Source organism: Streptomyces sp. NPDC031445 (assembly GCF_055581365.1).
This window is the reverse complement of record NZ_JBVIJO010000018.1, coordinates 76,246-131,673: the sequence shown is the minus strand read 5'-3', so window position 1 is coordinate 131,673 and position 55,428 is coordinate 76,246. Positions and strand designations below refer to the sequence as shown.

Annotated in this window: 56 protein-coding genes; 26 read left to right on the top strand and 30 right to left on the bottom strand. The window is 74.0% G+C overall.

The window, feature by feature from the left end; all coding sequences use genetic code 11:
• Window positions 1–145 precede the first annotated feature (145 nt).
• Window positions 146–625, bottom strand: a complete 480-nt coding sequence (locus ACZ5DC_RS36335) for a hypothetical protein (RefSeq protein ID WP_468660036.1) — start codon at window positions 623–625, stop codon at window positions 146–148.
• Between the two features lie 245 nt (window positions 626–870).
• Between ACZ5DC_RS36335 and ACZ5DC_RS36330 the strand changes: the two genes are divergently transcribed.
• Entirely contained in the window at window positions 871–1,782 is a 912-nt protein-coding gene (locus ACZ5DC_RS36330) for a Gfo/Idh/MocA family protein (RefSeq protein WP_468660034.1), read from the top strand.
• On the opposite strand, the gene lnt is transcribed toward ACZ5DC_RS36330, so the two are convergent.
• A complete protein-coding gene (gene lnt / locus ACZ5DC_RS36325) occupies window positions 1,700–3,274 on the bottom strand; it encodes an apolipoprotein N-acyltransferase (RefSeq protein ID WP_468660032.1) in 1,575 nt (524 codons plus the stop codon). The genes ACZ5DC_RS36330 and lnt overlap by 83 nt on opposite strands.
• A gap of 125 nt (window positions 3,275–3,399) precedes the next feature.
• Window positions 3,400–3,864, bottom strand: a complete 465-nt coding sequence (locus ACZ5DC_RS36320) for a nuclear transport factor 2 family protein (protein ID WP_468660030.1) — start codon at window positions 3,862–3,864, stop codon at window positions 3,400–3,402.
• 95 nt (window positions 3,865–3,959) lie between these two features.
• Between ACZ5DC_RS36320 and ACZ5DC_RS36315 the strand changes: the two genes are divergently transcribed.
• A complete protein-coding gene (locus ACZ5DC_RS36315; protein ID WP_468660028.1) occupies window positions 3,960–4,580 on the top strand; it encodes a DUF4291 domain-containing protein in 621 nt (206 codons plus the stop codon).
• A gap of 56 nt (window positions 4,581–4,636) precedes the next feature.
• On the opposite strand, the gene ACZ5DC_RS36310 is transcribed toward ACZ5DC_RS36315, so the two are convergent.
• From ACZ5DC_RS36310 to ACZ5DC_RS36300, 3 genes are all read right to left on the bottom strand, one after another.
• Window positions 4,637–4,816 carry a hypothetical protein gene (locus tag ACZ5DC_RS36310; protein ID WP_366751762.1) on the bottom strand — a complete coding sequence of 60 codons (180 nt, stop codon included), beginning with the start codon at window positions 4,814–4,816 and terminating at the stop codon, window positions 4,637–4,639.
• Window positions 4,817–5,012: 196 nt separating this feature from the next.
• Window positions 5,013–5,888, bottom strand: a complete 876-nt coding sequence (locus ACZ5DC_RS36305; RefSeq protein ID WP_468660025.1) for an undecaprenyl-diphosphate phosphatase — start codon at window positions 5,886–5,888, stop codon at window positions 5,013–5,015.
• Between the two features lie 115 nt (window positions 5,889–6,003).
• Entirely contained in the window at window positions 6,004–6,474 is a 471-nt protein-coding gene (locus ACZ5DC_RS36300; protein WP_171158398.1) for a winged helix-turn-helix transcriptional regulator, read from the bottom strand.
• A 105-nt stretch (window positions 6,475–6,579) separates the two neighbouring features.
• Between ACZ5DC_RS36300 and ACZ5DC_RS36295 the strand changes: the two genes are divergently transcribed.
• The gene (locus ACZ5DC_RS36295; protein WP_468660023.1) at window positions 6,580–7,749 is read left to right on the top strand and encodes a thiolase family protein; all 1,170 of its coding nucleotides are present in this window, start codon (window positions 6,580–6,582) and stop codon (window positions 7,747–7,749) included.
• A gap of 53 nt (window positions 7,750–7,802) precedes the next feature.
• Here the strand turns inward: ACZ5DC_RS36295 and ACZ5DC_RS36290 are convergent, their stop codons facing one another.
• The 3 genes from ACZ5DC_RS36290 to ACZ5DC_RS36280 form a co-directional block, all read right to left on the bottom strand.
• The gene (locus ACZ5DC_RS36290; RefSeq protein WP_468660021.1) at window positions 7,803–8,246 is read right to left on the bottom strand and encodes a protein kilB; all 444 of its coding nucleotides are present in this window, start codon (window positions 8,244–8,246) and stop codon (window positions 7,803–7,805) included.
• 33 nt (window positions 8,247–8,279) lie between these two features.
• Entirely contained in the window at window positions 8,280–9,047 is a 768-nt protein-coding gene (locus tag ACZ5DC_RS36285; RefSeq protein WP_468660019.1) for a TVP38/TMEM64 family protein, read from the bottom strand.
• 147 nt (window positions 9,048–9,194) lie between these two features.
• A complete protein-coding gene (locus tag ACZ5DC_RS36280) occupies window positions 9,195–10,346 on the bottom strand; it encodes a glutathione-independent formaldehyde dehydrogenase (protein WP_468660044.1) in 1,152 nt (383 codons plus the stop codon).
• A gap of 85 nt (window positions 10,347–10,431) precedes the next feature.
• Between ACZ5DC_RS36280 and ACZ5DC_RS36275 the strand changes: the two genes are divergently transcribed.
• From ACZ5DC_RS36275 to ACZ5DC_RS36265, 3 genes are all read left to right on the top strand, one after another.
• A complete protein-coding gene (locus ACZ5DC_RS36275; RefSeq protein WP_468660048.1) occupies window positions 10,432–10,617 on the top strand; it encodes a hypothetical protein in 186 nt (61 codons plus the stop codon).
• Window positions 10,618–10,716: 99 nt separating this feature from the next.
• Window positions 10,717–11,886 (top strand): elongation factor Tu, encoded by a 1,170-nt coding sequence (tuf, locus tag ACZ5DC_RS36270; protein WP_468660017.1) that lies wholly within the window; start codon window positions 10,717–10,719, stop codon window positions 11,884–11,886.
• A gap of 33 nt (window positions 11,887–11,919) precedes the next feature.
• Complete coding sequence (locus tag ACZ5DC_RS36265) at window positions 11,920–12,765, top strand: spermidine synthase (protein WP_468660015.1); 846 nt, start codon at window positions 11,920–11,922, stop codon at window positions 12,763–12,765.
• A gap of 117 nt (window positions 12,766–12,882) precedes the next feature.
• Here the strand turns inward: ACZ5DC_RS36265 and ACZ5DC_RS36260 are convergent, their stop codons facing one another.
• Together ACZ5DC_RS36260 and ACZ5DC_RS36255 are read right to left on the bottom strand one after the other, a co-directional pair.
• Entirely contained in the window at window positions 12,883–14,181 is a 1,299-nt protein-coding gene (locus tag ACZ5DC_RS36260; protein ID WP_468660013.1) for an MFS transporter, read from the bottom strand.
• 81 nt (window positions 14,182–14,262) lie between these two features.
• Window positions 14,263–15,342, bottom strand: a complete 1,080-nt coding sequence (locus ACZ5DC_RS36255) for a DUF8017 domain-containing protein (protein ID WP_468660011.1) — start codon at window positions 15,340–15,342, stop codon at window positions 14,263–14,265.
• Window positions 15,343–15,403: 61 nt separating this feature from the next.
• Between ACZ5DC_RS36255 and ACZ5DC_RS36250 the strand changes: the two genes are divergently transcribed.
• The gene (locus ACZ5DC_RS36250) at window positions 15,404–15,865 is read left to right on the top strand and encodes a DUF4442 domain-containing protein (RefSeq protein ID WP_468660009.1); all 462 of its coding nucleotides are present in this window, start codon (window positions 15,404–15,406) and stop codon (window positions 15,863–15,865) included.
• Between the two features lie 192 nt (window positions 15,866–16,057).
• Here the strand turns inward: ACZ5DC_RS36250 and ACZ5DC_RS36245 are convergent, their stop codons facing one another.
• On the bottom strand, window positions 16,058–17,125 hold the full coding sequence (locus tag ACZ5DC_RS36245; RefSeq protein WP_468660007.1) for a lysylphosphatidylglycerol synthase transmembrane domain-containing protein: 1,068 nt from the start codon (window positions 17,123–17,125) through the stop codon (window positions 16,058–16,060).
• Window positions 17,126–17,364: 239 nt separating this feature from the next.
• Here ACZ5DC_RS36245 and ACZ5DC_RS36240 point away from each other — a divergent pair, with 239 nt between their 5' ends.
• The gene (locus ACZ5DC_RS36240; RefSeq protein WP_366751750.1) at window positions 17,365–18,009 is read left to right on the top strand and encodes a DedA family protein; all 645 of its coding nucleotides are present in this window, start codon (window positions 17,365–17,367) and stop codon (window positions 18,007–18,009) included.
• 39 nt (window positions 18,010–18,048) lie between these two features.
• Here ACZ5DC_RS36240 and ACZ5DC_RS36235 read toward each other — a convergent pair whose 3' ends face one another.
• Entirely contained in the window at window positions 18,049–18,576 is a 528-nt protein-coding gene (locus ACZ5DC_RS36235) for a gamma carbonic anhydrase family protein (RefSeq protein WP_468660004.1), read from the bottom strand.
• Window positions 18,577–18,685: 109 nt separating this feature from the next.
• On the opposite strand from ACZ5DC_RS36235, the gene ACZ5DC_RS36230 reads away from it, so the two are divergent.
• Window positions 18,686–19,450 (top strand): acyltransferase, encoded by a 765-nt coding sequence (locus ACZ5DC_RS36230; protein ID WP_468660002.1) that lies wholly within the window; start codon window positions 18,686–18,688, stop codon window positions 19,448–19,450.
• Between the two features lie 11 nt (window positions 19,451–19,461).
• Here the strand turns inward: ACZ5DC_RS36230 and ACZ5DC_RS36225 are convergent, their stop codons facing one another.
• Window positions 19,462–20,319: an EamA family transporter gene (locus ACZ5DC_RS36225; protein ID WP_468660000.1), complete on the bottom strand. Its 858-nt coding sequence runs from the start codon at window positions 20,317–20,319 to the stop codon at window positions 19,462–19,464.
• Window positions 20,320–20,428: 109 nt separating this feature from the next.
• On the opposite strand from ACZ5DC_RS36225, the gene ACZ5DC_RS36220 reads away from it, so the two are divergent.
• Window positions 20,429–21,001 (top strand): helix-turn-helix domain-containing protein, encoded by a 573-nt coding sequence (locus ACZ5DC_RS36220; protein WP_030339850.1) that lies wholly within the window; start codon window positions 20,429–20,431, stop codon window positions 20,999–21,001.
• 43 nt (window positions 21,002–21,044) lie between these two features.
• Window positions 21,045–21,602 carry a YbaK/EbsC family protein gene (locus ACZ5DC_RS36215; protein ID WP_468659998.1) on the top strand — a complete coding sequence of 186 codons (558 nt, stop codon included), beginning with the start codon at window positions 21,045–21,047 and terminating at the stop codon, window positions 21,600–21,602.
• A gap of 40 nt (window positions 21,603–21,642) precedes the next feature.
• Here ACZ5DC_RS36215 and ACZ5DC_RS36210 read toward each other — a convergent pair whose 3' ends face one another.
• Window positions 21,643–22,734, bottom strand: coding sequence for a cation diffusion facilitator family transporter (locus ACZ5DC_RS36210; protein WP_468660042.1), 1,092 nt, complete (start codon window positions 22,732–22,734; stop codon window positions 21,643–21,645).
• Window positions 22,735–22,796: 62 nt separating this feature from the next.
• Here ACZ5DC_RS36210 and ACZ5DC_RS36205 point away from each other — a divergent pair, with 62 nt between their 5' ends.
• Window positions 22,797–23,159, top strand: a complete 363-nt coding sequence (locus ACZ5DC_RS36205; protein ID WP_468659996.1) for an ArsR/SmtB family transcription factor — start codon at window positions 22,797–22,799, stop codon at window positions 23,157–23,159.
• A gap of 5 nt (window positions 23,160–23,164) precedes the next feature.
• On the opposite strand, the gene ACZ5DC_RS36200 is transcribed toward ACZ5DC_RS36205, so the two are convergent.
• The 3 genes from ACZ5DC_RS36200 to ACZ5DC_RS36190 all read right to left on the bottom strand — a co-directional run bounded on the left by ACZ5DC_RS36200 (window position 23,165) and on the right by ACZ5DC_RS36190 (window position 26,738).
• Window positions 23,165–24,385, bottom strand: a complete 1,221-nt coding sequence (locus ACZ5DC_RS36200) for a 4-hydroxybenzoate 3-monooxygenase (protein ID WP_468659994.1) — start codon at window positions 24,383–24,385, stop codon at window positions 23,165–23,167.
• A 104-nt stretch (window positions 24,386–24,489) separates the two neighbouring features.
• Window positions 24,490–26,130: an APC family permease gene (locus ACZ5DC_RS36195; RefSeq protein ID WP_366751741.1), complete on the bottom strand. Its 1,641-nt coding sequence runs from the start codon at window positions 26,128–26,130 to the stop codon at window positions 24,490–24,492.
• Between the two features lie 200 nt (window positions 26,131–26,330).
• On the bottom strand, window positions 26,331–26,738 hold the full coding sequence (locus ACZ5DC_RS36190) for a CoA-binding protein (protein WP_366751740.1): 408 nt from the start codon (window positions 26,736–26,738) through the stop codon (window positions 26,331–26,333).
• Window positions 26,739–26,880: 142 nt separating this feature from the next.
• Here ACZ5DC_RS36190 and ACZ5DC_RS36185 point away from each other — a divergent pair, with 142 nt between their 5' ends.
• The 5 genes from ACZ5DC_RS36185 to ACZ5DC_RS36165 all read left to right on the top strand — a co-directional run bounded on the left by ACZ5DC_RS36185 (window position 26,881) and on the right by ACZ5DC_RS36165 (window position 33,696).
• Window positions 26,881–27,777, top strand: a complete 897-nt coding sequence (locus ACZ5DC_RS36185) for a hypothetical protein (protein WP_468659991.1) — start codon at window positions 26,881–26,883, stop codon at window positions 27,775–27,777.
• A gap of 454 nt (window positions 27,778–28,231) precedes the next feature.
• Entirely contained in the window at window positions 28,232–28,774 is a 543-nt protein-coding gene (locus ACZ5DC_RS36180) for a SixA phosphatase family protein (protein ID WP_468659989.1), read from the top strand.
• A gap of 34 nt (window positions 28,775–28,808) precedes the next feature.
• Entirely contained in the window at window positions 28,809–29,438 is a 630-nt protein-coding gene (locus ACZ5DC_RS36175; RefSeq protein WP_468659987.1) for a YigZ family protein, read from the top strand.
• 104 nt (window positions 29,439–29,542) lie between these two features.
• On the top strand, window positions 29,543–30,706 hold the full coding sequence (locus tag ACZ5DC_RS36170; RefSeq protein WP_468659985.1) for an exonuclease SbcCD subunit D: 1,164 nt from the start codon (window positions 29,543–29,545) through the stop codon (window positions 30,704–30,706).
• Window positions 30,703–33,696, top strand: coding sequence for an AAA family ATPase (locus tag ACZ5DC_RS36165; RefSeq protein ID WP_468659983.1), 2,994 nt, complete (start codon window positions 30,703–30,705; stop codon window positions 33,694–33,696). The genes ACZ5DC_RS36170 and ACZ5DC_RS36165 overlap by 4 nt, the downstream gene beginning before the upstream one ends.
• Before the next feature lie 38 nt (window positions 33,697–33,734).
• Here ACZ5DC_RS36165 and ACZ5DC_RS36160 read toward each other — a convergent pair whose 3' ends face one another.
• Window positions 33,735–35,087: an alkaline phosphatase family protein gene (locus ACZ5DC_RS36160; protein WP_468659981.1), complete on the bottom strand. Its 1,353-nt coding sequence runs from the start codon at window positions 35,085–35,087 to the stop codon at window positions 33,735–33,737.
• A gap of 145 nt (window positions 35,088–35,232) precedes the next feature.
• Entirely contained in the window at window positions 35,233–35,691 is a 459-nt protein-coding gene (locus ACZ5DC_RS36155) for an Lrp/AsnC family transcriptional regulator (RefSeq protein WP_468659979.1), read from the bottom strand.
• 94 nt (window positions 35,692–35,785) lie between these two features.
• Between ACZ5DC_RS36155 and ACZ5DC_RS36150 the strand changes: the two genes are divergently transcribed.
• The 5 genes from ACZ5DC_RS36150 to ACZ5DC_RS36130 all read left to right on the top strand — a co-directional run bounded on the left by ACZ5DC_RS36150 (window position 35,786) and on the right by ACZ5DC_RS36130 (window position 39,599).
• Window positions 35,786–36,262, top strand: a complete 477-nt coding sequence (locus ACZ5DC_RS36150) for a rhodanese-like domain-containing protein (RefSeq protein ID WP_468659977.1) — start codon at window positions 35,786–35,788, stop codon at window positions 36,260–36,262.
• 59 nt (window positions 36,263–36,321) lie between these two features.
• Window positions 36,322–36,867 (top strand): GNAT family N-acetyltransferase, encoded by a 546-nt coding sequence (locus ACZ5DC_RS36145; RefSeq protein WP_468659975.1) that lies wholly within the window; start codon window positions 36,322–36,324, stop codon window positions 36,865–36,867.
• Window positions 36,868–37,039: 172 nt separating this feature from the next.
• Complete coding sequence (locus ACZ5DC_RS36140) at window positions 37,040–37,696, top strand: histidine phosphatase family protein (RefSeq protein WP_468659973.1); 657 nt, start codon at window positions 37,040–37,042, stop codon at window positions 37,694–37,696.
• A 134-nt stretch (window positions 37,697–37,830) separates the two neighbouring features.
• The gene (locus ACZ5DC_RS36135; protein WP_468659971.1) at window positions 37,831–38,484 is read left to right on the top strand and encodes a response regulator; all 654 of its coding nucleotides are present in this window, start codon (window positions 37,831–37,833) and stop codon (window positions 38,482–38,484) included.
• The gene (locus ACZ5DC_RS36130) at window positions 38,481–39,599 is read left to right on the top strand and encodes a sensor histidine kinase (protein ID WP_468659969.1); all 1,119 of its coding nucleotides are present in this window, start codon (window positions 38,481–38,483) and stop codon (window positions 39,597–39,599) included. Before ACZ5DC_RS36135 ends, ACZ5DC_RS36130 begins: the two co-directional genes overlap by 4 nt.
• A 453-nt stretch (window positions 39,600–40,052) precedes the next feature.
• Here the strand turns inward: ACZ5DC_RS36130 and ACZ5DC_RS36125 are convergent, their stop codons facing one another.
• The 4 genes from ACZ5DC_RS36125 to ACZ5DC_RS36110 form a co-directional block, all read right to left on the bottom strand.
• Entirely contained in the window at window positions 40,053–41,291 is a 1,239-nt protein-coding gene (locus ACZ5DC_RS36125; protein WP_468659967.1) for a cytochrome P450, read from the bottom strand.
• A 34-nt stretch (window positions 41,292–41,325) separates the two neighbouring features.
• Window positions 41,326–42,717 (bottom strand): NAD(P)/FAD-dependent oxidoreductase, encoded by a 1,392-nt coding sequence (locus ACZ5DC_RS36120; RefSeq protein ID WP_468659965.1) that lies wholly within the window; start codon window positions 42,715–42,717, stop codon window positions 41,326–41,328.
• The gene (locus ACZ5DC_RS36115; RefSeq protein WP_366751725.1) at window positions 42,707–42,937 is read right to left on the bottom strand and encodes a ferredoxin; all 231 of its coding nucleotides are present in this window, start codon (window positions 42,935–42,937) and stop codon (window positions 42,707–42,709) included. Before ACZ5DC_RS36115 ends, ACZ5DC_RS36120 begins: the two co-directional genes overlap by 11 nt.
• A 158-nt stretch (window positions 42,938–43,095) precedes the next feature.
• Window positions 43,096–43,773 carry a hypothetical protein gene (locus ACZ5DC_RS36110; RefSeq protein ID WP_468659963.1) on the bottom strand — a complete coding sequence of 226 codons (678 nt, stop codon included), beginning with the start codon at window positions 43,771–43,773 and terminating at the stop codon, window positions 43,096–43,098.
• A gap of 137 nt (window positions 43,774–43,910) precedes the next feature.
• Here ACZ5DC_RS36110 and ACZ5DC_RS36105 point away from each other — a divergent pair, with 137 nt between their 5' ends.
• Window positions 43,911–44,753: an SDR family oxidoreductase gene (locus ACZ5DC_RS36105; RefSeq protein WP_468659961.1), complete on the top strand. Its 843-nt coding sequence runs from the start codon at window positions 43,911–43,913 to the stop codon at window positions 44,751–44,753.
• A gap of 32 nt (window positions 44,754–44,785) precedes the next feature.
• Here the strand turns inward: ACZ5DC_RS36105 and ACZ5DC_RS36100 are convergent, their stop codons facing one another.
• Both ACZ5DC_RS36100 and ACZ5DC_RS36095 read right to left on the bottom strand, forming a co-directional pair.
• Window positions 44,786–46,477: a DUF885 domain-containing protein gene (locus ACZ5DC_RS36100; RefSeq protein ID WP_468659959.1), complete on the bottom strand. Its 1,692-nt coding sequence runs from the start codon at window positions 46,475–46,477 to the stop codon at window positions 44,786–44,788.
• Window positions 46,478–46,530: 53 nt separating this feature from the next.
• Window positions 46,531–47,016, bottom strand: a complete 486-nt coding sequence (locus ACZ5DC_RS36095; RefSeq protein WP_030339892.1) for an Lrp/AsnC family transcriptional regulator — start codon at window positions 47,014–47,016, stop codon at window positions 46,531–46,533.
• A 60-nt stretch (window positions 47,017–47,076) separates the two neighbouring features.
• Between ACZ5DC_RS36095 and ACZ5DC_RS36090 the strand changes: the two genes are divergently transcribed.
• Entirely contained in the window at window positions 47,077–48,279 is a 1,203-nt protein-coding gene (locus ACZ5DC_RS36090; protein ID WP_468659957.1) for a trans-sulfuration enzyme family protein, read from the top strand.
• 24 nt (window positions 48,280–48,303) lie between these two features.
• Here ACZ5DC_RS36090 and ACZ5DC_RS36085 read toward each other — a convergent pair whose 3' ends face one another.
• The 4 genes from ACZ5DC_RS36085 to ACZ5DC_RS36070 all read right to left on the bottom strand — a co-directional run bounded on the left by ACZ5DC_RS36085 (window position 48,304) and on the right by ACZ5DC_RS36070 (window position 53,140).
• Complete coding sequence (locus ACZ5DC_RS36085; protein ID WP_468659955.1) at window positions 48,304–49,716, bottom strand: GNAT family N-acetyltransferase; 1,413 nt, start codon at window positions 49,714–49,716, stop codon at window positions 48,304–48,306.
• Window positions 49,717–49,838: 122 nt separating this feature from the next.
• Entirely contained in the window at window positions 49,839–51,425 is a 1,587-nt protein-coding gene (locus tag ACZ5DC_RS36080) for an alkaline phosphatase D family protein (RefSeq protein WP_468659953.1), read from the bottom strand.
• A gap of 117 nt (window positions 51,426–51,542) precedes the next feature.
• Window positions 51,543–52,373 (bottom strand): alpha/beta fold hydrolase, encoded by an 831-nt coding sequence (locus tag ACZ5DC_RS36075; protein ID WP_468659951.1) that lies wholly within the window; start codon window positions 52,371–52,373, stop codon window positions 51,543–51,545.
• A gap of 113 nt (window positions 52,374–52,486) precedes the next feature.
• Window positions 52,487–53,140: an NADPH-dependent F420 reductase gene (locus tag ACZ5DC_RS36070; RefSeq protein ID WP_468660040.1), complete on the bottom strand. Its 654-nt coding sequence runs from the start codon at window positions 53,138–53,140 to the stop codon at window positions 52,487–52,489.
• A gap of 120 nt (window positions 53,141–53,260) precedes the next feature.
• Between ACZ5DC_RS36070 and ACZ5DC_RS36065 the strand changes: the two genes are divergently transcribed.
• Window positions 53,261–54,142, top strand: coding sequence for an RNA polymerase sigma-70 factor (locus ACZ5DC_RS36065; protein ID WP_468659949.1), 882 nt, complete (start codon window positions 53,261–53,263; stop codon window positions 54,140–54,142).
• 269 nt (window positions 54,143–54,411) lie between these two features.
• Window positions 54,412–55,173, top strand: a complete 762-nt coding sequence (locus tag ACZ5DC_RS36060) for a GntR family transcriptional regulator (protein WP_468659947.1) — start codon at window positions 54,412–54,414, stop codon at window positions 55,171–55,173.
• Window positions 55,174–55,428: the final 255 nt, after the last annotated feature.

Genomic DNA, 55,428 nt, shown 5'->3' with positions numbered 1-55,428 from the left:
CTCACCCCGGAGCCGTTCCACCTCCCCCAGCCTCATATCGGAGAAGATGCCCACCACCAGGAAAGATCACACGACGTAACGAAGCACTACTAGGGCCTCTCGTTCGGATCATGCCGGCCTGATCCAAAGGAAAGACCCTGGGGGTTCACCGCGTCCGGGTCGCCGGCCGGCGGCCGTAGGCCTGTGCGCAGATCCGCGCTTGCGGACTGTCCCGCTGCCAGCCGCCGTACGTCGTGCCCAGGGCGCAGACATCAGCAGGACCGGTCACCGCCGGGCGTGGGAGGGGCACGGGGGTGTGCGGCCGGCGGGAGGGGGCCGGGAGCGCGGGCCCGGGCGGGGCCGGCGGGCGGCGGGTGACCTCGGGCGCGGCCGGGGCCCGGTGCCGGCCGGGCGGCCCGGTGCGCTCCGGACCCCGGGACGGGCCGGTCCTCTCCAGCGCCTCGCGGACCGGTGCCTGCACCACCCGGGGCTCCGCGCTGCCGTCCGGCCGGGGCGCCGCCGGCTGCGAGGGCGCGCTGTCCGGCGGCGGTGCCGCCGGCCCCGCGTGCCGCACCGTCACACAGCCGGAGAGGGCCGAGACGGCCACGGTGACCAGAAGCGCTGCGGTGGTCGTCGTTCGATGCACCCGCGCAACTCTGCTGGGCCGGCGGCCGCGTTGGCACCGGGGACACCGGATCCGATCCCCGTACGGGTGGCCGTGTACCCTCCGCCGGGGGACGCGCCGTACCGAAGCTGACGTCCATCCGCCGCCGACGGCCCGTGCGGGACTGGAGGACCCCCCTCCCCCCACCGGCTTCGGCGGCATCGCCGGACGACGGCCCCCGTATGCTTCCGGCAGGAAACACGCGGGCAAGCCGTAGGAGAGAGCACGTGAAGGTCGGCTGCATCGGACTCGGGGACATCGCGCAGAAGGCGTATCTGCCGGTGCTCGGCGCGCAGCCGGGGGTCGACCTGCACCTGCAGACCCGCACGCCCGCCACCCTGGAGCGGGTCGGCGACAGCCTGCACCTGCCCCGGGAGCAGCGGCACACCACCCTGGACTCGCTGCTCGCCGCCGGTCTGGACGCGGCCTTCGTGCACGCCCCCACCGCCGTCCACCCCGAGATCGTCACCCGGCTGCTGGAGGCCGGTGTGCCGACGTACGTGGACAAGCCCCTCGCCTACGAACTCGCCGACTCCGAACGGCTCGTGGGACTCGCCGAGCGGCGGGGCGTGTCGCTGTCCGTCGGCTTCAACCGTCGGTACGCCCCCGGCTACGCCCAGTGCCTGGACCACCCGCGCGAGCTGATCCTCATGCAGAAGAACCGGGTCGGCCTGCCCGAGGAACCGCGCTCGATGATCCTGGACGACTTCATCCACGTCGTCGACACCCTGCGCTTCCTGGTGCCGGGCCCGGTCGACGACGTCACCGTGCGCGCCCGCGCCGAGGGCGGGCTGCTGCACCACGTCGTGCTCCAGCTCGGCGGCGACGGCTTCACCGCGCTCGGCGTGATGAACCGGCTCAGCGGCTCCACCGAGGAGATCCTGGAGGTGTCCGGACAGGACACCAAGCGCCAGGTGGTCAACCTCGCCGAGGTGATCGACCACAAGGGGCAGCCGACCGTGCGCCGGCGTGGCGACTGGGTTCCGGTGGCCCGCCAGCGCGGCATCGAGCAGGCGGCCCTCACGTTCCTCGACGCCGTGCGGGCCGGGAAGCCGCTCAGCGCCAGGGACGCGCTGGCGACCCATGAACTGTGCGAGCGGGTGGTCCGAGCGGTTCAGGACCGCTGCGGCGCAGCCTGAGCGCCCGCGCCCCCTCGGTCACGCACAGCGTGGCCAGCACCAGCAGCGCCGCGTCCACCGGCCAGTCGCCGTAGCGGACGTACGGTGTGACGCCGTGCGCGAGCGGGACCTCGTACACGCGCGCGGTGCTCGCGCCGGTGCCGAGCCAGGGGCCGAGGCGCTGCCCGTCCGGGCCGTACACCGCCGAGACGCCCGTGAGGGTGGCGTGCACCATCGGGCGGCCGGTCTCCGCGGCGCGCAGCGCGGCCAGCGAGGCGTGCTGCTCCGGCGCCCAGCTGTGCTGGAAGGACGAGGTGGACGACTGGCCGAGGAGGACGTCCGCACCGTCCTCGGCGAGGTGCCGGCTCATGTCGGGGAACGCGGTCTCGAAGCAGATCAGCGGGCCGATCCGCAGCCCGTGCCCGACGTTCATCACGGTCTGTCCCGAGCCGCGGTGCCGGTCCTCGCCGGCGGCCCGGCCCACCGAGGTGGCCCAGCCGAGCAGCGAACGGGCCGGTATGTACTCGCCGAACGGGACCAGCCGCATCTTGTCGTACCGGTCGCCGGTCGGGCCGTCCGGGCCGACCAGCACCGAACTCTTGTAGATGCCGGGCCGGTCCGAGCGGCGGGCGTCCACGTTGACCAGTACGTCGGCGCCGGTCTCGCGGGACAGCGCGGCGAGCCGCCGGGCCAGGTCGGGGCGGTCGTCCAGGTCGAAGCCGACGCTGGACTCGCCCCACACCACCAGGTCGGCCCCCTGCCCGGCGAGCCGCCGGGTCAGCCGCTCCTCCTGGTCGAACCGCTTGTCACCGCTGTCCTGTCCGGCCACCATCCCCGGCTGGACGACGGCGATCCGCACCCGCCCGTCGACGTCCGGGCGCGGCGCCCAGGCCCACGCGGCCGTGGTCGCGGCGGCCGTGGCGACCAGCGAGGCCACCGCCGGCACCCGCGACGCGCGGACGGCGACCAGCACGGCCACGGCCACGTTGACGGCCACCACCAGGAAGCTGAGCAGCCAGACACCGCCGACCGAGGCCAGCCGCAGCGCCGGCCCCACCTGCCACTGGCTGGCGCCGAGCATGCCCCACGGCCCGCCGAGCCCCTGCCAGGACCGGACCAGTTCCACCGCCAGCCAGGCCGAGGGGAGCACCACCAGCGCGGCGGCGCACCGGCCCGCCGACGGCGCCCCGCCCAGGAACCGGCGCACCAGCAGGCCCCAGGGCGCCCAGAGCAGGCCCAGCAGGGCGGCGATCAGGAAGATGAACACGTGCAGGCTCGGCAGCAGCCAGTGGTGGACGGCCGTCAGGAAGCCGACGCCGCCCCACCAGCCGTCGTACGCGGCCCGTCGCCCGGTCGGCGCGGAGCGGGCGAGCAGGATCCACGGCACCAGCGCGATGTACGCGAACCACCACAGCGAGGGGGCCGGGAACGACAGCACCGGCAGGGCGCCGGCGAGGGCGGCGGCGGCCGAGCGGCGCCAGGGGGAGGTCAGCCAGCGATTGATCGTTCTCATAGGGAGCCTCCCTACCCAGCGATGGGTCCAGTGTGCGCGGTGAGGGGGAGGCCGTGCGCCTTCCGGCCGGGGGCCGGCGGCCGTTCGGCGCGCTGCCGCCCCGCGCCCCTCGCGGGCTCGCGCCGTTACGGGGCGCCCGGACCGCGGCGCCACTTCTCGTGTGCGACGACCTCGCTCAGGCGCCAGCCTTCAGCGGTGCGCAGGAGCCCGAAGTCGTAGCGGCCGCCGCACACGAGGTCCGGGGCGGCGGAACCGCCGGGGTCGGTGAAGCCCATGGGATTGAGGTAGTCGGCGCGCACGCGGGCGGTGTCGCCGGTGTCCTGGTCCAGGACGCCGAAGCGGACCCGGCGGTTGACGATCAGGTGCTGGCGCACGGCGAGCGGGGCCAGGTTCTCGGCGAGCCACGCGGCGACCCGGCCGGCGTCGCCCTCCACACCGCCCGCCGAGCGGTAGTCGGCGCGTCCGTCCGCCGTGAACAGTCCTCGGTACGCCGTCCAGTCGCCGTCGTCCACCGCCACCGCGTACGCGGTGACCAGGTCGTCCACGGCCAGGCGGTCCCTCACGGTCGCGAACTCCGCACGCTGGGTCATCGGCACAGTGTTGGGCACGGCGGGCGCGCAGCCAAGAGGTGTGCGGGGTGAATATTCGGTGGCGCCGGGCGGGTCGCACGGCCGAACCTGTCCCGGTGAACGAACAGAACGACCAACTCGTCGGCACGGAGCCCCGGTTCCGCGTCCGCGCCCGGCACACCGAGACCACGGTCACCGTCTACCAGGCGTACCGCCCGGAGATCGGCCGGGCCGCCGCCCGCGCCGGACGCTTCCCGTCCGCCTGGAAGCGGGACCGGATGACCTGGATCAAGCCGTCGTTCCTGTGGATGATGTACCGCTGCGGCTGGGGCACCAAGGAGAACCAGGAGACCGTCCTGGCCGTCGAGATCCGCCGGGACGGCCTCGAGTGGGCCCTGCGCCACGCCTGCCTGTCCCACTACGTGCCCGCGCTACACGCCGGCCAGGCCGCCTGGAAGGCGGAGTTGGCGCGCTGCCCCGCCCGGGTGCAGTGGGACCCGGAGCGGGATCTGCACCTGAACCCGCTGCCGCACCGGTCGTTGCAGCTCGGCCTCGCAGGAGAGGCGGCGGCCCGGTACGCCGACGAGTGGATCGTCGGCATCGAGGACGTCACGCCGCTGGCCACGGAGATCCACGGGCTGGTGCGGGCGGGGGAGCTGGAGCGGGCGAAGGGGCTGCTGCCGCAGGAGCGGCCGTATCCGGTGGCCGACGAGGTACTGGCCCGTCTGCGGGCGTAGGGGGCGGCGGGAGGCCCGCGGGGACGCGGGTGCCGGCCAGGGCGCGCCGGACCGGGTCAGGCCGCCTCGAAGACCTCGGCGCGGATCGCCTCGGCCCACTCGATCACCAGCAGCTCGTACTCCGCGCGCTCCTGGGCCGACAGGGTGCCGGCCGCACGCAGCCACAGCGCCCGGATCTGCTCGTTCACCTCGGCAGCGGAGCGCACGGAACCAGGGGACGGGGATTCGGGGGACATGGCGACCAGCCTAGGGGCAAGGGCTGACCGTGCGCTACCGGGTGGCTACGCAGAAGGTATGGGGTTGGTCACCGGTCGCGGCCCGTCATCCGTTCGTGGCGGCGAACAGGGCGGCGCCCGCGGGGCGTTGCCCAGGTCGTGGGCGGGCCGCCGCGGGCGCGAAGATGTCCGAAACAGAGAGGGTGGGGCGGTCGGGTCAGCCGGCCGACTCCGCCGCGTGCGGGCTCAGCGCGCCGACGCCGACCAGGGCGATGATCACGAGGCCGAGGGCGATGCGGTACCAGACGAACGGCATGAAGCTCTTGTTGGAGATCCACTTCATGAACCACGCGATGACGGCGTAGCCCGAGGCGAACGCGATCACCGTCGCGAACAGGGTGGGCGGCCAGTCCACATGGCCCTCGCCCAGCGAGTCCTTCACCTCGAAGGCGCCGGAGGCGAGGACGGCCGGGATGGCGAGCAGGAAGGAGTAGCGGGCCGCGGCCTCGCGCCGGTAGCCCATGAACAGGCCGCCGCTGATGGTCGCGCCGGAGCGGGAGACGCCGGGGATGAGGGCGCAGGCCTGGCAGAGGCCGAAGATCAGGCCGTCCTTGACGCCGAGGTTCTCCAGCGTCTTGCGCTGCTTGGGCGCCCGGTGCCGGCCGCCGGTCTCGTCGCGGGCCGCCAGCCGGTCGGCGATGCCGATGACCACGCCGACGACGATGAGCATGGTGGCGGTGATCCGCAGATCGCGGAACGGCCCCTCGATCTGGTCCTTCAGCGTCACGCCCAGCAGCCCGATCGGGATGGAGCCGACGATCACCAGCCAGCCCATCTGCGCGTCGTGGTCGCGCCGCATCGCCTTGTCGAACAGCGAACGGAACCAGGACGAGATGATCCGGCCGATGTCCTTGCGGAAGTAGATGAGGACCGCGGCCTCCGTGCCGATCTGCGTGATGGCCGTGAAGGCCGCCCCCGGGTCCTTCCAGCCCGAGAACGCCGCGGTCAGCCGCAGGTGCGCGCTGGAGGAGACGGGCAGGAACTCGGTCAGCCCCTGGACGAGTCCGAGGACGAGGGATTCAAACCAAGACATGAAGGTATGGCGTCCAAGCGCTGAGGGGTGAAGAGGTGATCATGTGACGGAGGAAGCGTAGCGGGCCCCGCCGGCAGCGCGACGGCGAGGTCCCTGCTGGAGGCCGCCGGGCGCGCTAGGCGGCCGACGGCCCGGTGACGGTCCACCCGGGGGTCTGCGGACGGGCCGTCAGGTCCTCGTGGCGCACAGGGTCGCCGCAGGCCCGGCAGGTGACCACCGGCACCAGTTCCTCGCCGCAGCTGTGCTCGACGACCATGGGCAGGTCGACGCCCTTGCGCAGGTGCCGGTCGCCCCACTCCTTGAGGGTCATCAGGACGGGCTCCAGCTCCAGCCCGGCCTGCGTGGGCCGGTACTCGAAGCGCTGGGGGCGCTCGCTGTAGAGGCGCTTGGTGAGGATGCCGGCCTCCACCAGGCGGCGCAGCCGGGTGGACAGGATGTCGCGCGGGGCGCCGATGTTGCGCACGAGCTGGTCGAAGCGGCCGTTGCCCAGGCACACCTCCCGCAGGACGAGCAGGGAGTACTTCTCGCCGACGACCGCGAGGGCATCGGCGATGGAGCAGGGACGCGAATCCTTCGTGGCGGCCATGCGGTCAGTCTAGAGGAGGGTTTGAATTTCCAACCCGAGGGGCTATGGTGAGTTCGTATTTCCTACTCACCGGTAGCTCGTCCGATGAAGCTGGAGGCCGGCGCCATGCGAGACGCGGTCATCGTCGAAGCCGTACGCACCCCCGTCGGCAAGGGCAAGCCGAACGGCTCCCTCGCCCACGTCCACCCCGTGCGACTCCTCGCGCACACCCTGCGCACCCTGGTCGAGCGCTCCGGCGTCGACCCGGCGCTGATCGACGACGTGATCGGCGGCACCGTCGACCAGGTCGGCGAGCAGGCCATGAACACCACCCGGTACGCCGTGCTCGCCGCGGGCCTCCCCGAGTCCGTCCCGGCGACCACCGTCGACCGCCAGTGCGGCTCCTCCCAGCAGGCCGTCCACTTCGCCGCACAGGGCGTGATCTCCGGCGCGTACGACCTCGTGGTCGCCTGCGGTGTGGAGTCGATGAGCCGGGTGCCGATGTGGTCCAACGTGCCCGCCGGCAAGGACCCGTTCGGGCCCGGCGTCGCCGAGCGCTACCCGGACGGCCTGGTCCCGCAGGGGATCAGCGCCGAACTCATCGCCGCCAAGTGGTCCCTCTCGCGCGCGCGGATGGACGAGTTCGCCGTCTCCTCGCACCACAAGGCCGCCGCCGCGTGGCGGGCGGGACTCTTCGACGCCGAGGTCGCCCCCCTCGACGGCGTCGCCCGCGACGAGTGCGTCCGCCCGGACAGCACCCCCGAGATCCTCGCCGGACTCAGGCCCGCCTACTACGACCCCGGCTTCGCCGAGCGCTTCCCGCAGATCGAGTGGAACGTCACCGCGGGCAACGCGAGCCCCGTCAACGACGGCGCCTCGGCCGTCCTGATCACCTCCGGCGACACCGCGGCCCGGCTCGGCCTGCGCCCGCTGGCCCGCCTCCACAGCTTCGCCGTGACGGGATCCGACCCGCTGCTCATGCTCACCGGGGTCGTCCCGGCCACCGAGAAGGTGCTGCGCCGGGCCGGACTGAAGCTGGACGACATCGACCTGTTCGAGGTCAACGAGGCCTTCTCCAGCGTGGTGCTCGCCTGGCAGCAGGAGACCGGCGCCGACCTGGCCAAGGTCAACGTGCACGGCGGCGCCATCGCCCTCGGCCACCCCCTCGGCGCCAGCGGCACCCGCCTGACCACGACCCTGGTCCACGCGATGCGCGAACGCGGCGCCCGCTACGCCCTGCAGACCATGTGCGAGGCGGGCGGGCTCGCCAACGCGATGATCCTGGAAGGCGTCTGAGCCCGGAGCCCCGGCAAGGGAGCCGAGCGGTCAGGACAGCGCCGGACCGCCGGTCACCAGGCCATGGCCCGCCCGGCGGCGGCCACCAGCTCGTCGGTCGCGGCGATGGCCGCCTCCCGGCGCGCGGCCAGCACGGTGTGGTCGGCGGCGTCGCGCAGGCCGAACGCGGCCAGGGCCGCCTGGCGGGCCGCCGGCGCCAGGGACGGTTCGAGAACGGACACCGCGACCAAGGGGGCGGTGACGGCGGAGCGGGTGGCGTGGGACGCCGCCCGTGCCGCCTCGGTGACGTCCTGGCCCGCGCCGTTCAGGCGCAGGTCCTCGCGGTGCCACAGGGCCCGCCGGTGGTCACCCAGGGCCGCCACCAGTTCGCCCAGCGCCACGCGCAGCGCCTCGGCCCTCCGCTCGGCGCGGGCGGCCCGCTCACGCCGGGACTGGAGCAGCGCGGTGAACGCGCCGCCGAGCAGCGTGCCGGCCACGGCGATGACGCTGGACCACATGGAAGGCCCTCCCCGGCGGACGGGCGCCGCCGCTCACCGGCCGCGCAACTGGTGGCGCTTGCGCCAGGCCACCACCGTGCCCGCCAGCGCCGGTACGGCGATGCAGGCCATCGCGATCAGGAAGGCCGGGGAGGTCGGTGCCGAGGCGCGGGCGCCGGCGACGGCGTAGGCGGCCGTGTTGGGGATCGAGCCCAGACCGGTGGCCAGCAGGAAGGGCAGCCAGCCCATGCGGGAGACGGCCGCGCAGTAGTTCGCCGCCCAGAACGGCACCCCGGGGAAGAGCCGCAGGGCCAGCATGGACCGGAACCCGTGCCGGCTGAGCTGCCCGTCGGCCGCGCGCAGCCAGCGCCCCCGCAGCAGCGGGCGCAGCGCGTCCTGCCCGAGCAGCCGGCCCAGCCCGAAGGCCACCCCGGACCCGAGCACCGTGCCCGTCAGCGCGGTGGCCAGTCCCAGCTGCGAGCCGAACAGCGCGCCCGCGGCCAGGTTCAGCAAGGGGCGCGGCACGAACGCCACGGTGCACAGTCCGTACGCCGCCGCGAACACGACGGCCGCCGCGGCCCCGCCGAGCTGTGGCGGCCAGCCGTGCGTCAGCAGCCGCTGCGGCTCGAACAGCAGCACGCACGCGGCGGCGCCCACGAGCAGGGCGACCAGCAGCGACAGACGCGCGTACGGGGACAGCAGCGCACGCGTGCAGCGGGCCGCCAACCCGGCGGGGCGCAGCGGGAGAACGGGGACGACGAGCTCCTGGGCGGCGGCCTGGGGAGAGGCCGTGGCGGTGCCAGAGCGGTTGGCATCGAGCATCCGATGACATTAGCCGACGAACGTGTGTGATCGCCGTCAGCTGTGTCCCGGGACCGTCACGGGACGGCACCGGCGCCACCCGGGGGCGCCGGTGGAGGGGGGCGGACGAGAAGGGGTCCAGGCGTTCAGGGCGCCTGGACCCGTGTCTCACGCGGCCAGGGCGTGACCGGGGTGCAGGACCACCTTGGTGTAGCCCTCGATCCGCTTGTCGAACTTCTCGTACGCCTGCGGTGCCTGGTCCAGCGGCAGCTCGTGGGAGACCACGAAACTGGGCTTGGCCCGCCCGGCGATGATCATGTCGCGCAGCTGGCGGTTGTACCGCTTCACGTTGCACTGGCCGGTGCCCATCTGCTGGCCCTTCTCGAACATCCGGCCGATGGAGACCAGCAGCTGGCCCTTCTTGGCGTGCTCGTCGGGGCCGCCGGGGTCCGAGGGCACGTACAGACCCGGTACGCCGAGCATGCCGGTCGGGCGTACCGTCTCGACCAACTCGTTGAGGACGATGGCGGGTTCCTCGTGGCTGGCGTCGTGGCTCTGGGCCTGGTAGCCGACGGCGTCGACGCCCTTGTCGGTGCCCTCACCTCCGGTCTGCTCCTTGATCTGCTCCGCCGGGTCGCCCTGGGTGAAGTCGATGGGGATGGCCCCCATCTCCTCCGCCTTGGCCAGCCGCTCGGGCACCCGGTCGACGGAGAAGACCTTCGCCGCACCGCGCAGCAGCGCCGAGTAGGCGGCCATCAGGCCCACCGGTCCGGCGCCGTAGACGGCCACGGACTCACCAGGGGACACCTGGGCGAGTTCGCAACCGTGATAGCCGGTCGGGAAGATGTCCGCGAGCAGCACGAAGTCCGTCTCGAACTCGTCGCCCGGGGGCAGCTTCAGGCAGTTGAAGTCGGCGTACGGCACCCGCAGCCGCTCGGCCTGCCCGCCGATGAACGGCCCCATCGCCACGTAACCGTAGGCCCCGCCGGCGAATCCGGGGTTGACCGTCAGGCAGAACCCGGTCTTCCCGACGAGACAGTTCTTGCAGAATCCACAGGCGACGTTGAAGGGCATCACGACGCGGTCACCCTCGGACAGGGAGGTCACCCCGTCGCCGACCTCCTCGACGATGCCCAGGTTCTCGTGCCCGAAGACGATGCCCGCCTCGGCCGCCGTGCGGCCCTCGTACATGTGCAGGTCCGACCCGCATATGGCGGTCGACGTGACCCGTACGAGGACGTCGTTGGGGTGCTGGATGCGAGGGTCCTGGACCTCCTTCACCACCACGCTGAAAGGCTCTTCGTAGACGACGGCTTTCACGTCTGTCACCTCCGCGTCGAGCGTCACCCCCTCTTCCAGGGAACGCCCGTCCGCAAGGCGTCGCAAGCCACGTCGGGAAGGGTCGGTGTATCCGGCATCGACATCGCGGCAGCGAACGGAGCCGGAAAACCATTCGACGCCGGACGTGCCGTCGGCGATGATCGACGGCATGTTCCGGTACGCCTTCCACGTCGCAGCATCCGCCGTCGCGGATGCTCCGAAGGCTGCCGTCCCGCACCTCGCGGCCGCCGTCGACGGCGCCCGAAGCTGACCCTCCCCGGACCGTCCGGCGGACCCCGCAGGGGGAGGGTCGGCCGGTCCCCGGGGTCCCGCGTCTTCTGTCACGGCTGAGAGGCTTCGAGGTACAGCCATGTCCAAAACGGCCTACGTGCGCACCAAGCCGCACCTGAACATCGGCACCATGGGTCACGTCGACCACGGCAAGACCACCCTGACCGCCGCCATCACCAAGGTCCTCGCGGAGCGCGGCACCGGCACCTTCGTCCCGTTCGACCGCATCGACCGCGCCCCGGAGGAAGCCGCCCGCGGCATCACGATCAACATCGCCCACGTCGAGTACGAGACCGACACCCGGCACTACGCCCACGTCGACATGCCGGGCCACGCCGACTACGTGAAGAACATGGTCACCGGCGCCGCCCAGCTCGACGGCGCCGTCCTGGTCGTCTCCGCGCTCGACGGGATCATGCCGCAGACCGCCGAACACGTCCTGCTCGCCCGGCAGGTAGGCGTCGACCACATCGTGGTCGCGCTGAACAAGGCCGACGCGGGTGACGAGGAACTGACCGACCTGGTCGAACTGGAGGTCCGCGACCTGCTCACCGCCCAGGGGTACCCGGGCGACGCCGTACCCGTCGTCCGCGTCTCCGGGCTGCGGGCCCTGGAGGGCGACCCGCGCTGGACGGCGTCCGTCGAGGCGCTGCTCGACGCCGTGGACACCTACGTGCCGGTGCCGGAGCGGTACCTGGACGCGCCGTTCCTGCTGCCGGTCGAGAACGTGCTGACCATCACCGGGCGCGGCACGGTCGTGACCGGGGCCGTGGAGCGCGGGACCCTCCGGCTGGGCGACCGGGTGACGGTGCTGGGCGCGGACACCGAGACCGTGGTCACCGGCATCGAGACCTTCGGCAAGCCCATGGAGGAGGCGCAGGCCGGCGACAACGTGGCGCTGCTGCTGCGCGGGGTGCCCCGGGACGCCGTCCGGCGCGGGCACGTGGTCGCGGCGCCGGGCAGCGTGGTGCCGGGCCGGCGCTTCACCGCGCGGGTGTACGTGCTGTCCGCGCGGGAGGGGGGCCGTACGACGCCGGTCGTCAGCGGGTACCGGCCGCAGTTCTACATCAGGACGGCGGACGTCGTGGGCTCCGTGGACCTCGGCGAGGTGGCCGTGGCCCGGCCGGGGGACACGGTCGAGATGAGCGTCGAGCTGGGACGGGAGGTGCCGTTGGAGCCGGGGCTCGGCTTCGCGATCCGTGAGGGCGGGCGGACCGTGGGAGCGGGGACGGTCGTCGCCGTGGGGTGAAGGGCCGGGGCCGCGGACACCGACAATGGAGAGGTGAACGCATCGATACCCGTCACCCGCACCACCGATCACGGCACCGCCAAGCTGATGCCCGACGTCGACCGTGAGCGGGCCTGGCTGCTCACGGTCGACGGGGCACCGCAGTCGTACGTCGACCTCGACGATCCGGAGTACCTGGAGTTCGAGTACGCACGGCGGCTGGGGTACGTCCTGGACGCCGTGGCCGCGACCGGGCGGGCGGTGGACGCGGTGCACCTGGGCGGCGGCGCGCTCACGCTTCCCCGCTACCTGGCCGCCACCCGCCCCGGCTCCCGGCAGGACGTCGTCGAGGCCGACCGGGGCCTGCTGGAACTGGTCACCGAGCGGCTGCCGCTGCCGGCGGGCTCGGGCATCACGCTGCACGCGGCCGATGCCCGGGCGTGGCTGGAAGGCGCGCCGGACGACCACGCCGACGTGCTGATCGCCGACGTCTTCGGCGGATCGCGGGTGCCGGCGCACCTGACCACGCTCGCCTACGTCCGTGAGGCCGAGCGGGTGCTGCGGGCCGACGGGGTGTACCTGGCCAACCTCGCGGACGCGGCGCCGTTCGCGTTCCTGCGGTCCCAACTGGCCGCGCTGGCGTCCGTGTTCGAGGAGCTGGCGCTGATCGCGGAGCCGGCCGTGCTGCGCGGGCGGCGGTTCGGGAACGCGGTGGTCGTCGCCTCGCACCGGCCGCTGGACACCGCGACGCCGGCCCGGCGAGCCGCGGCGGACGTCTTTCCGGCGCGGGTGGAACACGGAGCGGCGGTGCGGGAGTTCATCGGTGCGGCGCGGCCGGTGGAGGACGCGGACGCCGTACCGTCACCCGAGCCCCCCGACGGCTCGTTCGGCATCGGCTGAGGGCGTCGGGGCCGGGCGTGCCGTGCGGGCGGTGGTTCGGGAACGCGGTGGTGGTGGCCTCGCGCCGGTCGCGGCCCCGGCGATGCCGGTCCGGCGGGGGTGGAACGGGGTGCGCCGTCAGTCGAAGCCCCTGACGGCTCGTTCGGCATCGGCTGAGGGTGTCGGGGAGCCGGTGACCGGGTGCGTGCGGCGGGTGAGACGGCGGACGTCCGGGACCAGCAGCACCAGGGCGGTGACCAGGACCACCAGGCCGGCACAGCCCCACAGGGCGGCCGTGCGGCCGACGGCGGCCTCGGCCGGGCCGGCCAGGGCCGTGGCGAGCGGCATGAGCGAGACCGAGCCGAACCAGTCGTAGGCCGAGACCCGGGAGAGCTTGTCCTCGGGGATCTCCTGGTGCAGCGCCGTCATCCAGGAGACGCCGAACACCTCCACCGTCGTACCCGCGACGAACATCACCCCGTACAGCACGCCCACCGGCACCGGCACGGCCAGCGCGGCCCCCGGCAGGGCCAGCGGGAAGACACACAGCGTGCCGGCGAACAGCAGCCGGCGGGGCTTCCAGCGGATCATCAGCAGCGCGCCGGCCACCGTGCCCGCGCCGAACGCGGCCAGCGCCAGGCCCCAGGGCCCCGCGCCGCCCAGGCTGTCCCGGGCGACGAGGGGACCGTAGACCGCGTCGGCCGCGCCGACCACCGCGTTGGCGATCGAGAACTGCACGACGACGCCCCACAGCCAGGGCCGGCCGGTGAACTCCCGCCAGCCCTCGCGGAGATCGGCCAGCAGGCCCCCGCCCGGCGCGCGCGGCGGGATGTGGCCGACGTCGAGGAAGGAGCGCAGTGCGGCGGCGACGGCGAAGGCCGCCGCGTCGAGCGCGAGCACCCAGCCGGGGCCGACGGCCGCGACCAGGGCGCCGCCCAGTGCCGCGCCGCCGAGCGCCGCGCCCTGGGTGGCCATGCGGAAGACGGCGAACGCGCGGCCCGCCTGTGCGCCCTCCACACAGGACATCAGCATGCCCTCCGCGGCGGGGCCGAAGAACGCCTGACCGGTGCCGCCGAGCGCGGTGAGCAGCATCATCTGCCAGAGCCTGGGATCACCGGCGAGGACGAGGGCCGCGAACGCCGCCTGGGACAGGCAGTTGAGCGTGTTGGCTGCGACCATCACCCGGTGCCGGGGCAGCCGGTCCGCGACCGCGCCGCCGATGAGCAGGAAGACCACCAGCGGCAGCGTGCGGGACGCGGCGACCAGGCCGACGTCCCCGCCGTCGCCGCCCGACTCCAGCACGGCGAACGCGGCGGCGATGAGCGAGCCGTTCGCGCCGAGGCTCGTCACGATGGCGGCCGCGGTGAGCAGGGAGTAGTTGCGCCCCGCCCAGGCGGGGCCACGGGTGCGGGCGGGGGAGCCGGGGGTCTGGGTCACCGGCCGACTATCCCCGCCCGGCTCCCGCTGTGCCAAGTCGGTTTCGCGGGCGCCGCGGGCGGGATGCGGTCCCCGCCGGGGTCAGTCCGCGATCGGGTCGCCGTGCAGCCGCACGGTGCTGAGGATCTTGTCCATGGTCGCGTCGGGCACTTCGTCCTTGACGCCCTTCGCGCCGTAGAACGTCCAGGAGACGAAGCTGCCCGTGGAGTTCTTGAAGGCGAACGTGGTGGCCTTGCCGTCGGTGTCGCACTTGTTCTTCTTCGGCGCGCCGATCACGTACGACGTCGCGACGCTGCCGTGCACGCCCGACGCCGTGGTGAAGGACTTCGCCTTGCCGATCCGCAGGTACTTCTTGGCGGCCTCCGACTGGTCGGTGTAGCCGCCGAAGACGAAGGTGGCCGAGTCGCCGCGAGCGATGCTCGCGGTGTCCTTGGCGCCGTTCTCGCCCTTGGTGCCGCCGGCCGCGAGCGCGTGCGACTCCTTGGTGCCCTTGTCCTCGGAGGTGCAGTAGTCCGGCTTCAGGAACGTGGTGCCGGAGAAGCCGATGTACGCGGAGCCGTCGCCTTTCTTCTCGTCCTCGAAGAAGGAGAAGACGCCGGGCCGCTGCACCTCCCAGTCGGCGGGTACGTCGAAGGCCGTGCCGTACTTGGGATTGACCACGACCTTCCAGCCGGCCACGGTCGGCTTCGCGGTCTCGTTGCCGCGCGGGTCACCGGCCGCGGACGACGCGGGCGAGGCGGGCCCGGTGGCCGTCGGCGACGCGCTCGTGCGCCGTCCGCCCTTGCCGTTGTCCGCCTCGTCGTCCTTCGAACCGCCCAGCACCAGATAGCCGGTCACGGCGGCGGTGACGACGACCGCCGTGGCCGCCACGATGGCCACGAGCTTCGTGCGGCCGTCACCGCCCCGCGGGGGCTGGGGCACGGGCGCGCCGGGGCCCTGCCCCGGCTGCCCCCAATGCGGCTGCTGTCCGTACGGGCCGGTCTGCGGCTGCTGTCCGTACGGGCCCGCCTGCGGGTACTGCTGGTAGCCGGGCTGCTGGTACGGGTTCGGCTGCTGGTAACCAGGCTGCTGATACGGGTTGTTCTGCTGGTTCGGCTGCTGGTTCTGCTGGTTCTGCTGCGGGTTGGGCGCGCCCCCTGGCGGCTGCTGATCTGGCCACATGGCCCGTAACCCTAGTGGCATCCCTGGTCAGGCTCTGCTACTCGTGAGTAACATGGGGGTCATGAGCGCAGACCAGATGTCCATCGGCGACATGCTCGCCGCCACCGTGCCCATGGCCCGCACCCTCGGCCTGGAGTTCCTCGACACCGCGCCCGACAGGGCCGTGGTCTCCCTGCCGGACCAGAGCGCGTACCACAACCACGTGGGCGGCCCGCACGCCGGCGCGATGTTCACCCTCGGGGAGTCGGCCAGCGGCGCGATCGTGCTGGCCGCCTTCGGGGACCAGTTGACGCGGGCGGTGCCGCTCGCCGTGCGCGCCGAGATCGCCTACAAGAAGCTGGCCATGGGTGTCGTCACCGCGACCGCCACGCTGGGCCGCCCGGCCGCCGAGGTCGTCGCCGAACTGGACGCCGGACAGCGCCCCGAGTTCCCCGTGTCCGTCGAGATCCGGCGCGCGGACGGCGCCGTGACCGGCGAGATGACCGTCGTGTGGACCCTGCGCCCGGCCGACCAGCAGAAGTGAGCCCCGCACCCCAGCGACTCCCGGGCCGGTCCAGGGCGTCGCTGGGGCCGCGCCCTTGAGGGTGCGTGCTCAGTCCAGGCGGAACTCGTCGCCCTCGATGCCCAGCATCCCGACGCACGCGGCGGTGCCGTCGTACAGGAGGCGCTCCTCGCCCGCGAGCCGGTGGCGACCCGCGCGTCGAGACGCACCCGCTCACAGCACCTCCGCCCGGATCAGCACCGACAGCACCAGCGCCCCCGGCAGCAACGGCACCCAGTCCGACAGCACCCGGTACCCGATCACCGTGGCCGTCGCCACCGCGGGCCCCGCCCCGAACGTGACCAGCGTCCACACCAGCGCCGCGTCGACCGCCAGCCCGCCCGGCGCCGGCACCGCCCCGGCGGCCGTGCCCGCCGCCAGGTGGGCCAGCACCACCTGTTCCCACGGCAGCCCCAGCCCGAGCGAGGCCCCGACGCAGGCCAGCGTGCCCGCCTGCACCAGCGGCATCGCGACCGCCCCGCCCCACAGGGCGAGCACCCGGCAGGGCCGGGAGTGCACCGCGCGCGCATCGGCCAGGGCGGAGCGCAGCAGCCCGGTCACCGGCCGCCGTAACGGCCGTACGACCGTCAGCAGCACCCCGGCCACGGCGGCCGCGCCGCCCGCGACGGCGGCGAGCGGCACCAGCAGCCGTCCGTCGGGGACCAGGTCCCCGAGGCGCCGCCAGGCCGGGGAGACCGCCAGGAACACCAGCAGGACCAGCGTCTTCGCCGTGGACCGGGCCAGCGAGTACAACCCGATCGACGCCGTCGCCCGCTCCAGCGGTACGCCCCGCCCGCGCAGGAAGCGCAGGGTGACCGCATGTGCGCCGAGCCCGGCGGGGAGCGCGTGGTTGGCGGCGCCGGCGGCGAACTGCGAGGCCAGCAGCAGCCCGGGCGGCAACCGGTCGGGCAGCGCTCCCTGCCGGGCGCAGGAGGCGGCCACCCAGGTCAGACAGGTGAGCCCGGCTCCGGCCAGCAGCCACCCCGGGTCGGCCGCGACCAGCCGCCGTACCCCCTCGTACACCACGGGCCGGTTGGCCACGGCCCAGCCCGCGGCGAGCAGCAGGGGTGCCAGGCACAGGGCCAGCCGGACCGGCCGGGCGGACTTCCGGGACACCGGCCGGACCGTGGCCGCGGTCGTGGTTCCGGGAGGCGCGCCGGTGACCGGCGGGGCCGGCGCGGCGGGACCGGGAGGGGGAGCCGCGGCCGGGGGCAGCGAGCGGGAGGGCGGCAGTGAGGACACGGGACGTCGTCCTTCCGCGGTGGGCCCCTCGGCGGGGGCCTGGGGGAGGCGGGCCGGGCGGAACCGCGGAGAGCCTTCCCCTCCCGCGTGACACCGGGATGGCCGGAAGCGTAAGGGACGGTGCCGCCGGCCGGGTGCGGGCGAGCGGCCGTTCACCGCCGACCAGGTAGCCTTCCCTTGGGACGCGCTTTACATGCGGCGGCCCGGCGGGCAAGGACAGCGACAGGGGAGGACCGGCGGTGCACGTCCAGGAATGGCTCGACTCGGTGCCGGCGATCGCCGTCTACGCCGCGGTGGCCCTGGTGATCGGTCTGGAGAGCCTGGGCATCCCGCTGCCGGGGGAGATCATCCTGGTCTCCGCGGCGCTGTTGTCCTCCCAGCACTCGGGTGTCAACCCGGTGGTGCTCGGCGCCTGCGCGACCGCGGGCGCGGTGGTCGGCGACTCCGTCGGCTACGCCATCGGCCGCAAGGGCGGACGCCCGTTGCTGGCCTGGCTCGCCCGGAAGTTCCCACGTCACTTCAGCGCGGGCCATGTGGCCACCGCCGAGCGCTCCTTCGAGAAGTGGGGCATGTGGGCGGTGTTCTTCGGCCGCTTCGTCGCCCTGCTGCGCATCTTCGCGGGTCCCCTCGCGGGCGTCCTGCACATGCCGTACTGGAAGTTCCTGATCGCCAACGTCCTCGGCGGCATCTGCTGGGCCGGTGGCACGACGGCCGTCATCTACTACGTGGGCATCGTCGCCGAGGACTGGCTGAAGCGCTTCTCGTACGTGGGCCTGGGAGTGGCGGTGCTGATCGGCCTGGCCTCCATGCTGATCATCAGGCGCAAGGCGAAGAAGGCGCAGCCGGACCAGCGGGAAGCGGAACCGGTGGGCGCCGGCGACTGAGGCGCCCGGCGGGGAGGCGCCCCGCCTCCGCGAACGCCGCTACTGGTGCACGTCCTTGTGGGCCTTGCCCAGCTCGGCGTACAGGGTGCCGTTGAGGGTGACCCCCTCCCGCTCCTCCTCGGACAGGGGCCGCTTCACCTTCGCCGGCACCCCCGCCACCAGCGAGCCCGCGGGCACCACCATCCCCTGCGGCACCAGCGCCTGAGCCGCGACCAGCGAGCCCGCGCCGATCACCGCCCCGTTGAGCACGGTCGCCCCCATCCCGATGAGGCAGTCGTCCTCGACGGTCGCCCCGTGCACCACCGCGTTGTGCCCGATGGACACCCGCTCCCCGACGGTGACGGGGAACCCGGGGTCGGCGTGCAGGGTGACGTTGTCCTGCACGTTGGCCCGCGCCCCCACGGTGATCTTCTCGACGTCGCCGCGCACCACGGCCCCATACCAGACACTGGCCCCCGCGTGCAGGGTGACGTCCCCGATCACGGACGCCGTGGGCGCCACGAACGCCTCCGGGTCGACCCGCGGCTCCTTGCCCCCGATACCCACGATCAGCGCCTTGTGCGTCATCACCGTCTCCTCGTGTCAGCGGTACACGGCACCGTACGACACCTGGTGGGGCAAAGATCACAGCGGCCCGTACTCTCCGCCGCGAGCAACCGGTGAGTAACGTGACCCCGTGCCGAAGCGCAAGAACACGTTCTCGTCCTGGCGACAGGGCCTCGCCCAGCGAGCCGTACACGCGGCCTGGTCCTGGATGCAGCGCAACGGGTCCGTCACGGCCGAGCGGCCCGCGGGCTTCCGCTTCGCCTCCCTCGGCGAGGCCACCCGGCTGGCCTTCCCGCTCGGCACGGTCTTCGGCGAACCCTGGATCCGGCTCGGCTCCCACTGCATCATCGCCGAGCAGGTCACCCTCACCGCCGGTCTGATGCCCGACCTGGACCTCGGCCCGGAGCCGATCCTGCGCATCGGCGACGGCGTGGTCCTCGGCCGCGGCAGCCATGTCATCGCGGACACCACCGTCACCATCGGCAGCGACTGCTACTTCGGCCCGTACGTCTACGTCACCTCCACCAACCACTCCTACGACGACCCGCACGAGCCCATCGGCAGGCAGTGGCCGCGGATGGAGCCCGTCGAGATCGGGCCGGGCTGCTGGATCGGCACCGGCGCGGTGATCCTGCCGGGCGCGCGGATCGGCCGGAACGTGGTCGTGGCGGCCGGCGCGGTGGTGCGGGGCACCGTGCCCGACCACGCGGTGGTGGCGGGCGCGCCCGCCAGGGTCGTACGGCGCTGGACGCCCGACGAGGGCTGGCAGCCGCCGCTGCGGACCCCCGCCCCGGTGCCGATCCCGGACGGCATGACGCCGGGGCAGCTGCGGGCGCTCGCGGATCTGGACGAGGACGCGGTGGCCCGGCTGGCCGCGCTGGAGCCGGAGGGCTGACGAGCGCCGGCTCAGCCCGTGGCCAGCAGCAGCGTGCCCAGCAGGGCCAGGCCCGCGCCCGCCGCCTGGACGGCGCGCAGCCGCTCGCTGAGGAAGCCGCGCGCGGCCAGCGCGGTCACCACCGGATAGAGCGAGGCGAGCACGGCCGCGACGGTGACCGGGCCGCTCCGCGCGGCGACGGCGTACGTGCCGTTGGCCGCGACGTCGGCGAGTCCGACGAAGGCCAGCGCGGGCAGCGAGGCCCAGGGGAAGCCGCCCTCCGGCAGGGCGGTGCCGCCGCGCCGGACCGAGACGGCGAGCGCGGCCCCGCCCACCGCGACGTTCGTCAGCCGTTGCACGAACAGGGCGAGGAACAGGCCCGTGACGTTCTGTGAGGCTTCCGTGATCAGCGCGAACACCGTGCCGAAGCCCAGCGCCGCGACCAGCGTGAGCAGGACCGCGCGCCGCTGCACGGCCGCGCCGCCCAGCTGCGGGCCGCCGGCGAGGACGACCCCGGTGACGGCGACGGCGATCCCCGCGACCTGGAGCAGCCCCGGCCGCTCGCCCAGGGCGAGGCCGACGCCGAGAGGGACCGCGACGCTGAGGGTGGCGAGGGGCGAGACCACGCCCATGGGGCCGAGGGCGAGGGCCTGGTAGAAGGAGAGCAGGGCCACCGGCCCCGCCAGGCCCGCCGCGAACGCGAACCACAGCCGGGGTCCGGCCTCGGCCCATCCGCCCGTGGCGAGCACGATCACGCCCAGGACGGCCGCCGCGACGGCCTGCGAGACCACCACGACCGTGAGCGCCGGGGTGCGCCGGGTCAGCAGTCCGCCGCCGAAGTCGGCCAGCCCCCACAGCAGGCTGGTGGTCAGGGCGAAGAATGCTGTCACGACCGGCCTCGCAGTACAGTTCGGTGAACGATCAGGTGCACCCCACCGTAGTTCAACTCATTGAACCAGGCCATCGAAAATACTGGACTTCCCGGATATTGGACGCAACGTGTCGGACCTCGAACTCCTGACCCAGTCCCTGGCGCGCAACGTCAGGCACTGGCGCTCGGTGCGCGGCTTCACGCTCGACGTGCTCGCCGCCCGGGCGGGTGTCAGCCGCGGCATGCTCATCCAGATCGAGCAGGCGCGCACCAACCCCAGCATCGGCACGGTCGTCAAGATCGGCGACGCCCTGGGCGTCAGCATCACGACCCTCCTCGACTACGAGCAGGGCCCCAGGGTCCGGGTGGTCCCCGCCGAGCGCGCCGTACGGCTGTGGCACACCGAGGCCGGCAGCTACAACCGGCTCCTGGCCGGCACCGAGGCGCCCGGACCGCTGGAGATGTGGGACTGGCGCCTGATGCCCGGGGAGAGCAGCCCCTCCGAGCCGCACCCCGGCGGCACCATCGAACTGGTCCACGTCACCGCGGGTGAACTGACGCTCACCGTCGAGGGCGAGGAGTACCGCGTCCCGGCCGGGGCGAGTGTCTCCTTCGAGGCCAACGTCCCGCACCGGTACGGCAATCGGGGCGAGGAGCCGATGGAGATGGTGATGGCCGTCTCCGTGCCGCCCGTGCCCTGAGACGCCTCTACGGCGGGCGGGCGGTCCTTGCTAGCGTGCGGCCATGCGCGCACCCATCGGTGACTTCGACACCGCGACCCCCGCCCCGGACTGCCTGGACGAACTGACCGCCCCGGTCGCCGACGCCGTACGCGGCTGGCAGGGCGCGGTCCCGGCCGACCGGATCCTGTACGTCGACACCGAGCCGCAGTGGGCCGACACGGCCGTGTTCGTGGAGCACTACGGCCGGGACCTGCTGGAGCGGTCGGCGAACTGTGTCGTCGTCGCGGGCAAGCGGGCCGGCGAGACGACGCTCGCCGCCTGTGTCGTCCTCTCCACCACGCGGGCCGACGTCAACGGGATCGTCCGGCGCCAACTGGGCGCCCGCAAGGCGTCGTTCGCCTCGATGGAGACGGCGACCGGCGAAACCGGCATGGAGTACGGCGGCATCACCCCCCTCGGCCTGCCCACGGGCTGGCCGGTCCTGCTGGACTCGGCCGTCGTCGACCTGCCCTACGTCCTGGTGGGCAGCGGCCGCCGCCGCGGCAAGCTCCTCGTCCCCGGCAAGGCCCTGGCCGAGCTGCCCGGCGCGGTGGTGCTGGACGGCCTGGGCATCGCCTGAACCCCGGCCGTCCCGCCGCCCTGTCCCACGCCGGCGCGGCTCACGCCGTCGTGTGGTGGGCCAGTGTCAGGTGGGGGTCCGCCTCCCCGGGGACAGGGGCCGGGTCGGCGTGGACCAGGGCGGCCGTCAGCCGGGGCACCGCGTGGAGCAGGGCGTGTTCGGTCTCGACGGCGATGGCGTGGGCCTGGCGCAGTGTCGCCTCGCCGTCCACCACCACCGTGAGTTCGGCTCGCAGGCGGTGCCCGATCCAGCGCAGGCGCAGCTCGCCCACCCCACGCACGCCCGGAACCGCGCGGGCCGCGTGTTCGGCCCGGTCCACCAGGGCCGGGTCGACGGCGTCCAGCACCCGCCGGAACACCTCCCGCGCCGCGTCCCGCAGCACCAGCACGATCGCGGCCGTGATCGCCAGCCCCACGAGCGGGTCGGCCAGGTCCCATCCCAGCGCCGACCCGCCGGCGCCCAGCAGCACGGCCAGCGAGGTGAAGCCGTCGGTACGCGCGTGCAGCCCGTCGGCGACGAGCGCGGCCGAGCCGATGTCCCGGCCCACCCGGATCCGGTACCGGGCCACCCACTCGTTGCCCGCGAAGCCGAGCAGCGCGGCCAGCGCGACCGCCGGCACCTGCGCGACCGGGCGCGGATCCAGCAGCCTGCCGACGGCCGCCCACGCGGCGAACGCCGCCGACGCGGCGATGGTCAGCACGATCACCAGCCCCGCGAGGTCCTCGGCGCGGCCGTACCCGTAGGTGAACCGGCGGTTCGCCGCCCGGCGGCCCAGCACGAAGGCGATGCCGAGGGGTACGGCGGTCAGCGCGTCGGCCGCGTTGTGCACCGTGTCCCCGAGCAGCGCCACCGACCCGGACACGGCCACCACGGCCGCCTGGGCCAGCGCGGTCGCCCCCAGCACGGCCAGCGACACCCACAGCGCGCGCGTGCCGCGCACCGAGGACTCCAAGGCGGCGTCCACTTTCCCGGCGGTCTCGTGGGAGTGCGGGGTGAGGAGATGGGCCAGGCGATGGCGCGGGCGGGGGGAGCCGTGCGCGTGCCCGTGCGGATCGCCGTGCTCGTGCGGGCCGCCGTGCTGGTGCGGGCCGTGCTCGTGGGGGCCGTGCTCAGGAGGGTGCCGGTCGCTCACGTCGATCCCCTTCCGGTGGGCGGGAGTGGACGCCACGGCGCCCACGGAGCCATTATGTGCGTATGAGCGCACGCATGCACCTGTCATCTGCGCACCATGCGCACGAGCGCACCCCGGGCGAGGAGCAGTTCGCGCTCGCCGCCGAACTCCTCGCCCTGCTCGGCGACCGCACCCGGCTCGCCCTGCTGCACACCCTGGCGGCCGGCGAGGCCGACGTCGGCACGCTCACCGAGGCGTGCGGCGCCGCCCGGCCGGCCGTCAGCCAGCACCTGGCCCGGCTGCGGCTGGCCGGCGTGGTGGACACCCGCAAGGAGGGCCGCCGGGTGGTCTACTCACTGCGCCACGGACACGTGCGGCGCCTGGTGGAGGAGGCCCTCAGGACGGCCGACCACCGCCTCGCCGAACAGGACGCCGGGCCGCGCTGACCGGCTCAGAACGCGCCGGCCGTCCCCAGGTACTGCTCGGCGAAGGCCGCCGCCGCGACCGGTGAGGCGCATATCCGGCGCAGCCGGGCCAGCGCGGTGCCGGCGACGTAGGGGTCGCCGGAGGAGGTGCCGTGGAAGATCCCGGACAGCCACTCCGAGAACTCCTGGTAGTCCCACACCCGCCGCAGGCACGCGTCCGAGTAGTCGTCGAGCCCCGTGGCGTCGCCCTCGGTCAGCTGGGCGACGAGGCCGTCACCGAGCAGGAACGCGTCGTGCAGGGCCAGGTTCATGCCCTTCGCGGCGATCGGCGCGACGAGGTGCGCGGCGTCTCCGGCCAGGAACAGCCGGCCGAACACCATCGGCTCGACCACGTAGTTGTGCATGTCCAGCACCCGCTTCTCCAGCAGCCGCCCCTCCGTCAGCGGCGGCCGGTCCGCCGCGCGCAGCCGCCGCTGAAGCTCGGCCCAGACGCGCTCGTGGGACCAGGAGTCCGGGTCGTCGCCGGGCGGGCACTGGAGGTAGTAGCGGGTCAGCTCGGGGCCGCGGGGCATGTGCCCGGCGAACCCGTCCGCGTGCATGCCGAACAGCACGCGGTCCGAGGACGGCGGCGCCTCGGCCAGCAGCGCCAGCCAGCCTATGCCGTAGTCGTGCCGCGAGATCCGCGCCCGCGAGGGCAGCGCGGCCCGGCTCGCCCCGCGCGCCCCGTCGCAGCCGGCCACGAACGCGCAGGTCACCAGGTGCCGTTCACCGCTGTCCGGGTCGGTGTAGGAGACGGCGGGCCGGTCCGAGTCCAGGTCGTGCAGGCGTACGTCCCGCACGCCGAAGCGGATGTCCCCGTCGCGCACGTCGGCGTACTCGCGCACGAGGTCCGTCACGAGCAGCGGCTGCGGGTGGACCCAGTGGTGGTACCCCGTCAGCTCCGTGTAGGCGAAGCGGTGCCCGCGGCCGTCGAAGCGGAACTCGCACTCGGTGTGCCGCTCGGCGCGCTTCGGCAGGTCGCCGGCCAGGCCGCGCTGTTCCAGGCCGCGTACGGCCCATTCCTCGATCACGCCGGCGCGCGGTCGCTGCTCGATGAAGGCTCTGCTCTCGGTCTCGAGGACCAGGCAGTCGACCCCGGCGGCGCGCAGGATGTTGCCGACCGTGAGGCCGGCCGGTCCGGCGCCGAGGACGACGACCGGGCGGTGCGCGGCGGATGGGGACTCGGGATGGGGGGAAGGAGGCGTCACGCGGGGCATTATGACGGTGTCCCGTCAGCCGGCCGGCCGACGGGACACCGCGTGCGGGCGGTGGGCGCGGTCCGTGCGCGGTCGTGGCCGGCGCACGGAGGCGGTCAGTGCGCGGGCGCGTCCGTCACCACGACCTCGTCGATGCTCCGCTCGATCGCCTCGGGCCGCGACGCGGTGGCCTTGGCCCAGTAGTAGACGACCAGGGAGAAGGCCGCCACGATCAGCAGGTCCCACCACAGGCCGATGGTGCCCCGGCCGCCGCCGAAGCCGCCCAGCCAGGAGATCACGCCCATGCCCACCAGGTAGCCGGGCAGCCACTGCGCGGCCCTGAAGTCCAGGCGCGGCGCGTCCGGCAGCCCCTTTCGGATCGCGTACCAGGCGTACGAGCCGAGCAGCACGTACCCGAGCAGGATCGCGAAGCCCAGGCGCCACAGGGTGCCCCAGCCGGCCCAGTAGATGATGAGGTCGGCGACCACGAACGACAGCGGCGAGATGATCTTGCCGCCGGGCAGCCGGTACGGGCGCTCACGGTGCGGCAGCCGGTCGGCGAACACCCCGTAGGCCAGCGGCGCGCCCGCGTACATCAGCACGCTCGCCGAGGTGATGAACTCGACCAGCGTCTGCCAGCTCGGGAACGGCAGGAAGCAGACCACGCCGGTGACGAACGAGACGATCAGGCCGAACCACGGCACGCCGCGCTTGTCGGTCTTCGTGAACAGCTTCGGCGCGTAGCCGTTCATCGCGAGGCCGTACGACACCCGGGAGGTGGCCGTCGTGTAGATCAGGCCCGTGCCGCCGGGCGAGATCACCGCGTCGATGTACAGCACCACGCTCAGCCAGCCCAGGCCGACCAGGGTGGCCAGACCGGCCCAGGGGCCGCTGATGCCCGGGAAGTCCAGGTGGGCCCAGCCGTGCGCGAAGGAGGTGTGCGGCAGCGCGGCGATGAAGACGATCTGGAGCAGGATGTAGATGACGGCGCCGATCGCGACCGAGCCGAGGGTCGCGCGCGGCAGGTCCCGCTGGGGGTTGCGGCTCTCGCCGGCCAGCTGGATCGCCTGCTCGAAGCCGAGCAGGGCGAAGATGATGCCGCTGTCGCTGATGGCGCTGAGCACGCCCTTGGCGCCGAACGGAGCGAAGCCCTCGGAGGTGAAGTTGCCGGGGTGGAAGTTGCCGATCGCGATGATGAAGATCGCCGCGAGCGGGACGGCGATCTTCCACCAGGTGGCGGCGCTGTTGGTGTGCGCGAGGGCGCGGACGCCGAAGAAGTTGACGCCGACGAACACCGCCATGAGGACCACGGCCACGGCCAAGCCGCTCGGGGTCAGCGTCTGGTCGTGGTACTGCAGGCCGTCGGCCCACTGCCAGTGCTTGGCGTAGCCGATCATGGCCTCGACCTCGATCGGGGCCACCGTCGCCGCCTGGAGCCAGGAGAACCAGCCGAAGGACATGCCGGCCAGACCGCCGAACGCGTAGTGCGGGTAGCGGGCCGTGCCGCCCGCCACCGGGAACATGCCGCCGAGTTCGGCGTGCACCAGCGCGAGCAGCACGATCGCCACCGTGCCGATCAGCCACGAGATGATCGCGGCCGGGCCCGCCGCGACGACCGCCTTCTCGGCGCCGAAGAGCCAGCCGGATCCGATGATGGAGCCCACCGAGGCCCACATCAGACCGATGAGCCCGACGTCCCGGCGCAGCCCGCCGGAGTCCGTCGTGGCTACCGGGACAGGATGGTCGACTTTCGGCATGTCGCGTGGCCTCTCGAATATTTTACGCGGGATCGACGAGCGAGGGGCCACAGATTAAGGACGCTCTCCGCGCCGGCAGAAGACCGATAACCAAGTCTTGACCCGGGATCTCCGGTGTCTTGGTGAAGGCTTCACCCAGGTCAGCGCGGTCTGGGAATGTCAATATTCAGCGTCGAATTGTGAGAAGAAGGTGAGACAGGCTAGTTCAGGCGGGGAATTTCGATTGCCGGGCACCGGTCCATCACCATCTCCGTGCCCGCCGCTCGCGTCCGCTCGTAGGCGGCCTCGTCGACGACACCGAGCTGGAACCACACCGCCCGCGCGCCCTTCGCCACGGCCTCGTCCGCCACCGCGCCGGCCAGGTCGCTGTTGACGAAGACGTCGACCACGTCCACGTCGAAGGGGATGTCCGCGAGGGAGGCGTAGCCCTGTTCCCCGTGCACCGTCTCGGCCTTGGGGTGCACCGGCACGATCCGCTTGCCGAACCGCTGGAGCACCCGCGCCACCCCGTAGGCGGGCCGGTTCTGGTTGGAGGACAGGCCCACCACCGCCCAGGTGTCGCCCAGCTCGGTCAGGATCCTGCGGATCGTCGCGTCGTCGCCGTACATCGGCCGCCTCCTCGGGCTGCGGGGAACTGTGCGCCCGTGCAACATCGCCACGGCGGGTGTGGATTCCCGCCCTACCCCGCCACGCTGTCCGGAATCGGCGCAAGCCGCTGCATACGGCCGTCCACCCGCCTACGCTCGCCCCGTGCTGCGCATTCTCGACGCCCGAACCGGTGAGCCCGTCCCCGCCGCGCCCGCCCGGCGCGGCCTGACCCGCATCGCGGCCCACGCCTCCGGCCTCGACCCGACGGCCCTTCGGGTGATGCTCACCGCGGATCTGCTGGTACGGGCGCTGGAACTGGGCGGCACCCCGGTCTGGACGATCCTCACCGCCCCCCGCGACCAGCCGGAACTGCGCACAGCCGCCACCCACCTCGCCATCCGCCCCTTCGAGGACGACCGCGACCTCGCGTCCGGCTTGGGCGAGGCCCAGATGATCCACGTGGCCCGGCGGCCCACGACGGGCGGACGGGACGCGGGGCCGGGGGAGCGGGCTGAGGGAGCGGCGCCTGACCCGTCACCGGAGGAGCGGGGCGAAGGCCCGTCAGCGGCGGGGTCACGGGGTGTACGGGCCGAGGAGGCCCGGTCGGCCGGAGGTCCGATGGGGGACCCGGTGCCGGAATCGACTGCTGGAGGCCCGCTGGCCGCCGTCGCCCCGGTGGAGTGGGCCGGGCCGCAGCCGTCGCTCCCGGTCCTGCTCGCCGACCCCGCGGCGCTCCGGCTCGCCCTGCTCTCCGTCCCCCGGCACCAGCCCGCGCGGCTGGACGGCGGCGCCCTGGACCGGGCCGCAGAGCAGCTCGCGGACTGGCGGCGGGCCATGGCCGGCTGGGCGCGGCAACCCTCACGACCGGTGCCGGAACCGGTGCGCGGACGGTTGCGGGCCGCCTGGGAGAACGATCTCGACCTGCCGGGGGTGCTGGACGTGCTGCGGGACGTGGCGACCGCCCCGGACCTCACCGACGGAGCCCGCTTCGAGACGTACGCCTACGCCGACCGCCTGCTCGCCCTGGACCTCGCCCGCGACCTCGGAAGCCTCGCGTGAACGCCGCGGTGGTTGCGGGTCGGCTGTGGGGGCCGGTGGTGGTGCGGTGGGCCGGGTCAGGGGGTGGCGCGGGGTGCCGGGGGCCACGGCGGGTCGCCGGCGCCGAGCGAGGTCGGGGAGGCCCGCGTGAACGCGTCGGCGGTTTCCGGTGGGTTGCGGGGGCCGGTGGTGTTGCGGTGGGCCGCGCGGGGCCTGCGGCTTTGGGAGCCTCGCGTGAGCGCCCCGGCTGTGGGCCGGATGCGGGGGCCGGTGGTGTTGCGGTGGGCCGAGTCGGGGTGCGGGTGTTCCGGGGGCCGCGGCGGGCTGCCGGCGCCATGTGGTGTCGGGAGCCTCGCGTGAGCGCCCCGGCGGTTGTGCGTCGGATGCGGCGCTCGGTGGTGTTCCGGTGGGCCGTGTCCGGGTGCTGCGGGGGCGACCGCGAGTTGCCGGCGCCCAGTGGCGTAGGGAGCCCCGCGTGAGCGCCCCCGCAGGGGCCGGGCCGCTGCGGCGGCTCGTGGTGTTGCGGCATGCGAAGTCGGCGTGGCCCGAGGGCGTCGGGGACCACCGCAGGCCGCTCGCCGCGCGCGGGCTGCGCGACGCGCCGGCCGCCGGGCGCGCCCTCGCCGCCGCGACGCTGCCCGACCTCGCCCTGTGCTCCACCGCCGTACGCGCCCGCCGCACCTGGGAGCTGGCCTCCGCCGAGTGGGCCACGCCACCGCCGGTGCGCTACGACCGGCGGCTGTACGCGGCCGGCGTGCCCGAACTGCTGGAGGTCGTGCGCGAGGCGCCGCCGGAGGTCCGGACGCTGCTGCTGATCGGGCACAACCCCGGCCTGGAGGACCTGGTGCTGACGCTGGCCGCGGACGGCCTCGACGACAACCTGGACCGGGTGCGGGCGAAGTTCCCGACCAGCGCCATCGCCGTGCTCGCCTGGCACGGCACCGGCTGGCCGGCGCTGGCTCCGGGCACGGCCCTGCTCACCTCGTTCACGGTCCCGCGCGGGAAGAAGAAGGGCTGACCGGGGGCGTCCGGCGCTCGCATAGGCTGGGCGGATGCAGGACGAGTACCGCACAGTCGCCCGCGCGGGCGTGCACGAGACCGAGATCAACCGCTCCCGCTTCCTGTGCGCCCTCGCCCCGGCCGCCACCGAGCAGGAGGCCCAGGACTTCATCGCCGCCGTGCGCAAGGAGCACGCCGACGCCACCCACAACTGCTGGGCGTACGTCATCGGCGCCGACGCCTCCGTGCAGAAGGCCAGCGACGACGGTGAACCGGGGGGCACCGCCGGCGTGCCCATGCTGCAGATGCTGCTGCGCCGCGACATGCGGTACGTGGTGGCCGTCGTCACCCGCTACTACGGCGGCGTGAAGCTCGGCGCCGGCGGACTCATCCGCGCCTACGGCGGCTCGGTCGGCGAGGCCCTGGACGCGCTCGGCACGATCACCCGGCGCCGCTTCCGGCTGGCCACGGTGACCGTCGACCACCAGCGCGCCGGCAAGGTCCAGAACGACCTGCGCGCCACCGGACGCGAGGTGCGGGACGTCCGCTACGGCGAGGCCGTCACCATCGAGATCGGCCTGCCCGACGCCGACGTGGACGCCTTCCGCGGCTGGCTCGCCGATGTGACGGCGGGCACGGCCGGCTTCGAACTCGGCGGCGAAGCGTACGGAGACGCCCGATGATGGGGACGAATCGGGCATAACAGGCTTGCGGTGTGCGGGTCGTGACGGGCTGGTACGGGAGTAACCGCCCGTGCTGTCGGACCCGGCCGTTACGCTCGGGGATCATGAGGATCCTGCACACGTCCGACTGGCACCTCGGCCGGGCCTTCCACCGGGTGAACCTGCTCGGGGCCCAGGCCGAGTTCATCGGTCACCTCGTCACCACCGTGCGTGAGCGCGAGGTGGACGCGGTGGTCGTGTCGGGCGACGTGTACGACCGCGCGGTACCCCCGCTCGCCGCGATCGAGCTGTTCGACACCGCCCTGCACCGCCTGGCGGACCTCGGCGTGCCCACGGTGATGATCTCCGGCAACCACGACTCGGCCCGCCGCCTCGGCGTCGGCGCCGGACTCATCGGCCGCGCGGGCATCCACCTGCGCACCGAGCCGTCCGCCGCCGGCACCCCCGTCGTGCTCCCGGACGCCCACGGCGACGTCGCCTTCTACGGCCTGCCGTACCTGGAACCGGCCCTGGTGAAGGACGAGTTCGGCGTCGACAAGGCCGGCCACGAGACCGTGCTGGGCGCCGCCATGGACCGCGTACGCGCCGACCTCGCCACCCGCGCGCCGGGCACGCGTTCCGTCGTCCTCGCCCACGCCTTCGTCACCGGCGGCGAGGCCAGCGACAGCGAGCGGGACATCACCGTCGGCGGAGTGGCCGCCGTGCCGGCCGGTGTCTTCGACGGCGTCGACTACGTGGCGCTCGGACACCTGCACGGCTGCCAGGCCATCACCGAGCGCGTGCGCTACTCCGGATCGCCGCTCGCCTACTCCTTCTCCGAGGCCGGCCACCGCAAGAGCATGTGGCTGATCGACCTGGACGCGGACGGCTCCCTCACCGCCGAACGCGTCGACTGCCCGGTGCCCCGCCCGCTCGCCCGCATCAGCGGCACCCTGGACGACCTCCTCGCCGACCCGGAGCTGACCCGCCACGAGGACGCCTGGATCGAGGCCACCCTCACCGACCCCGTCCGCCCGGCCGACCCCATGGCCCGGCTCAGCGAGCGGTTCCCGCACACCCTCAGCCTGGTCTTCGCCCCCGAGCGCACCCCGGACGACCCCCAGGTGTCGTACGCCCGCCGTCTCGCCGGGCGCAGCGACCAGCAGATCGCCCAGGACTTCGTCGCCCACGTGCGCGGCGCCGGACCCGACGACCGCGAGGCGGCCGTGCTGCGCGAGGCGTTCGACGCCGTGCGCGCCGACGACACCGTGCGGGAGGTGGCCCGGTGAGGCTGCACCGGCTCGACCTCACCGCCTTCGGCCCCTTCGGGAGCGCCCAGAGCGTCGACTTCGACGCCCTCTCCGCCGCCGGGCTGTTCCTGCTGCACGGCCCCACCGGCGCCGGCAAGACGTCCGTCCTGGACGCCGTCTGCTACGCCCTCTACGGCTCCGTCCCCGGCGCCCGGCAGAACGGCCAGGGCATGACCCTGCGCAGCGACCACGCCCGGCCGGGCACCCGCACCGAGGTCCGTCTCGAACTCACCGTCGCCGGACGCCGGCTGGAGATCACCCGGCAGCCCCCGTGGGAGCGCCCCAAGCTGCGGGGCACGGGCACGACCGTCGACAAGGCCCAGACCTGGCTGCGCGAGTACGACGGCACGGCCGGCGCCTGGAAGGACCGCAGCCGCTCCCACCAGGAGATCGGCGAGGAGATCACCCAGCTGCTCGGCATGAGCCGGGAGCAGTTCTGCCAGGTCGTCCTGCTGCCCCAGGGCGACTTCGCCCGCTTCCTGCGCGCCGACGCCGAGGCCCGCGGCAGGCTCCTCGGCCGCCTCTTCGACACCCAGCGCTTCGCCGACGTCGAGAAGCGCCTCGCCGAACGCCGCCGCGCCACCGAGGCACGCGTGCGCGAGGGCGACACGGCACTGCTCGCCGACGCCCACCGCATGCAGCAGGAGGCCGGCGACGCCATGGAGCTGCCCGGCCTGGCCCCCGGCGACCCGGGACTGGCCGAGGCCGTCCTCGGCGCCGCCGCCGTGGCCCGCAGCACCGCCCGGGAACGCCTCACCGTGGCCCACTGCCGGCTCTCCGCCGCCGAGTCGGCCCACGCCGAAGCCCGCCGCGCCCTGGACGGGATACGCGAACTCGCCCGCCTCCAGGCCCGGTTCGCCGAGGCCCGGCAGCGCGCCGAGCGCCTCCAGGAGCGGTCCGGCGCCCACCGGCAGAACCAGCAGCGCATGGAGCGCGGCCGCAAGGCGGAGGCGGTCGCCCCCGCCCTGGAGCTGCGGGACGCCGCCGAGGCGGAACACCGCCGGGCCACCGCGGCCGAGGCACGCGCGCGCGGACTGCTGCCCGACTCCTTCGCCGACGCCGGCGCGAGCGGACTCGCCGCCGCCGCCCGCCGGGCCGCCGAGGAGCTGGGCGGCCTGGACGCGGCCCGGCGCGCCGAACGCAGGCTCGCCGAACTCGCCGAGGAGCGGGCCGGACTCGACCGGCAGGAGCGCGCCGACGAGGACGTCCTGGGCGAGGCCGAGGCCTGGCTCGCCGACTGGGACGGCGTCCGCGCGGCCCTCCAGACCCGCGTCGACTCCGCCCAGGAGGCCGCGACCCGCGCCGAACAGCTCGCCGTCCAGCGCGACCCCATGCGGCGCCGGCTCGACGCGGCCCGCACCCGCGACCGGCTCGCCGCCGACCTCGAACAGGCCCGGCAGCGCGCGGAGACCGCGCGGCAGCGCGCCCTCGACGCCCGCGCCCACTGGCTCGACCTCAAGGAACAGCGGCTGAACGGCATCGCCGCCGAACTGGCCGCCCATCTCACCGACGGCGAGCCGTGCGCGGTCTGCGGAGCCACCGAACACCCCGCCCCCGCCCGCAAGGTCGCCGGACACGTCGACCGCGAGGCCGAGGACCAGGCCCTCGCCGCATGCCGGCGGGCCGAGGAGCAGCACACCGGGGACGAGCGGCGTCTCGGCGAGGTCCGCGAGGCCCTGGCCGCCGCCACCGCCGAGGCCGGGGACACGCCCGCCGACCGGCTCGCCGCCGAGGCGGACCGGCTGGAGCAGGAGTACGCCCGCGCCCGCCGCGCGGCCTCCGCCCTGCACCCCGCCCAGGAGGAACTGCGCCGCGCCGAACGGGAGCGCGAGCAGCGGCTCGCGGACCGCCAGCAGGCCGCCGTACGGGCCGCCTCCCGGCTCACCCGCCGCGACACCCTGGAGCGGGAACAGGCCCAGCTCCAGGCGGAGCTGGAGCAGGCCCGGGGCAGCGCCGGCAGCGTGGCCGCGCGCGCCGCCCAGCTGGAGCGGCGGGCGGCCCTGCTCACCGAGGCCGCCGAGGCCGTGCGCGCCGCCGAGGACGCCGCCCAGCGGCTGAAGGACGCCGACGCCCGCCTCGCCGACGCCGCCTACCGGGCCGGCTTCGACACGCCGCAGGCCGCCGCGGCGGCCCTCCTGGACCCGGCCGCCCACCGTGAACTCCAGCACCGCCTGGACGCCTGGCAGCAGGAGGAGGCGGCCGTCCGCGCGGTCCTCGCCGAGCCCGGCACCGCGGCGGCCGCCCAGCAGCCGCCCGCCGACCCGGCCACGGCCGAGCGGACCGCGGCCGCCGCGGAACGGCGGCTGCGCGAGGCGGCCTCCGCGCGCGACGCCGCCGCCCGCCGCTGCGCGCAGCTGGACCGCCTGTCCACCCGCGCCGGCCAGGCCGTGCGCCGGCTCGGCCCGCTGCGCGAGGAGTACGACCGGGTGGCCCGGCTCGCCGCCCTCACCGCGGGCACCTCCGCCGACAACGAACGCCGGATGCGCCTGGAGTCGTACGTCCTGGCGGCCCGTCTCGAACAGGTCGCCGCCGCCGCGACCGTCCGCCTCCAGCGCATGTCGTCGGGCCGCTACACCCTCGTCCACTCCGACGACCGCACCGGACGCGGGCGCTCCGGGCTGGGGCTGCACGTGGTCGACGCCTGGACCGGACGGGAACGGGACACCGCCACCCTGTCCGGCGGCGAGACCTTCTTCGCCTCGCTCGCACTGGCGCTCGGCCTCGCCGACGTCGTCACCGACGAGGCCGGCGGCGTCCGCCTGGACACCCTCTTCATCGACGAGGGCTTCGGCAGCCTCGACGACCAGACCCTCGACGAGGTCCTGGACGTCCTGGACTCCCTGCGCGAACGCGACCGCAGCGTCGGCATCGTCAGCCACGTCGCCGACCTGCGCCGTCGCGTCCACGCCCAGCTGGAGGTCGTCAAGGACCGCTCGGGCTCGACGCTGCGGCAGCGGGGCGTCGGATGACGCGTCGGGGTTTCCGCTTGCCGGGTCCCTGCCGTCCTTCACATACGCGGAATGAGGTTCGCGGCGACGAGGCCGTGGTAGGCGGCGTCCAGGTGTGACGTCTCGGTCCGGGCGGGGTTGCTGCCCTTGGAGACGGGGACGAGGACGTCGGACAGCACGTCGTCATCGCGTGGTCGTTCCAGGGTCAGGACGTCCCCTATGCCGGGGGCGGCCGCATCGCGACCCGTCAGCGGCTCCAGGCCCCATCTCTGTTCGATCGTCTTGAGCAGCGACGTGTGGTCCAGCGGCACGCTGTCGTCGGGGACGCGGAAGACGGTCCCGGGCTTGATGAGGGGCGACACCAGCACCGTGGGCACGCGTACCCCGAACCGGGTGAAGTCGAAGTCGAACTCCACTCCCTTGATGCCGTCGGGTGGCGTCGCGCCGGCAGGCGGAGGTACGTGGTCGTAACAGCCGCCGTGCTCGTCGTAGGTGACGACCAGCAAGGTGCCGGCCCAGTCCGGTCCGCGGCGCAGGGCCCGATAGGTGTCGTAGACGAGACGCTCGCCCAAAGCCACGTCGTCGTTGGGGTGCTGGCTGTTGCCCGTGGTCCCCCAGGAGGGCTCCAGGAAGGTGAAGGCGGGCAGCCGGCCGTTGGCCGCCGCCTTCGTGAAGTCCATGAACTGGCCGAAGTGACGCATGTCGGCTTGCTGGGTGTCGGGGAAATCAGCCATGGTCTTCGGCCACTTGTCGTACCCGTAGACCATCCAGTCGACGGTGTCACCGAGTCGGCCGAAAATGCTCGGCGTGTCGAACATGGGGCGCTTCGTCTGTTCCGCGAGATTCAGGCTGGTCTTGTCCAGCAGGTAGCCCAGGCTCGTCCCGGCAAGCGCGAAGGCCCGGTTGGGCAGGGTCTGGGTGGGAACCGAGCAGTACCAGTGGTCGCACACCGCGTAGCCCCGGGCCAGTCCGGACAGTACCGGCACCCCTTCCGGGGTGAAGCAGCCCATGATGTCGCTCGCGGTCACGCCCGGGGAGTTGCCGCTCCGCGTCGGGTAGATCTCCGCGTAGTCGATGACGAAGCCGTCGTTGGTCGCGTCGGGGACGGGTGCGGGCGGATGTTCCGTGCCGAACAACTGGACGTTCACCCGGTCGAACTCCTCCCCCGGGATGGAGCCCGGCATGAAGTACGCCCCGGGTCTGTCCGGGTCGATCCGGAAGACGGTGACTTTGCCGCCGTTCCCGTCGGGGTTGGCCTCCGCGCCGGTCAGTCCCTCGAAGGCGTCGCCGGCGGGCGAGCGGTTGTCCTGACCGGTGTAGAGGAACCCGAGCATGTTGTCCAAGGAGCGGTTCTCCAGCATGAGGACCACGAGATGGTCCAGCTGGTCCAACGGTGTGGTGTCCGACGTCATTCGGGTCTCCCGCGGTTCGCGCGGACTGGGGGAGCGAGGCCCCGCCGGCCACGGCAGCGGCCCCACTTCCACCGTAGGACGCAGGGAAGTACCTCGCTCGGCGGTGCGGCGCAACCGCACGACGCGACCGGTGAACGGGAGGGCGTCAGGGAGCGGCCCGACTCCCCAGCGGGCGCCGGGTCAGCGGGGAGGAGTACACGACGCTGGTGGTCACGGAGCCCAGCGCGCCGATCCGTCCCGAGATCTCCTCCAGATGGGACATCGACCGCGCGGCGACCTTGATGACGAAGCAGTCGTCGCCCGTGACGTGGTGCGCCTCCAGGATCTCCGGCGTCACCGCGACCAGGTCGTGGAACGGCTTGTAGTTGCCGTTCGGATAGCGCAGGCGTACGAACGCCAGGATCGGCAGGCCCAGCCGCTCGGGGTCGACCACCGCCGCGTACCCCTGGATCACGCCGGCCTCCTCCAGCCGCCGTACCCGCTCGGTGACGGCGCTCGGTGACATGGAAACCGCCCGCGCCAGCTCGGCGTAGCTGGCCCGTCCGTCGCGCTGGAGGACGTCGAGGATGCGCCAGTCGGTGGCGTCCGGGGAATGCGCGGTCATCCCGGATGGATAGCAGGGGAATCCCCGGCCCGGCAAGGGCGGCCCCGGGGATCGTCCCTTCAGCGAGGCGGCGGCCGGACCGTAGATTTCCCGCATGATCGACACCGCTTCCGGAAATCCCGTCCTGCGCGTCGCCCCGGCCGCCCCCGCACACGCCGCCGCCTACTTCCGGGCGAATCTCGCCTTCCACGCCGACGTCTCCGACGTCGCCGCCGCGCTGGCGGCCGGCGGCGACCCCGGCTTCGTCGTCGTCGACTCGCGCTCCACCGAATCCTGGGACCAGGGCCACATCCCCGGCGCCGTCCACCTGCCGACCGCGCTCGTCCCGCGGCAGGCCGCACAGCTCCTCGACCCGGACGTGCCGCTGGTGACGTACTGCTGGGGCCCCGGCTGCAACGGCGCCACCCGCGCCGCACTCGCCCTCGCCGAACTCGGCTACCGGGTCAAGGAGCTGCTCGGCGGCTTCGAGTACTGGGCCCGCGAGGGCCTGCCCTACGAGACCCGGCAGGGCCCGGCACGCCGGGACGCCGATCCGCTGACGGCACCCGTGGCGGGCGCGTGCGGCTGCTGAGGCGCGGCGCGCCCCCGCGCGGGGCGGCCCCGGCGCCCCGTGCGGGTACAGTCGGGGCGGTGCCCGAGCTGAAGCGGCTGCACGCCAGCCACGCCCCCGCGGTCCTGGACTTCGAGCTGTCGAACCGCGCCTACTTCGCCGCCTCCGTCTCCGACCGCGGCGACGACTACTTCGAGCAGTTCACCGACCGCTACAACGCCCTGCTGGCCGAGCAGGAGGCGGGCGGCTGCGCCTTCTACGTGCTCCTCGCCGAGGACGGGTCGGTCCTCGGCCGGTTCAACCTGGTCAACATCGAGAACCGCACCGCGGAACTCGGCTACCGGGTCGCCGAGCACGCCGCCGGCCGCGGCGTGGCCACCGAGACGGTCCGGGAGCTGTGCCGTCTGGCCGCCCGCCGGCACGGACTGCGCGCGCTGCGGGCGGCCACCTCCCACCAGAACGTCGCGTCCCACAGGGTGCTGACCAAATCCGGCTTCGTCCCGATCGGGCCGGCCGACCCCGCCGACCTCGGCGGCAAGCCGGGCACCTGGTACCAGTGCGACCTGGTCACGCTCCAGGCCGAGGGTCTTTCGCCGGGATCAGGCGCGAGCCCGGCACGATCTTGACGAGAGGCCCGGGAAGGCAGCGGGGCGACCCGCCGACCGGCGGGGGCGCTCCGGCCACCTGCCGGAGGTTGGAGCAGCGCCTTCCCTGGAACGTTGTGACCAAGGGAAACGGCTCTGCCCCGGCTGGTCCGCCGGCCGCGCGGCCCTCCCGATCGGAGAAGGAGGTCGGACAGTGACGGTGCGACTGACGATGCTCTGCGCGACCACCGCGGAAGACGGCCTCGGCCGGGTCTTCGGGGACGGCGCCGTGAGCGAACGCCGCCGGCGCGAGCTGGCCGCCATGACAGCGACCCTTCCACCGTACGCGGTGGCCCTGCGCGGCCCCTCCGCCCGCTGTGCGCAGACCGCCGAGGCCCTCGCCGTCGCGGCCGTGCCCGAGCCCGGCCTGCGCGACCTCGACCACGGCGCCTGGAACGGCCGTACCCCCGAGGACATCGCGGCCGTCGACCCGCACGGGCTGTCCGTCTGGCTGACGGATCCGGACGCCGCACCGCACGGCGGCGAGACCGTCCGCGAGCTGTGCCGCCGGACGGCCGCCTGGCTGGGGGCCCTGCCCGCCGGCACCGGACGCGTCCTCGTCATCACCGAGGTGTCCGTCATCAGGGCCGCGCTGGTGCACGCCCTGTCCGTGCCCGTCCGCTCCTTCCCTCACCTCCGCGTCCCGCCCGGGTCCGCGGTCACGCTGACGCTGAGCGACGGCCGCTGGAGCACCCGGTTCGACCGGATCGCCGTCCCGCGGCGCCGGCAGGCGGCCGACGGCGTCCCCACGGTCGCGGTGCCGACCACGCCCACCACGCGACAGCGCATGTGCCTCACCGGCCGGCCCTGACCCGGCAGGGGGTACGCGCCACCACCTGATCACGGCACCGGAGCCGTCGACGCCTGTCCGTACGGCGCCCAGGGGCGAAGCCGCCCCGGGCGTGGTACGAATCGGACAGTGGTTCCATACAGGCTGGAGCGCACGTGATCCGGGTACTGGTGGTCGACGACGAAGCCCTGATCCGCACGGGCTTCCAGCGCATCCTGGCCGCCGCCGACGGCATCGAGGTCGTCGGCGCGGTGTCCGGCGGCCAGGCGCTGCGGACGGTGCGCGAGCAGCGCCCCGACGTGGTCCTGCTGGACATCCGCATGCCGGACGTGGACGGGCTCACCGTCCTGGGCGAGATCCGCCGGCTGCGGGAGCCCCCCGTGGTGGCCATGCTGACCACGTTCGACATGGACGAGTACGTGGAGACGGCACTGCGCTCGGGCGCCGCCGGATTCCTCCTCAAGGACACCGACCCCGAGGCACTGCCGCTGGCCGTGCAGACCCTGGCCCGCGGCGGCACGGTGCTGTCGCCCAAGGTCACGCGCACGGTGGTGGACGGCTATCTGAGCGCCGGAGGGCCGGAGCGCCCGCCCAAGGCCCTCGGACGGCTCACCGGCCGGGAGCGCGAGGTGCTGCTCCTCGTCGCCGAGGGCCTGTCGAACGCCGAGATCGCGGCCCGCATGCACCTGGGCACCGGCACGGTCAAGGACCACGTCAGCGCCATCCTCACCAAGCTTGAGGTCAGCGGCAGGGTCCAGGCCGCCCTCTTCGCCCAGCGGGCCGGACTCCTCACGGAGGACACCGGATGATCCGCCGTCCGTCCCCGCTGCGGCGCCCGTCCCCGCTGCTGCTGGACGGCGTGGCGATCGCCATGGCCCTCCTCGACGTGTGGGCCCACTGGGACATCGGCGAGCCGCTGCGGATGGCGTGCGCCCTGGCCGCCGCCGTCGTCCTGCTGCTGCGCCGGCGCCAGCCGCTGCTCACCTTCCTGCTGACCCTCCCGGCCGTCCTGCTGTCCGACTCGGTCGTCGCCTGCCTGGCCGCGCTGTACACCCTCGCCTCCCTCAGCCGTCCCCGGACGCTGTTCCTCCTGTGCGTCCTGGCCTTCGCGTTCTGCGACACGACGGCCCTGCCGTCACCGAACTTCAACCTGACCGAGCTCGGCAAGCTCATCCCGTTCGGCTACAGCGCCGCCACCGCCGCCGCCGCCGTGTTCCTCGGGCAGCTCGTGCGGACCCGGCGCGACCTGTCGCTCAGACTGGCCGAGATCTCCGAGGCGCGCGACCACCAGCAGCTGCTGACGGCGCAGGCCGTCCTGGCCAAGGAGCGCGCCCAGCTGGCGCGGGAGATGCACGACGTCGTGTCGCACCAGGTCAGCCTGATCGCCGTGCGCGCCGGAGCGCTCCAGGTCGGCGCGGAGGACGCGGACACCAAGGAGGCCGCGGCGACGATCCGGCGACTGAGCGTGCAGACACTGGACGAGCTGCGCCACATGGTCGGCGTCCTGCGCGCCTCCGGCGGCCACCCCACGGAGCTGACCCCGCAGCCGGCGCTCACCGACCTCCGGCGGCTGGCCGACAGCTGCGGCATCGAGACCGAGCTGCGGACGGACCTGCCCGAAGGACTCCCGGCCACCGTCCAGCGCGCGGTCTACCGCACGGTCCAGGAAGCGCTGACCAACACCCGCAAACACGCTCCCGGCGCCAAGGCGCGCATCGACCTGCTGCACGCCGACGGCTCGATCCGGGTCCGGGTCACCAACACCGCGCCGACCCAGCCGCCGCTGCCGCTGCCCGGTGCCCACCACGGCCTGATCGGACTGCGCCAGCGCGCCGAACTCCTCGGCGGCACCATGACCGCGGGCCCGACGCGCGACGGCGGTTACGAGGTCTGCGTGGTGCTGCCGGCGGAAGTCACGGGGTGAGCGGGGGAGGTGCTCGGCGCGGCACGGCTGCGTTCTGCCGCGCCCCGAGGGTCGATCCGGGTCCGGGACACCCAGTCCGCGCCGACCCGGCCGCCGCTGCCGCTGCCCGGTGTCCACCGGAAGTCACGGGGTGAGCGGGGGACGTGCTCGGCGCAGCGCGTCGAAGGCGACGTCGAAGTGCCGGGGGCGGCGCGGTACGGCGTTGCGCCCTGCGCGCGCCGAGGAGTCGATCCGGGTCAGGTGAGCGGGCGACGCGCTCGGCGCAGCGCCGTCCAGGTGCCGGGCCGTGCGGTACGGCGTTGCGCCCTGCTGCGCGCCGAGGGGTCGATCCGGGTCCGGGGTACCAAGTGCGCGTCGAAGGCGACGTTCAGGTGCCGGGGTACCAAGTGCGCGCCGACCCGGCCGCCGCTGCCCGGTGTCCACCGGAAGTCGCGGGGTGAGCCGGCGACGTGTTCAGCGCAGCACGTCGAAGGCGACCTCCAGGTGCCGGGGGCCGCGTAGCACGGCGTTGCGCCGGTACGGCGGCGGGTCCTCGACCAGTCGGGGCCCCTCCAGCCGCCGGGCCAGCTCGGACAGCGCGATCTGGGCCTCCAGCCGCGCCAGCGGGGCGCCGAAGCAGCTGTGGATGCCACTGCCGAAGCCGAGATGCTGGATGTCACCGCGGTCGGGGTCGAACCGCTCCGGGTCCTTGAACCGCTCCGGGTCCCGGTTGCCCGCGGCGAGCACCAGCCAGATGCGCGAGCCCTTGGGGATCGTGACCCCGCGCACCTCGATGTCGGCGATGCAGGTGCGCTGCGGCACCAGCTGCACGGGCGGCTCGTACCGCAGCAGCTCCTCCACGATGTCGACCGACAGTCCCGGGTCCTCCCGCAGCCGCTGGAGGATCTCCGGGTGGCGCAGCAGGGTGAGCATGCCGTTGGTGATCAGGTTGACCGTCGTCTCGTGACCGGCGATCAGCAGCAGCACCGAGGTGCTGAGCACCTCCATCATCGACAGGGAGCCGTCCGGGCCCCGGCCGGCCACCAGGTCGGACAGCAGGTCGTCCCGCGGCTCCTTGGCGCGCTCCTCGACCAGTCCGGCCAGGTACATGCCGAGCTGCATCCGGGCCTCCCGCGCCGTCCTCTGGGCGTCGGCGTCCTGCTCCGGGCCGGCCGCCGGATCGAGGCCCGCGACCAGCGGATCGACCCAGGCGCGGAACCGGGGCTCGTCCTCCCGGGGAACCCCGAGCAGCCGGCAGATCACCGTCACGGGGAACGGGTAGGCGAACTGGTCGACCAGGTCCACCTGGCGCGCGTCGCCGAAACCGTCGATCAGCCCGGTGACGATCTCCCGCATCCCGCCCCGCATGTCCTCGATCCGCCGCGGCCGGTGCGGCGGTCCGAAGGCGCTGTTCGCGATGCGCCGCAACCGGTCGTGCTCGGGCGGGTCCAGACGCAGGAACGACGGCGGCAGTCCTCCCGTCTCCTCGGTCTCGCCCAGCTCGTCACCCCCGGCGGCGGCCAGGTTGGCCGCGTCGGAGCTAATCCGGGGATCGTGGAGGAGGGCTTTGATGTCGTAGTACGAACTGATGAGGTACGGCCCGCCCTCCTCCTCGTGGAGCACCGGCGTCCTGCGGAGCTCCTCGTAGAGGGGGTAGGGGTCGGCGCGGTTGGCGTAGTCGGTGATCCGGTGTGCGAGCGATGCGTGCGGCATGGCGGGTCCTCGGGGCGTCGGGGCCGTGGCGGGGTCAGTGGCGGGCGGGGTGGAAGACCAGCTGCTGGTCGGCAGGCGAGTAGCCGCTGAGGGTGACCATCGCGCCGTGCGTCGGCAGGGACGGGTCCGGGAACCCGGCCGGCACCGGCTGCCGGCCCTCGGGACGCCGGTCCACCGTCGGGTACTCCACCGGGAACGGCGCCCCCCGCTCGATCTGCCTCTGGTAGAACTCGAGCCACCGCGTGTTGTCGAAGGTCACGGCGGCCACGATCCGGCCCTGGTGGCCGTAGACGCCGGCGAAGCGGCGCTCGGCCAGCGAGCCCTGCGTGATCATGAGCTCGTCGCCCATGGGCGGCACCCCGACCGACTTGATGTTCACGCCGAACATCGACGACCAGAAGGCGGGCATCCACAGGTGCGGCCGCCGGTCGGCACCGTGGCAGATCATGTTGTGCGCGGCGGTCTCCGCCTGGGCGACGGCATTGCCCCAGTGCTCCAGCGACAGGAACTGGTAGCCGAAGAGCGCGTGCGGGGACCGCGCCACGTCGCCCGCCACGAAGACGTCGTCCGTGACGATCCCCCGGAAGTCGAAGGCGCGGCAGCCCGCGTCACAGGCGATGCCCCGGGGCCCGGCACCGAGCCCCGACCCGGTCAGCCACTCGGTGTTGCGCAGCGAACCCAGCGACACCACGACCACGTCCGCCTCGACCACGCTCTCGTCGGACAGATGGACGGCCCGCACCCTGCCGACCGCGTCGCCCTCCAGCGCGGTCACCGTGACATGGGTGCGCAGGTCCACGCCGTTCTCGGTCTGCAGGTCCGCCGCGACCGCGCCGACGACCCCGCCGAGCGCGCCCACCAGCGGCGCACCCGCCCGCTCCGCCACGGTCACCTGGAGATCCATCTCCCGGCACGCCGAGGCGACCTCCGAACCGGCGAACCCGGCGCCGATCACGAACACCCGGCGCGGCCCCGCCCTCAGCCGCCGGTACAGGTCCGCCGCGTCCTCCCGGGTGCGCAGCACGCAGACCCCGTCGAGCCGGGCCTCCTCCTGCTTCGGCCACGGCCGGGCGCGGACGCCGGTCGCGATGAGCAGCCGGTCGTACCCCACCTCGTCACCGTCGGCGAGCCTGACCCGCTTGGCCGTCAGGTCCAGGCCGGTCGCCGCCACGCCGAGGCGCCACGTGGCGTCGATCTCCCGGCGGTGCGGCAGCTCGGTGTGGTGCGGGGACGCCCTGCCCAGCAGCACGGACTTCGACAGCGGCGGCCGGTCGTACGGCTCGTGGGGCTCGTCACCGATCAGGGTCAGCTCACCGGCGAAACCCTCCGCGCGCAGCGTCTCGGCGGCCCGCAGACCGGCCAGCGAGGCACCCACGATCACGATCCGGCCCTCACGCCTGAGCCACTCCACGTAGTCAGCGGCCATCGGACGCCCCCCGCGCCTCACCCGTGCGCTCCAGTCCGTCGGCCGTGATCGCCTGCACCGGGCACGCGGCCACGGCCCGCGCCACCCGCTCGCGCTGCTCCTCGTCCGCGCGCGGGTCGTAGATCAGCGCCTCCTCGCCGTGCATGGCGAAGACGTCGGGCGCGAGGAACGCGCACTGGGCGTACCCCTGACACTTGTTGAGATCGACGACGATCCTCATCGACGCTCCGCCCTTCCCGTGGCCAGGCCCGGACGCACCGCGCGGCGCGCGCGGGCGGCTCCGGACGGCGGTCGTCCCCCGCCCGCCAGCATGCGAGCCCGGGCGGGGTGGCCGCGCGCCGGGCACGCCGATCGAGTGAGCGGCCGGCGGTACCGGCGTCATCCGGCGACGGCGGGCCGGGGACCCTCACGGCGGCCGGCCATGAGGATGTGCACGCCGAGCAGCAGCGACCAGGCCGGGAAGGCGAGTTCCGCCCACGGCACGTTGGACGACGCGAACAGCAGCGTGACCACGGTGAGGAGGCCGAGGACGGTGAGCCAGCGCGGCAGCACACCCAGGCGGTGGCCGATGACCGACATGGAGGACACGAAGACGGCCGCCATCCGCATCGCGTACTCCGTCATCAGCGTGTACGCGAGGTGGCGGCCGAAGTCCCAGGCGGCCGGCAGCGGTGACAGGCCGGCCGGCCGGGCCAGCGCGAGCACGGCACTCGCCGCCGCTGCCGCCCCGAACAGCGTGGCGGTGAAGACCAGTCCGCTGCCCAGGAAGACCGTCGCGAGGAACTTGTCCTCGCCCGCGCCGACGTGCGCGCGGATCACGCCGATGAACCAGAGGAAGAAGATGCCGGCGAACGGCACCAGCGCGAGGGCCGTCCGCAACGCCCGGCGCTGCGCGGAGTCCGCGAAGCCGGGCGCGGTCACCGCGTCGGCCCCTTCCGGGATCCCCAGCCTGACCAGGACGATCGCCGCCGCCAGGAGCAGCGCGAAAACGACCCCGGCCAGCCCCGCGGAGCGCGGTGTCCGCAGCGCCCGCTGCCCCGGCCCGATCTCCTGCATGCCCGGCCCGCCTTCCGCGTCGGCCCCCGGCACCAGCTAGCCGTCCGGGCGCCGCCGGCGCCACCCGGGACGCGGCCGTACGGCCGAGCGGAAAACCACTCGCGCCGAGCGCGCCGCCCTCTCTAGGGTCGGCGTCCGTGACCACGCACCCGCAGCCGGCCCCCGACGGACTCCGCCGCGACCCCCTGCCCCTGCGCGGCCGTACCGCACTCGTCACCGGCGCGAGCCGGCGGGCCGGGATCGGACACGCGGTGGCCCGGCGGCTGGCCGCCCACGGCGCCAGTGTGTACCTGCACCACCACGTGCCGCACGACGCCGCGACGCCCTGGGGCGCGGACGACCCCGACGCCGTCGCCGCCTCCGTGCGCGAGGCGCTCGGCGACCCCGGGGCGCGGGTCGTGCGGGGTCCCGGCGACCTGGCGGACCGGACGGAACCGGCCCGGCTGGTCGACACCGTGATCGAGGAGTTCGGCCGCCTCGACATCCTCGTCGCCAACCACGCCCTCAGCGGCTCCGACGGCACCCTGGACGACGTCGACGCCGCGATGCTCGACGCCCACTGGGCCGTGGACACCCGCTCCGTGCTGCTGCTCGTCCAGGCGTACGCCCGCTCGCGCGCCGCCCTGCCGCCCGGCACGCCCGGGGGACGCGTGGTGCTGATGACGTCCGGACAGGACCTCGGCGGCGGCATGCCGGGCGAGATCGCCTACGCCCTCCAGAAGGGCGCCCTCGCCTCCGTCACCCGCTCCCTGTCCACGACGCTCGCGGCACGGGGAATCACGGTGAACGCCGTGAACCCCGGCCCCGTCGACACCGGGTACGCCACCGGCGAGGTCCACGCGGCCGTGGCCGCGCGGTTCCCCGCCGGACGCTGGGGCGCACCCGACGACCCGGCCCGCCTCATCGCCTGGCTGGCCACGGACGAGGCGGACTGGATCACGGGGCAGGTCATCACCTCGGAAGGCGGCTTCCGGCACTGACGCGGGCGGTCACGGCCGGACGGCGCGGGCCGTCACAGCTGGGACAGTTCGTCCACCAGGTCGTCCAGGCCGAGGGAGCCCTGCGACAGTGCCGCCATGTGCCAGGCCTTCAGGTCGAACGCGTCGCCGTGCCGCTCGCGCGCCTTCTCCCGGCCCAGCAGCCACGCCCGCTCCCCGAGCTTGTAGCCGATCGCCTGGCCCGGGATCGTCAGGTACCGGGTCAGCTCGCTCTCCACGAAGTCCGCCGGACGGCTGCTGTGCGCGCCGAAGAACTCCTCGGCCAGCTCCGGCGTCCACCGCTCCCCGGGATGGAACGGCGAGTCCGCCGGGATCCGGAGCTCCAGGTGCATGCCGATGTCCACGATCACCCGGGCCGCCCGCATCATCTGCGCGTCCAGGTAGCCGAGCCGCTCCTCCGGGCCCGTCAGGTACCCGAGCTCGTCCATGAGCCGCTCCGCGTACAGCGCCCAGCCCTCCACGTTGGCGCTGACCCCGCCGACCGTCGCCTGGTAGCGGGAGAGGTTCTCGGCCACGTGCGCCCACTGCGCGAGCTGGAGGTGGTGGCCGGGCACGCCCTCGTGGTACCAGGTCGAGACCAGGTCGTAGACCGGGAAGCGGGTCTGGCCCATCGTGGGCAGCCAGGTGCGGCCGGGGCGGGAGAAGTCCTCGGACGGGGCCGTGTAGTACGGCGCCGCCGCACCGCCGGGCGGGGCGATGCGCGACTCCACCTTCCGCACCCGTTCGGCCAGTTCGAAGTGCGTGCCGTCCAGCTCCTCGATCGCCCTGTCCATCAGGCCCTGGAGCCAGTCCCGGACCTCGTCCACGCCCTCGATGTGCCGGCCGTGCTCGTCCAGGTGCGCGAGCGCCACCCAGGGCGTCCGCGCGCCGGGCAGGATCTTCTCCGCCTCCGTCCTCATCTCGCCGAGGATGCGGTGGAACTCCGCCCAGCCGTACGCGTACGCCTCGTCCAGGTCCAGGTCCGTGCCGTTGAAGTAGCGGGCCATGCGCGCGTACCGTTCCCGGCCGACCACGTTCGGGGCGCCCTCGATCGCCGGCGTGTACACGTCCCGCAGCCAGTCCCGCAGTTCCGTCAGGGCGCCGGTCGCCGCACGCGCCGCCTCGTCCAGCTCCGCGCGCAGCGCCTGCGGACCCGCGGCGGCGAAGTCCTCGTACCAGCCGCGGCCCGTGCCGTCCGTGTCCGTCCACTCGGTGAGCTGGCCGATGTAGGTGGCGGTCGGCCGGGGAGCGGCGAACAGCTTGCGCTCCAGGCCCAGTTCGAGCGATGCGCGGTAGCCCGCGAGCGCGCCGGGCACCGCGCGCAGACGCTCCGCTATCGCCGCCCAGTCCTCCTCCGTGTCCGCCGGGGTGACCGTGAAGATGTCCCGCACCGAGTGGCCCGGCGTGCTCATGTTGCCGATCGCCCGCAGGTGCTCGTCCGCCTCGTGCACGGCGACCTCGGCGGTCAGCCGCTCCCGCAGCAGCCGCGCGCAGCGCCGCTCGGCGTCGCTGTCCGCGCCGGGCCGCCGCTCGGCCTCGTCCAGCTTCGCCAGGGTGGTCCGCGCCAGCTCGGCCAGGGCCTCCCGACCGGCCGGCGAGTAGTCGGGCAGCCTGCTCGAACTCTCCTTCACACCGAGGTACGTACCGGTGACCGGGTCGAGGGAGACGAGGTCGTCCACATAGGCGTCGGCGATCTGACGGGGCAGCGGGCTCTGGGTATCAGACATGCGGTCCATCCTCGTACGAGGGCGATCGCCGCGTCATCCGGGTTCGCCCGGATTCAGCTCTGGGCGTGGCCGGGCGGCAGCAGCGGCCCGCACTCCCACTGCTGGAAGATCAGCCGCGTCTCCACCCGGGCCACCTCGCGCCGCGCCGTGAACTCGTCGAGCACCAGCCGCTGGAGATCGGCCATGTCGGCGACGGCCACGTGCACCAGGTAGTCGTCGGGCCCCGTCAGGTGGAACACCGACCGTGCCTCCGGCAGCGCCCTGATCCGCTCCACGAACGGTCCCACCAGCTCCCGCCGGTGCGGCCGCACCTGCACCGACAGCAGTGCCTGGAGGCCGCGCCCGAGCTTCGCCGGGTCGAGCCGCAGCCGGTGCCCGAGGATCACACCCGAGCGGCGCAGCCGGGTCACCCGGTCCAGGCAGGTCGACGGCGCCACGCCCACCTGCGCGGCGAGGTCCCGGTAGGTGGTCCGGGCGTCGTTCTGCAACAGCCGCAGCAGATGCAGATCGACCGGATCCAGTACGACAGATTCGGCCACCGGCCGAACGTAGCACGGCCTCCGGCTCACAGGAACCGTTCCCTGTTCACCCTTCCGGTCATGGACACATCGAGCACGAGTGCCTACGACGACGTACGCACCGCATCGAGAGCGCTGGCCACCGAGGCCGTGCACGCCGGCCGCGACGACCTCGCCCGCCAGGGCCTGCACGCCCCGCCGATCGACCTGTCCACCACCTACCCCTCCTACGACAGCCGTGCCGAGGCCGCGCGCATCGACGCCTTCGCCGCCGACGGCGCCGACCCGGTCGGACCGCCCGTCTACGGCCGCCTCGGCAACCCGACCGTCGCCCGCTTCGAGACCGCCCTCGCCCGGCTGGAGGGCACCGGGTCCGCCGTCGCCTTCGCCAGCGGCATGGCCGCGCTCAGCGCGGTCCTGCTCGCCCGGTCCGCCATGGGCCTGCGCCACGTCGTCGCGGTACGGCCCCTGTACGGCTGCAGCGACCACCTGCTCACCGCCGGGCTGCTCGGCACGGAGGTCACCTGGACCGACCCGGCCGGCATCGAGGACGCGCTGCGCCCGGACACCGGCCTGGTCATGGTCGAGTCCCCGGCCAATCCGACCCTTGCCGAACTCGACCTGCGGGCCATCGCGCACGCGTGCGGTTCGGTGCCGCTGCTCGCCGACAACACCTTCGCCACGCCCGTGCTGCAACGCCCGGCCGAGCAGGGAGCCCGGCTGGTGCTGCACAGCGCCACCAAGTACCTGGGCGGCCACGGCGACGTGCTGGCCGGGGTGGTCGCCTGCGACGAGGAGTTCGCGGGCCGGCTACGGCAGATACGGTTCGCCACCGGGGGAGTCCTGCATCCGCTCGCGGGCTACCTGCTGCTGCGGGGGCTGTCCACGCTCCCGGTGCGGGTGCGGGCCGCCTCCGCGAACGCCGCCGAACTGGCCCGCCGGCTCGCCGCCGACCCGCGCGTGGCCCGGGTCCGCTATCCACGGCTCGGCGGCGCGATGATCGCCTTCGAGGTGCACGGCGACCCGCACGAGGTCATCTCCCGGGTCCGGCTCGTCACCCCCGCGGTCAGCCTGGGCAGCGTCGACACGCTCATCCAGCACCCCGCCTCCATCAGCCACCGCATCGTGGACGCCGACGACCGCCGCGGGGCCGGGGTCAGCGACCGGCTCCTGCGGTTGTCGGTGGGCCTGGAGGACGTCGACGACCTGTGGTCCGACCTGGACCGGGCCCTGGGCGCCCCCACCGCACACCGGGTGACGCCGTTGCGGGAGGCGGTGCGCTGAAGCCGGCTCCCTGACGGGGGGCCGTCAGCCGAGGCGGGGCGGCTGCGGGCCGGGCGCGGTGCCGACGGGAGTGGGGTCCAGGCGGGCCGTGATGACCAGGGTGCCCTCCTCGACCTGGTAGTCCAGCGGCAGACCCAGGCCGCGCATCGCGGCGACCATGCCGGTGTTGGACGCCTTCGTGACGGCGTACACGCTCTCGCAGCCGGCCTCCGCCGCCATCGCCACCAGCCGGCCGAGCAGCTCGCCGCCGACGCCGCGCTGCTGCCAGGCGTCCTCGACCAGCAGCGCGACCTCGGTCTCGTCGCCGTCCCACAGCAGATGCCCGAGGCCGACGATCCGGCCGGACGCGGTCTGCGCGGCCAGCGTCCGGCCGAAGCGGGGACTGAGCAGGTGGTTCAGATAGCGGTCCGCGTCGCCGACGGGGCCGTGGTAGCGCAGGCCGAGGGTGTGCGGCGAGCACCGGTCGTGCATCGCCCGGGCCGCCGCCAGGTCCCCGGTGTCGACCCGGCGCACGGTGATGTGGTCGCCCTCGGGCAGGGTCAGCACATCGTGACCGCGCGGGATCCGGAGCCCGAGCCGGGTGTCCAGCTCCACGAGCGCCCGGGCGCGCGCGAACTCGGTCGGGGTGAACGGCAGATGCGGCCGCTCCACGGTGAGCACCCCGCCCTCGGGCGCCGGCAGCCGCATCACGGTGTCCTCCAGGACCCCTCCGGCCGGCACCGGCTCGGGGCCCCGGCCGCCCCCGGCCGGTGCGCCGGGCAGCGTCCGGATCGTGCAGCGTCCCAGCAACTGGCGCAGCGCGAGCGGCAGTTCGGCGGAGTCCAGGGCGGTGCGGGCGGCCAGCCCGAGTACCCGGGTGGGCGCGTCGACCAGATCATGGGCGTCGGCCCGCTCGATCCACGTGGCCGTGCCGCCGGCCAGGGCGACCGCGCGGGTGATCCCGGCCGCCGCGAGCGCGCCCGGCGCCCGCAGCAGGAACTCGTCCACGGTGCCGTCGGCCAGGGGGTGCGTCTGCAGGCTCAGGATGTCCACCCGCCACTCGGCGAGCGCCGTGCACAGGGCGGCCAGGGAGCCCGGCTCGTCCTTCACCGTCGTCCGCATCCGCCACAGCACGCCCGCGACCTCGTCGGCGGCGGGCTGCTCGGAAGGCCCGGCCGGCCGCGTTCCAGCGGCCGGCCGGGCACCGGTATCGCTCACCGGCGGGGCGTGTCCGTGGCGGCGTGACCACCACACGTGGAAGCCCGCCGTCGAGGCCAGCACGATGGCCGAGATCATCAGCAGGGCCGGCCCGTCGGGCCCGTGCCCGATCAGGTTGGCCACCGCGTCCGCGACGGCCACGGCGGTGAACAGCGCGGCGAGTTCGACGACGTCCCGCCGCCAGTGGTGCACGGGCCGCCCGTGCCTCGCCCGGGTCACATCAGGCATGTCTGGAGTCATGCAGCCACTGTGAAGGAACGGTGTTGCGCGATCACGAACTGATTGTGACCTATGGGTAAAGCATGCTTCCGTCCTCTTTGCCGGATTTCAGCCACCGACGGCGGCCCCGCCGGTGCCACCGGTTACTGACCGACCCGGCCCGGCTGGAGCGTCCGGGTGAACAGGACGGTGCCGTCCTGCTCCCGCAGCCGTACCGTCAGCTCGCCGCTGTCCCCGTCGATGTCGACCTCGCCGAAGAACTGGTAGCCGCCCGCGGGCGAGACGTTCGACGCGGTCGGCGCCTTCACGAACACCCGCTCCGGGCCGAACGTGCCGTCCAGCGCGCTGGCCGGGAACGCCCCGGCGTTCAGCGGCCCCGAGACGAACTCCCAGAACGGCTCGAAGTCGGTGAACGCGGCCCGGGACGGCTGGTAGTGCTGGGCGGAGGTGTGGTGCACGTCCGCCGTCAACCACAGCGTCCCGGTGATCCGCCGGTGCTTGATGAACCGCAGCAGCTCGGCGATCTGCAGCTCACGCCCGAGCGGGGCGCCCGGGTCGCCCTGGGCCACCGCCTCGAAGTTCGGCTCGTTCTCCACTGGGTCGGGGACGACGAGGCCGAGCGGCATGTCGGCGGCGATCACCTTCCACACCGCGCGCGACCGGGCCAGCTCCCGCTTGAGCCACTCCAGCTGCTCCCGGCCGAGGATGCCCTGCGGGTCCACGGTCTGGTCGTCGGGGGAGTTGGCGTTGCGGTAGGTCCGCATGTCGAGCACGAACACGTCCAGCAGCGGGCCCTGGCGCAGCACGCGATAGACACGGCCCTCCCGCGCGCCGGGACGCAGCGTGGACAGGGGGAAGTACTCGCTGAACGCCCGCCGGGCGCGCGCGGCCAGGACGTCGATGCTCTTCTCGGTGTAGCGGGTGTCGGAGGAGGCGATGACCTCGCCCGGGTACCAGTTGTTGCGCACCTCGTGGTCGTCCCACTGGATGATCGAGGGCACCTGGGCGTTGAAGCGGCGCAGGTTGGCGTCGAGCAGGTTGTAGCGGAAGTTGCCCCGGTACTCGGCGAGGGTCTCGGCGACCTTGGACTTCTCCTCGGTGGTGATGTTGCGCCAGGTGCTGCCGTCGGGCAGCGCCTGGGTGGCGGTGATGGGGCCGTCGGCGTAGATGTTGTCGCCGCTGCACAGGAAGAAGTCCGGGTCCAGCTTCGCCATCGCGTCGTAGATGCGGTAGCCGCCGAGGTCGGGGTTGATGCCCCAGCCCTGGCCGGCCAGGTCGCCCGACCACAGGAAGCGCACGCCGTCCCGGCGGCGCCGGGAGACCGTGCGGAAGGTGCCGGTCACGGGCTCGCCGGTGCGGCGCGGGTCGTCCGGGTCGGCGAGCAGCACCCGGTAGTGGATCTGCTCCCCGGAGGGCAGGCCGTGCAGCCGGGTGGTGCCGGTGAAGTCCGTGCCGGCGCCCAGCAGCGGGCCGTGCCACCGGCGCGGATCGCGGAACGACTCGGTGGCCGAGGTCTCCACGATCATCCGGGCGGGGCGGTCCGAACGCACCCACACCAGACCGGAGTCGGCGGTCACGTCACCGGTCTGCACGCCCCAGCCCGCCGCGGGCCGTCCGGAGCGGGCGAAGGCCGGGGCCGCGCCGAGGCCCACGGGCAGGGTCAGGGCCGCGGACGCGGCGAGGGAGCCGCGCAGAACGCTGCGGCGACCGGGGAGTGGACGATGGGACATGGCTGCGCCTCCAGGGACGGGATCCGGCCAGTGTGCAGAGCCACACCTACTGGTGCGCCCCGGCGCGCACGCGAACCGGAAGTGAACTCCAGCCGGCCGGAGGGAGGTCAGCCGTGCTCAGCGGCTGCCGTCCAGGATGACCCGCGCGACCAGTGCCGGGTCGTCGTTCATCGGGCAGTGGCCGCAGCCGGGCAGCCGCACCAGCCGGGCGTGCGGGATGAGCTGCTTGGCGCGGACGCCCTGGCGGCGCACGAGGATCCGGTCCCGGGTGCCCCAGGCCACGGTGACCGGCAGGCCCGACAGGTCGTCGGTGAACCGGACGGCGGCGCCGGCGCGCAGGGTCTCCTCAAAGCCGGTGGCGCCGACGAGCGCGAGCGTCTCGGCGACCACCGCCTCCGGCGAACGGCGCGCGGGACGGGCGTAGATGGTGCTGGTCAGCGCGGTACGGCCGGCCGCCGTGCGGGACAGCTGCTCCACCAGCGGGAGCGGGAGCCGCTGGGCGATGCCCCGCATCGCGAGCAGCACCGTGAAGGCGTACCGCCGCTCGGCCTCCGACCAGAACCCGGCGGGGGAGAAGGCGGTGACGGACCGTACGAGCTTCTCCCGGCCGAGTTCCAGGGCGAGCAGGCCGCCCAGCGAGTTGCCGGCGGCGTGCGGACGCTCCAGCTCCAGCGCCTCGAACAGGGCGCCGAGCACGGAGTTGGTGGTGGGCAGGTCGTAGGCCAGGCCGTCCGGGAGTCCCGGGGACGCGCCGAAGCCCGGCAGGTCGACGGCGACCACCTCCCGCTCGGTGGCCAGGATGTCCACGACCGGGTCCCAGGCCTGCCGGTGATGGCCGATCCCGTGCAGCAGGACCAGGGGTTCGCCGCGGCCCACGCGCGCGTAGGAGACGCTCACATCGCGCGGGCCGTGCGGAGTGGGGACCTTGAAGGAGACGGTGGCGGACATGGGGGTGCTCCTCGGCTGGGCTGCTGACAGACGCCGTAGACAGCTTGTCAGCAATTACTACCGGCCGGTAGCCCCCAGGCTCGCACGCGTCGCACGGCCCCGTCGTGCGGTTCTCAACGCGTCTGGCGGACCTCGACGTTGAAGTCGGCGCTGCCGAAACGGCCGAAGAGCGCGAGCCACAGCGGCAGGTACATCTCCACCGCGCGTGCCGAGCGGATGCCGCCCAGGTCCAGCACCCGCCCGGCCGGCCAGCCGAACTCCCCGAGCAGCGCCGTCACCTGCTGTTTGGCGTCGGAGTCCGCCCCGCACACGAACACGTGGTGGTCGCCCGGGACCCGCCGCGGGTCCACCATCACCTGGCAGTTGACCGTGTTCAGCGTCTTGACCACGCGCGCGTGCGGGAACGCCCGCTGGATCCGCTCGGCCACGCTGTCCGACTCCACCGGGTCCAGCCGTGGCTGACCGTCCTCGAACGCCAGCGGATTGGAGACGTCCACCAGCACCTTGCCGTCCAGGTGCTCCGCACCCGCCGCCCGCAGCGCGGCCAGCGCCACCCGGCCGCCCACCGCGTTGACGACCACCTCGCCCGCCGCTGCGGCGTCCGCGAACGTCCCCGCGTGCGCCCGGCCGGCCTCGGCCGTCGCCCACTGCGCCGCCACCGGGTTGTCCCGCGAGCGGGACCCGAGGGTCACCTCGTGCCCCAGCTCCAGCAGCCGGCCGGCCAGCGTGCGGCCCACCTCGCCCGTGCCCAGCACCCCGTACCGCATCGCCCACCTCACGGTCACCGGCCGCCGCCCGCCGGCGCCCGCGGTCATTGTGATCCGGACCGCTCCTGGAGCCGGGCATTCCGGGTGGACAGGGCACGACGTGTCGGCTGGGATGAACCCGTGACCGCCGACCTCGCCACCGATGTGTTCGAGAAGCACCGGCCCCTGCTCACGGGGGTCGCGTACCGCATGCTCGGCCGGGTCGCCGACGCCGAGGACGTGGTCCAGGAGGCGTGGCTGCGCTGGTACCGGGCCGACCGCGCGACGGTCCGCGAACCGCGCGCCTACCTGGTGCGCGTCACCACCCGGCTGGCCATCGACCGGCTGCGCCAGGTGCGGTCGCGCGGCGAGGCGTACGTCGGGCCGTGGCTGCCGGAGCCGTACCTCACCGAGTTCGCCGGCACGGCCCCGGACACCGCGGACCGCGCGGTGCTCGCCGACACGGTCTCCCTGGCCGTCCTGGTCGTCCTGGAGTCGCTGTCCCCGCTGGAACGGGCCGTGTTCGTGCTCCGGGAGGCGTTCGGCTACCCGTACGCCGAGATCGCCGAGCTGCTCGACCGCGCCGAGCCGGCGGTACGGCAGCTCGCCGGGCGCGCCCGCCGGCACGTGGCGGAACGGCGCCCCCGGTACGAGGTCGACCCCGTCCGGCGCCGGGACCTGACCGAACGTTTCCTCGCCGCCGCCTCCGAGGGCGACCTGGCGGGGCTGATGTCCCTGCTCGCCCCGGACGTCCGGCTGGTCGGCGACAGCGGCGGCAAGGCCAAGGCGCCGGTGCGCGTCCTGCACACCGCCGACAAGGTCGGCCGCTTCCTCGTCGGCGCCGCGCGCTCGGCCCCCGCGGACATCTCCTACCGCCTCCTGGAGGCCAACGGCGGTCCGGCCCTCCTCCTCCTGTCCGGCGACAAGCCCGACAGCCTCCTCCAGGTGGACGTCGCCGAAGGCCGCATCACCGCGGTCTACGTCGTCCGCAACCCCGACAAGCTGCGGCACCTCGCCGGCTGAGCCACCGCCCGCCGCGCGCCCGAGCCCCCGTCGTCCGTCCGTCGGGGGCTCCGTCGTGCGACGGAAGCTTTGCCGCGATGTCACACGCGCCGCCGCACGCGAACGCCGCGTGAACGCTGCGCGTGCGGGCCACCCGACTGTTCACGCGGGGACCGAGGATTGGTCTTGACCAAGGGTGACGGCCGCCCTATCGTCGCAGAGAAGTGCAACAACCTTTAATAAACAAGGGCGCTAAAAACCGCCGGACCACGGCTCTTGCGGAGGACAGGGTGGGGACCACGCAGCTGGAATCGGTACCGGAACCGAAGTACTGGCATCTGAAGACCGTGCTCACCGAGGCACTGGACTCCGAGTTCTCGGTCGGCGAGATCCTGCCCAACGAGCGTGATCTCGCGGCCCGCTTCGGCGTGGCCCGCGCCACGCTCCGCCAGGCACTCGAACAGCTTGAGCTGGAGGGCCGGCTCCAGCGCCGCCGCGGGGTCGGCACGACCGTCGCGCCCCCGCGCGTGGGCGTGGCCGTCGGCACCGAGCAGCACACCTGGCCCGGCGCCGCCGGAGACGCCTGGCAGCCCGTCGACAGCGTCCCGGCGCCACCGCCCGCCGCCGTCGCCGCGGCCCTGGAGACCGGCGCGGACGAGCCCGTTCACACCGTGCGCCGCTCCCGCATGTCCCACGGCCAGCAGGTCGCCACCGAACTGCTCTACATCCCGGCGGCCTCCGTGCCCGGCCTGACCGCGATCGACGCCCCGTCCGGCGCGGCACGCGCGCGTGCGGTGCTGCGCGAGCTCCAGCACCTGCCGCTGGAGGGGGAGGACCGCGCCGTCGAGCTCGGCTCCGCGCGCGCGGACGACGCCAAGGAACTCGACCGGCTCCCCGGCTCGCCCGTCCTCGTCGTCACCACCCGCTTCTTCGTCCAGGGCCGTACCGCGGCGCTCTCGGTCGCGACCTACCGCGCCGACACCTGCCGGCTGACCTTCGGTGAGTCGGCCGGGGTGGAAATACACCACGACCCGGAGAAGAGAGCGTCCTGACGCCGGGCGGGCACCCGCCCGAGGGCGGGGGCCGCGGTGAGACGCGGCCCCGCGCCGGGGGCGGTCGGCGACGACCGCGCCGTACCTGACACGACCGCGACCGCTGGAGCGGCAGGACCGCTGTATCCGGCAGGGCCGCCACACGACCGCTGTGCGCGGCACGACCGCCTCACGCGGTAGGCCCGCTGTACTCGGCACGAGGGCCGCACCCGGCACGACCGCCGTAGCTGGCATGAGGGCCGACTTGGCACAACG

Coding starts and splice junctions, on each gene's coding strand:
- ACZ5DC_RS36290 (WP_468660021.1), bottom strand. CDS start 8,246: ATGTGGTCCAGCGTCATCGCCGTGGCCGGCACGCTGCTCGGCGGCGCG.
- tuf (WP_468660017.1), top strand. CDS start 10,717: ATGTCCAAAACGGCCTACGTGCGCACCAAGCCGCACCTGAACATCGGC.
- ACZ5DC_RS36175 (WP_468659987.1), top strand. CDS start 28,809: ATGCAGGACGAGTACCGCACAGTCGCCCGCGCGGGCGTGCACGAGACC.
- ACZ5DC_RS36110 (WP_468659963.1), bottom strand. CDS start 43,773: ATGCAGGAGATCGGGCCGGGGCAGCGGGCGCTGCGGACACCGCGCTCC.
- ACZ5DC_RS36215 (WP_468659998.1), top strand. CDS start 21,045: ATGCGCGCACCCATCGGTGACTTCGACACCGCGACCCCCGCCCCGGAC.
- ACZ5DC_RS36160 (WP_468659981.1), bottom strand. CDS start 35,087: ATGACGTCGGACACCACACCGTTGGACCAGCTGGACCATCTCGTGGTC.
- ACZ5DC_RS36205 (WP_468659996.1), top strand. CDS start 22,797: ATGAGCGCACGCATGCACCTGTCATCTGCGCACCATGCGCACGAGCGC.
- ACZ5DC_RS36285 (WP_468660019.1), bottom strand. CDS start 9,047: ATGCTCGATGCCAACCGCTCTGGCACCGCCACGGCCTCTCCCCAGGCC.
- ACZ5DC_RS36300 (WP_171158398.1), bottom strand. CDS start 6,474: ATGGCCGCCACGAAGGATTCGCGTCCCTGCTCCATCGCCGATGCCCTC.
- ACZ5DC_RS36130 (WP_468659969.1), top strand. CDS start 38,481: ATGATCCGCCGTCCGTCCCCGCTGCGGCGCCCGTCCCCGCTGCTGCTG.
- ACZ5DC_RS36085 (WP_468659955.1), bottom strand. CDS start 49,716: ATGACTCCAGACATGCCTGATGTGACCCGGGCGAGGCACGGGCGGCCC.
- ACZ5DC_RS36235 (WP_468660004.1), bottom strand. CDS start 18,576: ATGACGCACAAGGCGCTGATCGTGGGTATCGGGGGCAAGGAGCCGCGG.
- ACZ5DC_RS36255 (WP_468660011.1), bottom strand. CDS start 15,342: ATGTGGCCAGATCAGCAGCCGCCAGGGGGCGCGCCCAACCCGCAGCAG.
- ACZ5DC_RS36250 (WP_468660009.1), top strand. CDS start 15,404: ATGAGCGCAGACCAGATGTCCATCGGCGACATGCTCGCCGCCACCGTG.
- ACZ5DC_RS36120 (WP_468659965.1), bottom strand. CDS start 42,717: ATGGCCGCTGACTACGTGGAGTGGCTCAGGCGTGAGGGCCGGATCGTG.
- ACZ5DC_RS36320 (WP_468660030.1), bottom strand. CDS start 3,864: ATGACCCAGCGTGCGGAGTTCGCGACCGTGAGGGACCGCCTGGCCGTG.
- ACZ5DC_RS36155 (WP_468659979.1), bottom strand. CDS start 35,691: ATGACCGCGCATTCCCCGGACGCCACCGACTGGCGCATCCTCGACGTC.
- lnt (WP_468660032.1), bottom strand. CDS start 3,274: ATGAGAACGATCAATCGCTGGCTGACCTCCCCCTGGCGCCGCTCGGCC.
- ACZ5DC_RS36150 (WP_468659977.1), top strand. CDS start 35,786: ATGATCGACACCGCTTCCGGAAATCCCGTCCTGCGCGTCGCCCCGGCC.
- ACZ5DC_RS36075 (WP_468659951.1), bottom strand. CDS start 52,373: ATGTCCGCCACCGTCTCCTTCAAGGTCCCCACTCCGCACGGCCCGCGC.
- ACZ5DC_RS36125 (WP_468659967.1), bottom strand. CDS start 41,291: ATGCCGCACGCATCGCTCGCACACCGGATCACCGACTACGCCAACCGC.
- ACZ5DC_RS36170 (WP_468659985.1), top strand. CDS start 29,543: ATGAGGATCCTGCACACGTCCGACTGGCACCTCGGCCGGGCCTTCCAC.
- ACZ5DC_RS36070 (WP_468660040.1), bottom strand. CDS start 53,140: ATGCGGTACGGGGTGCTGGGCACGGGCGAGGTGGGCCGCACGCTGGCC.
- ACZ5DC_RS36295 (WP_468660023.1), top strand. CDS start 6,580: ATGCGAGACGCGGTCATCGTCGAAGCCGTACGCACCCCCGTCGGCAAG.
- ACZ5DC_RS36080 (WP_468659953.1), bottom strand. CDS start 51,425: ATGTCCCATCGTCCACTCCCCGGTCGCCGCAGCGTTCTGCGCGGCTCC.
- ACZ5DC_RS36310 (WP_366751762.1), bottom strand. CDS start 4,816: ATGTCCCCCGAATCCCCGTCCCCTGGTTCCGTGCGCTCCGCTGCCGAG.
- ACZ5DC_RS36305 (WP_468660025.1), bottom strand. CDS start 5,888: ATGTCTTGGTTTGAATCCCTCGTCCTCGGACTCGTCCAGGGGCTGACC.
- ACZ5DC_RS36100 (WP_468659959.1), bottom strand. CDS start 46,477: ATGTCTGATACCCAGAGCCCGCTGCCCCGTCAGATCGCCGACGCCTAT.
- ACZ5DC_RS36190 (WP_366751740.1), bottom strand. CDS start 26,738: ATGTACGGCGACGACGCGACGATCCGCAGGATCCTGACCGAGCTGGGC.
- ACZ5DC_RS36115 (WP_366751725.1), bottom strand. CDS start 42,937: ATGAGGATCGTCGTCGATCTCAACAAGTGTCAGGGGTACGCCCAGTGC.
- ACZ5DC_RS36090 (WP_468659957.1), top strand. CDS start 47,077: ATGGACACATCGAGCACGAGTGCCTACGACGACGTACGCACCGCATCG.
- ACZ5DC_RS36195 (WP_366751741.1), bottom strand. CDS start 26,130: ATGCCGAAAGTCGACCATCCTGTCCCGGTAGCCACGACGGACTCCGGC.